The organism is Rhizobium centroccidentale (genome assembly GCF_030182565.1).
Lineage (GTDB): Bacteria > Pseudomonadota > Alphaproteobacteria > Rhizobiales > Rhizobiaceae > Rhizobium.
The window spans coordinates 340,335-398,005 of the sequence record NZ_JAQJCG010000002.1 but is presented as its reverse complement, the minus strand read 5'-3'; the positions used below and the strand labels follow the sequence as shown (position 1 = coordinate 398,005).

The window sequence follows — 57,671 nt, the reverse complement described above, 5'->3', positions numbered from 1 at the left end:
CATGACAACCTCCGTGCTGGCAGCGGAACTCGCGTCCCAAAACAGGCTCTGCGCCCGGCACGCATGGCAGGTCTCCTGGCTCGCGGATAAGACGCCGCGACAGGGGCGGACCGAAACGGTCGCCCCCGATCGTGCGCCAGCGGATCCTTCTCGCCTTCCCGGCAATGCATCATGAAAAGGCGGACGATTCGTAGAATAAGAGGCGTCCAGCCCCGGTTGATCATGATGCCACACCAGTGGCTTTTTCGACTTGCGCCTGCCCCGCCCCGTTCGCCCCATGCGAACCATCAACGGAATAGACTTCAAACCGAACGAAAGACCCTGACCGCTCTACAGTCGCGGGGTCGGCTGTGATGAGAACGCCCGGATTGGGTCCGCCCCTTCACATTCCCTTTTCATCCCATGCGGCAGATCGCCGCTCAGGAACCATTCGTTATGCCGCAATGATTAGGCTTTCACTTAGTTCAAGTCAATCAAGGGCATGGATGCGACCTGCGCCATCCTGATTGCGAAATCGGTTGAAAATTCGCATGAAATCAGCGGCTTTTTTGCCGTATTTCTTTGATGTTAGGAGTTTATAGAGGGTAAGCCCTCACATTCGAGCAAAAACGTATCGTCCGCTTCCAATGCTACAGAAATTTCAACCGCGACGTCTCGGCGTCTTCTCGGTCCTATTCGATCTCGGTCGCTTCAGGGCATTGCTGCGTCGTGGCGAGCTGGGACTTGTTTTTGCCGGCGCCCTGGTGGGAATAGCGTCCGGCTGTGCCGTAACCGCGATGAGCTATATCTCGCGTAAGCTTCATAGCGTCATCTACGGCATAACCGACTACGAACGCTTGAGTTCAGCGGCAATGGCGATCCCCGACAAATCGGTGTTGTTCATCGCGCCGATCGCCGGCGGCATCATTCTCGGCATCCTGCTTTATATATTGTCGCGCACGCGCAAGAAGCCGATGGTCGACCCGATCGAAGCCAATGCGCTGCATGGCGGCCGCATGTCGCTTACCGACAGCATCATCGTCGCGGTGCAGAATCTGATCTCCAATGGATTTGGCGCGTCTGTCGGGCTTGAAGCAGGTTACACGCAGCTCGCCGCAGGCATTGCCTCCAAATTCGGCTACAAGATGCAGATGCGCCGCGCAGACCTGCGCATGCTCGTCGGCTGCGGCGCGGCTGGCGCCATCGCAGCCGCCTTCAATGCGCCGCTCACCGGCGCCTTCTATGCCTTCGAGCTGATCATCGGCAGCTATTCGATCGTGACCCTGACCCCCGTCGTCGTCTCGGCGCTGATTTCAACGATGATTGCCAGACTACTCGCCGGCGACGACTTTGCCATCGATATCGATCACTTCGGGGCGATCGTTCCGGCGGATTATCTTCCAGCCATCCTGCTTGGTGCCTTCTGCGCCGGTATCGGCATCCTGATCATGCAGGGCGTCGCCTGGGTCGAGGAACTGGCACGCAAGAGCTCCATAGCGCCGCCTTTCCGGCCTGCGCTCGGCGGCCTGGTCGTCGGAACACTGGCGCTGATCTCGCCGCAAGTCCTTTCGGCCGGCCATGGCGCGCTGCATCTCAATCTGTCTACGGACGTGACGCTGGGCGCCTTGGCGGGTCTATTCCTGCTGAAATCGCTCGCCTCCGCAATATCGATCGGCTCCGGTTTCAGAGGCGGCCTCTTCTTCGCTTCGCTGTTCATGGGCGCGCTGCTCGGTAAGATCTTCGCCTATTGCGCACCCTATTTCGATCATGCCACGCTGACGCCGGCCGTCTATGCCGTCGTCGGCATGAGCTCGCTGGCCGTTGCCATCATCGGCGGCCCGCTGACCATGACCTTCCTGGCGCTTGAAATCACCGGGGACTTTCCGATCACTGCCCTGGTGCTGGCCGCCGTCATCACCTCGTCGCTCGTGGTGCGCACGACCTTCGGCTACTCCTTCGCCACATGGCGCTTCCACCTGCGTGGCGAGAGCATCCGCAGCGCCCACGACGTCGGCTGGATCCGCAATCTCACGGTCGCCCGCATGATGCGCCCTGACGTGCATACGGGCAGCATCGACATGAGCATCGAGGAATTCCGCAAGAATTTTCCGATCGGCTCGGCGCAGCGCGTCATCCTGATCGACAAGAACGAGAAATATTCCGGAATGGTTCTCGTGCCCGACGTCTATGCGAGCCCGATCGAAAAAGACGACGAGGAGCACGGTCTTTCCGATTTCATCCGGCTCCGCAACGAATTCCTGCAGCCGCAGATGAACGCCAAGCAGGCAGCCGCCATGTTCGAGCAGACCAAGAGCGAAGCGCTCGTCGTCGTCAACGACCTGATCGAACGCAAGGTCATCGGTCTGCTGACGGAGAGCTATACGCTGCGCCGCTACAGCGAAGAACTCGACCGCCGTCGGCGGGAAGTTTCCGGCGAACTCTAGGCGACCAGACCGTCGAGCCAGGCCGGATCGAGTACGCTTTCCAGCTCTGCCGCAACTTCGTCCAGAGCCATATCGACGCTGGCGCGATAGTTCACGCGCTCGCCGGAAAGGCCGAAGCTTGCCAGCAGCTTTGCCCGGTAAGCGTCGCTGCCGAAGAGCCCATGAAGATATGTGCCCATGATGCGGCCATCGGGCGATACCGCTCCATCGGGCCGCCCGTCGATCATGGCCGATGGCCGTTCGCAGTCCGGACCCCGCGTCACACCGAGATGGATCTCATAGCCGGACAGCGGCACGTCATACTCTTTCGAGACCGCAAGACTGTTGCGCACCGTCTTCTCAGGAGCCATTTCCGTCTCGATATCCAAAAGACCCAATCCGGGCGTCTCGGTCACCGATCCCTCGATACCGAGCGGATCGTGGACGGTATGACCGAGCATCTGATAACCGCCGCAAATGCCGATGACGCGACCGCCGCGGCGCACATGGGCAGCGATATCGCGATCCCATCCTTGCTCGCGCAGATCAAGCAGGTCACCGATCGTCGACTTGGAGCCCGGCAATACCACAAGCCCCGCATCGGCGGGCAAGCGCTCGCCAGCGCGGACGAAGACGAGATCGACATCGGGCTCGGCCCGCAGCGGGTCAAGATCGTCGAAATTGGCGATCCGCGACAGCACAGGCACAGCGACCTTGAGCGCACCGGAGGTACCTCGAGCAAGTCGCTCCAATACGACCGAATCCTCCGCCGGCAGGCGGGTGGCCGCCTTTAGCCACGGGACGACGCCATGACATTGCCATCTAGTGAAACTGCCAATCGCCTCAATGCCCTCACCAAACAGTGAGACATCACCACGGAACTTGTTGATCAGATAACCGCGGATCATCCGCCGGTCTTCCTCCGGCAAGATATGATATGTGCCGACCAATGACGCGATCACGCCGCCGCGGTCTATGTCACCGACCAGCACGACGGGAATATTGGCGCGTGTCGCAAAGCCCATATTGGCGATGTCGCCGCGCCGCAGATTGATCTCGGCAGGCGAACCCGCTCCCTCGACGATGACGAGATCGGTTCCTGCCCGCATGGTGGCGAAGCTTTCGAGCACCGCGCCGAGCAATTGCGGCTTGAGGGCCTGATAGTCCCTGCCCTTGGCCTGCCCCCAGACTTTGCCCTGAACGATGATCTGGCTGCCGGTCTCCGATTGCGGCTTCAACAACACCGGATTCATGTGAACCGATGATGGCACGCGCGCCGCGAGCGACTGCAGCCACTGCGCCCGTCCGATCTCGCCGCCGTCTTCGGCAACGGCGGCATTGTTCGACATGTTCTGTGGCTTGAACGGGCGCACTCTCACGCCCCTGTTTGCGAACAGCCGGCACAGTCCCGCGACCAATACCGTTTTTCCGACATCGGAACCGGTTCCCTGTAGCATGATCGCTCTTGTCATTGCTCACCACCTCGATACGCCACAGCCACTGAAAACGCTAGATTCCGCCTTGATTTTGCCGCGATCTCCAGCTGCCGGAAAGAGCTGCCACGATACAAAAATGCATCACCTTCAAACATGCTCTATTTGCGACATTGGATGACGATTTCATCCGTTGTGAGTTACGCGAAGGAGGATTATCTGCATCGTGAAAACAAACAACGAAACCGGCCGGTCCGGTCGGAGGATACCCCAATGCTCTTCATCTTCAACAGACAGAATTCCATTCAGATCGCCTGGAATGGCAAGCTTCCGGTTCGCCGCCCGGAGAGCCGCCTGCAGCAACTCGACACGCGCTTCGGCACGATCGGCTTCATCCGCACCTATAATGTCGGCTGAGAGCGCGTCAAGCTGCCAGCCCCATACATGAGAAGCCGCCATGCAACAGCATCGGCGGCTTTATTTTTGATCGTTATCGGGATCGGAGCAGGCTCCTGCTTCCCGCACATCAAACTGTCTCGTAACGGCACCCTCTAAAGCGCGAAAACCGCGCGATCCGAGGATCAACGCGGTTTGCCAAAAACGCCGGCTTCCCTGCACAAACACTACAAGGTTCGCTTTCCCCGGTACGCAATACCTGATCCAGGGAAGCAGCGGTATGTCCCCCGCCACGCATCGATTGATAAACCGACATCGTTACCGGAGGGTTATTAAGTGCTTAAATTAGAGTGAATCTGAAAATTTTTTGAAAATTTTCCGCTTTGCGTTGAGAAATCGCAAACGACGCAAATGGAATACAAAACGTCTTTCAGGGACGCGATATTCCAGCGCCATTTAATTCCGTCTTGATGGTAAAGCTTCACGAAAGCCACACAATGCCTGTTTTGCAGCCGTGAATAGCAGAAAACAGGCTAATTCAGGCGCTTAATTAAGCTTCTCCAAGGGGCGTGATAACTTCCTTCGGCTGGCAGGCTGTTGATTTCTTCTTTCAAATCCTTACGCTACCCTTTGTCGATGCAAAGAATGCCCGGCCGCGACAGAGTTCCGCGGTCGCAAAAAGACCAAATGCACGACGGCAGCAAAGGGGACCGTACGGGCGTCGTCAGCGGCGTATGAACGGTTGCAATCAGACCGCGCTGACAGGGGATCGACAGAAATCGAACGCGTTTGGAGTCGATTTCCGCAACGTAACGAAAAATTGGGAGACGATATCAATGAAGAAGCTTCTCGCTTCAGCCATTTTCGCATTCGGCGCCTATGCTTTGGCTGGCTCGGCGCACGCCGCGGATTGCGGCAGCGTATCCATCGCTGAAATGAACTGGGCATCGGCAGGCGTAGCCGCTCAGGTCGACAAGATCATCCTGCAAAACGGTTATGGCTGTAACGTCACTCTGGTGACCGGCGACACGCAGCCGACCTTTACCTCCATGGATGAAAAAGGCCAGCCTGACGTTGCGCCCGAGCTGTGGGTCAACGCAGTGCGCACAGCGCTCGACAAGGCCGTTTCCGAAGGCCGCTTGATCGAGGCGGCACCGCTCTTGAGCGATGGCGGCGTGGAAGGCTGGTGGATTCCGAAATTCCTCGCCGACGCCCATCCGGATATCAAGACCGTTCAGGACGCGCTGAAGCATCCGGAACTCTTCCCTGCCCCGGAAGATTCTTCCAAGGGCGCGGTATATAATTGCCCGGCCGGCTGGAACTGCCAGATTTCGACCGCCAATCTCTACAAGGCCCTCGGCGCCGAAAAGCTCGGCTTCACGTTGGTCGATACCGGTTCGGCGGCAGGTCTCGACGGCTCGATCGCCAATGCCTTCGAAAAGAAGACCGGCTGGCTCGGCTACTATTGGGCTCCGACAGCCATCCTCGGCAAGTACGAGATGGTTCGCCTGAGCTTCAACGTGCCGCATGACAAGAAGGATTGGGATGCCTGCACGTCACAGCAGGATTGCGCCAATCCGAAGGTGAACTCCTATCCGGTTTCGGACGTCTATACCGTTGTGACCAAGGACTTTGCCGCAAAGGCCGGTATCGCCATGGACTACATGAAGACCCGCAAATGGGATAACGGCACCGTCGGCAAGGTTCTCGCCTGGATGACCGACAATCAGGGTACCAACGAGGACGGCGCCAAGTATTTCCTCAAGACCTACCCCGACATGTGGACCAAGTGGGTTGCTCCGGACGTCGCCACCAAGGTCAAGGCGTCGCTCTAATCCGTGCTGCAGAATCGGCGGCAGGCGTCTGCCTGCCGCCGATTTCACATTCGCGCGCCGTAATCGGTATGACGCTCATACCGACAGAGCGACATGACGCAAGGTCGCAACGAGTGCAGATTAACGGCGGCGAATGCTGTAAGAATTCAGGGGCAGCCTGAAGAACCGGTCGCAGCGCTGCAGTGCTGCCCGCATGTGATGGCCACACGAGCGCAGCGGGACAGAACCGGACTAAGAAGGGGAAATACATGGCTATCCAGTGTACGATCCTGCCGAATTTGCTCTGCAACTTTCCGGCAATAGACGAATCTATCATACGTCTCGCACGCAAGAACATCGATGACGGTTTCAGGGCGTCCGTACGCGCCTACGGCAATCTCATCGACGCCATCGTGCAGCCGCTGCAATGGTTTCTGAACTATCTCGAATGGGTTTTCACCAACACGCCCTGGTTCATCATACTCGTCGCCATGATGCTCGTCGTATATGCCGCCAGCCGCAACCTTAAAATTGTTGCCGGCACAGCAATCTCCATGATCCTCATCGGCGTCTTCGGCCTCTGGACCGATACGATGGTCACGCTCGCCATGGTGACGGTCTGTACGCTCATCGCCATCGTCATCGGACTGCCGATCGGCATCCTGATGGCGCGCTCGGACCGGCTGCAGTCGATCGTCAATCCGATCCTCGACGTCATGCAGACCATGCCGAGCTTCGTCTATCTCATTCCCGTCGTCGTTATCTTCGGCATCGGCAAGGTACCGGGCCTTATCGCCGTCGTCATCTATGCAGTTCCACCGATGATCCGCCTGACCAATCTCGGCATCCGCCTCGTGGACAAGGAGGTGCTGGAAGCCGCGGACGCCTTCGGCTCGTCGCACCGCCAGAAACTCTTCAACGTGCAGATCCCGCTTGCCCTGCCCACCATCATGGCCGGCATCAATCAGACCATCATGATGTCGCTGGCCATGGTCGTCGTCGCCTCGATGGTCGGCGTCGGCGGGCTCGGCAAGAATACGCTGCAGGCGATCAACAACCAGTTCTTCACCGTCGGCTTCCTCAACGGTTTCGCGCTGGTCGCCATTGCCATCATTTTCGATCGCACGAGCCAAGCCTATGGCAGACGGCTCCAGAAGCACTCGGAGGTCATCCATGGCTAGTCACGCGATCCAGATCAAAAGCCTTTATAAGATTTTCGGTCCTCGCGGACGCAACTATATCGATCAGGTCAAGAACGGCTTGGGCAAGGCCGAACTCAATGAAACGCACGGTCATGTGCTCGGCCTGCAGGATATCAACATCGACATGCCGGCCGGCGCCATTACCGTCGTCATGGGCCTCTCCGGCTCGGGCAAGTCGACGCTGATCCGCCATATCAACCGGTTGATCGAGCCGACGGCCGGCGAAGTGCTCTATGACGGCGTCGACGTCTGCAAGATGAGCGAAAACGACCTGCGCGAATTCCGTCGTCACAAAACGGCGATGGTGTTCCAGAAATTCGCGCTGCTGCCACACCGCACCGTCATCGAAAACACGATCTACGGCCTTGATATCCAGGGTGTGCCGCGCTCCGAAAGCGAGAAGAAAGGCCAGTATTGGATCGAGCGCGTCGGGCTCAAGGGCTTCGAACGACACTTTCCGAACCAGCTTTCCGGCGGCATGCAGCAGCGTGTCGGCCTTGCCAGGGCGCTGACGAACGATGCCGATATCCTGCTAATGGACGAAGCCTATTCGGCGCTCGACCCGCTGATCCGCGTGGACATGCAGACCGTACTCCTCGATCTGCAGAAGGAGCTGAAGAAGACCGTCGTCTTCATCACCCACGATCTCGACGAGGCGCTGCGCCTTGGCGACAAGATCGCGATCCTGCGCGACGGCAAGGTCGTGCAGCAGGGCACCGGCCAGCAGATCGTGCTGCAGCCGGCCGACGACTATATCACCGCCTTCGTCAAGGAAGTGAACCGCGGTCGCGTCATCCAGGCCCAGACGATCATGAAGCCGCTTGCCGGCGAGCCGGGCGGCGCACGCGTACCCGGCGACATGACGCTGGAAGTCGCCGCCAAGCAGATCACCGAGGCAGGCCAGACGGGAGCCGTCGTCACGGATGCGGGCGGCAAGCCTATCGGCACGATCGATCTGCAAAGCATCATCGCCGCCATGGTCACGCCGACATCGCATGAGACGGCACAGATGGCGGCAGCCTGACGGCTGATCTTCATCGCAAACGGCAAAGCGCCCTCACCGGGGCGCTTTTTTCTGCCGCCATTGCCGCGTCGATATAGAGGTAGCCATCTTGTCGTTGTTTTCACATAAAGAAATGTTTATATCTGCATTTGATATCCGAACATCCGACGTATCCGAGGACGCACCATGACCGTCGCCATCAATCCCCTGACCGATCTCCTTGCCGAAAAGGGCGTACTGCTTGCCGACGGCGCAACCGGCACCAACCTCTTCGCCATGGGCCTTGAGGCCGGTGAAGCCCCCGAACTCTGGAACGAACAGCATCCGGACCGGATCACGAAGCTGCATCAGGATTTCGTCGATGCCGGCGCAGATATCATCCTCACCAACACTTTCGGCGGCACCCGTCATCGCCTGAAGCTACACCATGCGCAGGATCGCGTGCATAGCCTCAACAAGACGGCTGCCGAGATCGCTCGAGCGGTGGCCGACAAGGCCGACCGAAAGGTCATCGTTGGCGGCTCCGTCGGACCGACCGGCGAGTTGCTCATGCCGCTCGGCGCCCTGACCTATGAAGATGCCGTCGCCGCGTTCGTCGAGCAGATGGAAGGCCTGCAGGCCGGTGGTGCCGATGTCGCCTGGATCGAAACCATGTCATCGCCGGAAGAAATCCGGGCTGCAGCAGAAGCCGCCGCCAAGGTCGGCCTGCCCTACACCTATACCGGCTCGTTCGATACCGCAGGCAAGACCATGATGGGCCTGCATCCGAAGGACATTCATGCCGTCGCGACCGATATCGGCGCAGGCCCGGCGGCCGTCGGCGCCAATTGCGGCGTCGGCGCTTCCGACATCCTCTCCAGCCTCCTCGACATGACCGAGGCGGACGCTTCCGCAATCGTCATCGTCAAGGGCAATTGCGGCATTCCCGAATATCGTGGTGCCGAAATCCATTATTCCGGCACGCCGCCGCTGATGGCTGACTATGCCCGTCTCGCACGCGATGCCGGCGCCAAGATCATCGGCGGTTGCTGCGGCACCTCCTGCGGCCATCTCGCCGCCATGCGGGAGGCGCTGGACAGCTACGTACCGGGCCCTCGCCCGACGCTGGAAACGATCATCGAACGGATCGGCCCCCTTCGCAACAAGACCGCCAACGAAGGCGGCGCGGCACCCGCTCGCGAACGCCGCAGACGATCCTAAGGAAAAAAGAGAAAGCCTGGTTGCCGGGCTTTCTTTTCATCATTCAATTGCTTCCACAGAGATCTTCCCTCGGCCGCGTCTTCAAACATGCCGAAAGTAAGCCAGCGCCTGCCGCCTGCTATTTCTCACCACCGATGGCGCGTCCTTCGGTGAAATACGGAACAATCCGGCTGTCGAACGCCTTCAAGGCCGCACCGATCGCCTGGTGCATGTCGAGATAGCGATAGGTGCCGAGCCGCCCGCCAAAATGGACATTGGTCTCCGCCACGGCGCGCTCGCGATAGCGCAGGAAGAGCTCCTTGTCCTGCCGCGTGTCGATTGGATAATAGGGCTCGTCAACGCGCCTTGCAGAGCGTGAATATTCCCGCACCACGACCGTCGTCTCATTCTGATAGTTGCGCTCCGGATTGAAGTGGCGAAACTCCAGAATACGTGTGTAGGGGATCGTCTCGTCGGCATAGTTCATGACCGCCATCCCTTGGAAATCGCCGGTATTCAGCGTCTCCTTTTCGAAGTCGATGGTCCGCCACCCGAGCTCGCCCTCGGAATAATCGAAATAGCGATCGATAGGACCGGTATAGACGATCGGAAGCCCGGCCGGCAGCGAGGATTTCAGCGAAAAGAAATCGACGTCGAGGGCGATCTGGATTTTGGGATGCTTCAGCATCCTCTCGAAGATCGCTGTATAGCCGTCGACCGGCAGACCTTCATATTTGTCGTTGAAATAGCGGTTGTCGAAAGTGTAGCGGACCGGCAGGCGCGTGATGATATGCTCCGGCAGATCCCGCGGATCCGTCTGCCACTGCTTGGCCGTATAGCCACGGATGAACGCCTCGTACAAGGGTCGGCCGATCAGCGAAATCGCCTTCTCTTCCAAATTGGCCGGATGGCGGCCGGCCATTTCCGCCGCCTGGTCCGCAATCAGTGCCCTCGCCTGGTCGGGCGAAAGGCGCCGGTTGAAGAACTGCGAGATCGTGCCGAGATTGATCGGCATCGAATAGACCTGATCGCGATAGGTCGAATAGACGCGATGCTTATAGTCGGTGAAAGCGGTAAATCTGTTGAGATAGGTCCAGACCAGTTCGTTCGGTGTATGGAAGAGATGCGCACCATAGCGGTGAACCTCAATTCCGGTCTCGCCGTCGAACTCGCTATAGGCGTTGCCGCCGATATGGCTGCGCCTGTCGATCAGAAGCACATTCTTCTGCAGCTCGTTCGCCACCCGCTCAGCAATCGTCGCGCCATAAAAGCCGGCGCCGACGATCAATAAATCTACCTTGGAAAAATCAATCATGCTCTAAATTCTCGCTGCCACCAAATCTCGGTGGCGGTTGCAATCGAAGATGGCAATCGGAATTGGATATATAAGGATGACGTCGGCAAGAACCTGTCGGCAGCACTTGGAAAAATCCAGGCACGCTTACCAGACGCCAGCGTATTTTAGCGGCGTATATTGATACGTCCTGAAGAGTGCTGCCTGTTCTTCCACCGCTGCATTGACGTTGTAGGTCGCACCCAGCGGCCGGGTATGAGCGACGGAGATGGCATCGATAATTGCCATGCGTGCCACCGGCCGCCCGAGGAATGACGGCCAAAGATGGTCGAGGCCGTATCCGGATTCGACATCCTTCATGGACTCGATGCAGATTTGCAGTGCACGCTGCGAGAAGACCGGGCACATGATTTCGACGAAGCCTTCGAAACGCACGACACTGTTAGGTCGCTGAACCGTCAAAGGATGATTGGGGTAAGAGCCTGGTCCTTTCTTGAGGGACGGCTGTGCCAAATCCAGACCATGCTTGTGCGACAGATGGAACATCCTGTTGATGTCCTCGCCATCGCACAGCAGATCGTCATCCGGCAGCCAGATCCGCTCGTAATTCCAAAGTGGGCTTCCTTGATGGAAGAGGTCGTAGATGATCTTGAACTTCTTGGTCTTCGGCAGATGCGCCAGATATTCGTAAGGGCTGCCGGAAACTTCCGGCGTCTCCGCACCATAATAACCGATGCAGAGATCCCAGTTGCGCGAAGCATCATCGATCTTCTCGAACCAGCGCGGATGGAGCGACTTCGAACCGGCCGGCACAACGACCAGATTGGGACGCCGCAATCCTTCCTGAGGCTGAACAAGAAAGTTTGCCTTGCGCTCGACGCCCACGGGTGTCGAAAACAGCGGATGAGGAGGATGATCTGCCGGCACCAGCAGATAGGTCGCATCGACGCCGCCAACGACGCCCCGTCCCGCAAGCGCCATAAGATTGCCGCCCTCGATATGGGCGGTATCGAAGATGACCGACGGCAGTCCATCCCTGTCGATCAGGCAAAGCCGACCGCCCATGACATGCCAGAAGTCGACGCTCGGATCGAAATAATTGCCGATCATGCCATCGGGCGCCAGAACCATGAAGCGTGTGAACATCCCGCGATTGACGTCGCCGAGGCTCCAGAATGTGCCGCTCAACATCTCCTGGGTCAGCGGCGGCGCGTCGGACCATTGTATCTGGCTCGCAGGATGCGCTTCGTAGGCGGGCGTATGCAGGCTGTTCGCTGCCAATGACATATGGACTGTTCCCTAATTCCGAACCCCAGGTAACGGCCCGATCCGAGGAAAGCAGTCAAACGACGTGGCTCCCGGAGATTCGCTCGCGATCGAGCTCGTTTGATCGGCACTGTGGCCATCATTCCTTTTGCGAAGCTTGTGCAGGAAATCAAAGGCCACCTGCCGCCCGGAACGCTGTCGCTCAGAACGCATCTCGAGCAATCCAGCCTCGCGAAAGTTGGCCGGCATAATCTCAGCGCTGGGATTTCTGTGCGGGGGCAATCGCGCGTTCAGAATATTGCCAAGAACGTCGGTGCTCGGCGGACACGAAGGTCGGTCGTGTCGTCCGTCAGGTCGAGACTAAGAACCACTCGTCTCTTTTACGGTAGCAGAAGATGCATCAGAAGAAAAAGCTGGCCATAATCATCGAAGTCGATAGCTTCATCGGCGACATATTCCAACATCTGTCAAAAACCTACGAAGTCATGGCCATACAGCCGAAGACTTTCAAGGAAATCGAGACGGCTGTGGAATGGGCCGACATCGTCTGGTTCGAATTCTGCAACGAGCTCTTCGTCCACGCGATCAACCAGAACATCAAGCGACGCGGCAAGCGTGTCATCGCGCGCTGGCATCGTTTCGAGATCGTGGAATCGAATTTTCCCGATCGCATCGATTTCGGCGCCATCGACGATCTGATTCTGGTTTCGCATGACATGCTGCGTGTCCTGAAACTCAGGGCACCCCAGGTCACCCAGAAGACCCGTACCCACGTCGTGTGGAACGGCCTCAATCTCGACAAGTTCAAGCCGATCCCTTCGCTCGACAAGAAGAAGATCGCCTGGGCCGCCAAGCCCTTCATGCGCAAGAACCAGCCGCTGTTCCTGCAAATCATGCACTCGCTGGTGAAGCGCGATCCTTCCTACACGCTGCATGTGGCCGGCGAACAGGAAGAGTTCGTCATGATGCCGTACCTGAAGCGCACGACGGAAAAGCTCGGCCTCACCCGCAACGTCTTCTTCCATGGTTGGCAGCGCAACATGCCGGCCTTCCTGGCCGATAAGGGCGTGATACTGTCGACCTCGGTGCACGAGAGCTTTGGTTATAACATCGCCGAAGCCATGGCTGTCGGCGCCCTGCCGGTGATCCATGATTATCCCGGTGCGGAAGAATTCTGGCCCGACGAAATCCGTTTCTCGTCCGTGGATGAGGCCGTCGAAAAGATCATTGCCAGTCAGACCCATCAATGGACGCAATATGTCCACGAGAAATTCCCGCTCGCCAAGCAGCTGCGCGAACTCGACGTTGTCATGGGTGACCGGGTAGCCGAAGCACCCAAAACCTTGAATTGGGCATCCCTGGAACAGCAGGCGGGTTCAAATATGAAGCGGCCCGTCCCGCTTTGGCTGGCGCAGCGGCCAGCCCCCGCACAGCAGGCCCCACAGCCCGCGCCTATTCCGCAGGCCATATCGGTGCAACAGGTCCGCGAAGCCATGCCGGTTGCCGAGGTGGCGATGCAGCCGATGCAGCAGCCCTATCCGACACAGCCGCAACCCATCCCGGCACCATCCGTGGAGCGGCTTGCTCCCGTTACGCCGCTGGAACAGCCGATCCGTCGATCGGAAGCTGCGCCTTCCTTTGACTCCACCGGCTATTGGGAAGGCCGTTATCGCAGTGGCGGCAATTCGGGTGCCGGCTCTTATGATGTGCTCGCCAAGTACAAGGGGCAGTTTCTGAATAGTCTCGCCCGGAAGAAAGGGCTGAAATCCTTTGCGGAGATGGGCTCCGGCGACGGCAATCAGTTGAAATACTTCTCGTTCGACCGCTATACCGGCTTCGATGTCTCCAAGACGGTCATCGAACGCACGATGATGATGTATAGGGATAAGCCGAACTACAATTTCGTCTGGCTGGGCGATCAGTCGCTTGACTGGGAAATGCACGAGGACGCCTACGACTGCGCCTTGTCGCTCGACGTTCTCTACCATTTGGTTGACGACAATATTTACGTCAATTACCTTGACCAGCTCTTCTCCCTGCCGCAGCGCTATGTGGTTATCTACGCCTCCAATTTCGACGGCCCGGATATTCGTGGCGCGTCCCATGTCCGGCATCGCAAGTTTACGACGGACATCGCAAACCGGTTCCCGCAATGGAGCCTGCTGAAGCTGGTGGAGAACCCGTACAAGTTCAAGGAATCGACCGAGGCGGATTTTGCGATCTACCGCCGCGGATGGCCGGCGGCGCCTCTCTTTTTATTGCGAGCACATTGGGCGCCGAATACTATCTTAGCCGACTATCTTGGCGTCTTGCCGAGTATCAAATGAGGAGCCTGTTTCAGCCTGAGCGCAATATCCGCAGTCTCGAACGACTGCCTGCGCACGTTCTCATAGTCAGCTTGGCCATAATCTTCATAGCATTGCCGAACCAGCGCGAAGAAACGTTCCCTGAGATCCAGGGGCAATTGCGGATAGATCCAATCGAGCAAATCGAACTTGCTGCGAAGGAACCACTGGTAATAGGCCTCTTTCATCCGCGGCAGGCGCGCGAACAACGCCTCCACCTCCGCAAAGGCCTTGAAGACCTCGAAGCGCTTTTCGGTGAAGACATTGGTCAGCTGCGCCCTGTCCTGATAGACGCGGTGGCCGATGAGATAGCGATTCATCATGCCGATCTTCCGGGCGTGCAGATAGATGTGCCAGTGAGCATAGATATCGTTATGGACACGCGTCTCCGAGAAGTGCAGACCCGTTTCCCTGCATAGCTTGGCGCTCACGATCTTGTTCCAGGGGAAATTCACCGTGAACAGCAATCGCTCGCACTGATCGAGCGTAAAAATGCCTATATCAGTATCGCCGAGCAGCGCTTGCCAGGCATCATTATCGATCGGCAGCATCGGATCGAGACGACCGTTCTTCTCGGTGACATAGCGATAACGAAACACCATCACATCGCAGCCATTGGCTTCCATGTGATGGACGACTTCATCGATCGAGCGATGTGCTACAATGTCGTCCGCGTCGAGAAAGTAATAATAGTCGCCGCGCGCGGCGGCCATGCCGGCATTCCGGCTATATCCCGCTCCGCCATTTTGCGGATTGCGCAGCAAGCGCACCCGCTGATCGCGCTGAGCATGTCGCTCGACAATCATCGCGGTGGCATCGGGAGACATGTCGTCGACGACGATCACCTCCAGAACGTCACGATTTTCAAGAACCGCGGCAATCGTTTCACCGATGGATTCCTGCGCTTTATAGGCGGGAATGATGACGCTGACTTTGCTCACAGGGTCTCCTGATACTGACATGGATGCCAAACCCTGGAGGTATCGGTCGATCCATGTGCCTCGGGCTATCCGGCCATTTTCCAGGAAGAGGCACCCTCGAAAACGGCAATCGCTTCCTGCCGGGATTGCAGAATGCGCTGGCCGGAGCATAAAGAGCGGAACTTGCACTGAACTGGAGCATAAGCGCTTCCCACACTCGGATCGCTCAAAACTCTCCAGCCCCGCGAAAGCAATCCGGCTTATTCATGGATCGAAGTCCATGCATAGAATCGCGCTGATGCCTCGTGGAGAATATCGATGTCTTCTGCTCAAGTCCCCGTCCTTTCGATCTGCGTTCCGACCTATAACCGTCAGTTCATGCTCGAGCGGAACGTCAATTTCCACCTGGAAGAATTTCGGCGGCTAGGCCTCCCTTTCGAAATCGTCATTGTCGACGATTGTTCGACGGATGAGACCGCAGCCTACATTCAGTCGATCTCGCATCATCCGGAAATCAGCGCCTATCGTCGGGCGCGCAATTCCGGTTTCATCAGCAACTACGCCTTTGCGATGCAGAGAGCCCGCGGCCATTACGCGGTTTTCCTCGGCGACGACGATTTGCTGATCCCGGAAAAAGTCGTCGAATATCTTCGCATCATGGTGGACGACAAGAATATCGGCATGATCCAGGCGCCGTGGCTTCTGGTCGACGCGCGGCCGGGTGGCGGCGATATGGAGCCCTTCTATCACCTCTCCTATCCGACGCGTCACGCCAAGGGTGACTTCCGCTCTATGCTGGAATTCATTCTCGACCGTCACATCTTCCCCGAATTCATGATCATCCGGCGCGACGTTCTTCTGAAGTCGATTTCCAGCCCGACGCCGTTCATCTTCTGGGCATTCCTCTATACGACCCGCGCATTGGACAAGGCCGACGTGCTGTTCATGCCGGAGCCTTTCGCGCGCGTGACCGCCGTTTCCGACGATCCGCGCCTGCAGCAGGGCAACAAGGAGTGCATGTTCCAGTGGGATACCTATAGAGGCGGCCTCGAATACCTCGCCTCGCAGGCGCTGCGCGATAACCGCTATCCGCCTGACTACCGCGGCTCGCTGATGCCTCGCATCACCGAATTCATGCTGCAGCGCCAGGCGGTCGCCATGCGCCTGCATGTCAACGCGCAGAACTGGGTCGAAGCCTATATCATGTATCACCGCATGGCGGCCTACTTGCCGACGCCGTTGCCGCCGGAATCCTATGATCAGATCCGCAAGCTGGCAGGCATCTCCACCGCCGCAACGGAGGCAATCGCTTTCAACGGTGAACCCGTCATCATCGAACCGATCATCGACGACGCCACGATCAATCTTCTCCCACAGTCGATCCGGCAGCATCTCTCGAGAGAAGCGCCGCAGACCGGCAGCTATGGCGGCAATCCAAGGGCCTATCTCCGCTTCACCGAGGATTTCCCGGCCAATCCGGGTCCGAAGGACGGCCTGTTCAGCATCATGACCTATATCGATCAGTTCGTCTGAGATCTGACATCGAACGCCAAGGGGGCTCCGTCGCGCAATGCTCGGCGGAGCCTTTTTTATGGTTTCACATCAGCCGGGCAGCATTTCCGTCACTGCGATGATCGGCCCGAGCGGAAACAGGCTGTCGCGCCTTTGCCATTCCGGGATATCGAGGCTGGAGATGCTGCCATCGAGAAATAGCGCATTCGGACATTTCAACTCGTCGCGAAACAGCGTTGCAAAGTCGTGGAAACGCACCGCGCCATCGGAAATGGCGAAGACGACCTTGCCGTCAGAGGTAACGCCAACGCCGTTTCGTGTCTTTAAGCTCGGACTGTCGGCTAGAAATGACGGATGGACCTTGCCGCTGATGACCAGCATCGGGCCTGATTGGGTTGCGTAAAAAGGCTTGATGCCGGAAGCTGCGAATGCCTTGCTTTCCATGATCCCAGCCTTGCCCGACCCGAGATAGAAGACCCCGTTCGGCAGGAGATGAAAGTTGCCCCATCCCTTGTTGGTGTTGATCGCCTTCACCTCACGTCCGTTTTCGACAAAGAGGCCCACAGGAGACTGGTCGTCGAGATACATGCCGCCATTCATGGCAAAGCGCACGTAGATGCGATCCTGACGCAGATCATTTTCCAAGGCGCGGAAAGAGCCATAAGGCTTGCCGCTGCGATCGTTCTGGAAAATCTGAATGTCGTCGCTGACCGCATCGAAAGTGCAGACCGTATAACCCTCCCCGAGATGTTGGATCTTCCGACAGGCTTCGCCGGCCGATGCAGTGGCGGCAAAGGCAAGAACGGCAAGGACGACCATCAATCGAATCAAACGTATAGCCCCGCATGAATAACACAGGCTTCAGAACGCATCGCAATGCGGCGAAACAAGGAAGGTGTGACAACTAAAGCTGGAGTGCAGCCATATGGAATGCAAGCTGCGCGGCAGGATAACGATAGCCTGCCCCGACCGGGCAGGCATTGCGTGCAAGGCAGCCGCCGGCCATGCAGCCAGCCTGCCCAGTCGGCGTGCGCAAATGCGACCGGCAGACCGGAGCATCGAAGCCGGCTGCCGTTATCGCTCCAACGGGGCAGGCGGCAAGACAAGGCTTCTCCATGCATAGATCGCACGGATGCGGAGAAAACGGGGGCACCTTCATTGCTTCCAGCGCATCGGCAAATCCCAATGCGCCGCGATATCCATGCCACAGACCATAGTCCGGATGGATCAAGATGCCGAGCGGCGACGCTTTCAAGCCTTCGGCCTGCATGGCCCATCGCTGGAACGGCTGCCAAGGAGGGTCCGACGGAAAATAGGCCGTGGCCCCCAACTCGCTTGCCACCGGCTGGATAATCGCCTTCGACCAGTCGTCGAGGGGATCTTTGCGCGTCCTGTTGTCGGGCATATCCAGCCATTTCGAGAACGCCGGCCAGATCGAGCCGCCGATATTGCCGAGCAGGATGATGCTGCGGGCTGTCGTGCCATCGCTCAGGAGCGGCCCCTCGCCTTCGTTGAAAGACAGACAGCCGCGAACGAAAACTCCGTGGACGCCGAGCGCCGCACGGAGTTGTTCGAAGATGACGGGGCCGCGGCTCACCGTGGCCCCTTATATTCATAGTGCGGCCGCCAGACTTCTTTCTGGATTAGGTCGGCAACACGCGTCGCACCGCCTTGCTCCCTGGCGGCCTCGGGCTCTCTTCAGGTGAAGGCGTCCGGCATGGAATCCTTGCGCTTCTGGATATAGGCGAGGAGGGCCTCGTCGATGGCCGGATCGAGCGGCGGCGCTTCGTAGTGATCGAGCCAGGAACGGCAAAGCGCATTGGCGCGCTGCTCGATGCGCTTCTGGCCTTCGATCTCCCACTGCTCGAAGGAATTGTTATCGGCGAGCGGCGAACGATAGAAGGCCGACTGGAAATTTGCTTGCGTGTGGCCGCAGCCGAGATAGTGGCTGCCCGGACCGACTTCGCGGATGGCATCGAGCGCCTGGCCATTCTCCGAGAGATCGACGCCTTCGGCCATCTTCTGCATCATGCCGAGCTGGTCCTGATCGATCATGAACTTCTCGTAGGAGGAGACGAGACCGCCTTCGAGCCAACCGGCCGCATGCAGCACGAAATTCGTGCCGGCCAGCAGCGTCATGTTCAAGGTATTGGCCGATTCATGCGCCGCCTGTGCATCCGGCACCTTCGATCCGCAGAGCGAACCGCCGGTACGGAACGGCAGGCCGAGACGGCGGGCAAGCTGTGCTGCGCCATAGGAAACGAGCGACGGTTCCGGCGTGCCGAAGGTCGGTGCACCCGACTGCATCGAGATCGAGGCGGCAAAGGTGCCGTAAAGAACCGGCGAGCCCTTGCGGATCAGCTGCGTGAAGGAGGCGCCGGCCAGCACTTCGGCCAGAATCTGCGTCAGCGTGCCTGCCACCGTCACCGGGCTCATGGCGCCCGAAAGGATGAACGGCGAAACGACCGAGGCCTGATTGTGCCGTGCATAGACCTTCAAGGCGCCGAGCATGGTCTCGTCGAAGACCATCGGCGAATTGGCGTTGATGAGGTTCAGCGTCACGCAATTATTCTCGACGAAATCGTCGCCAAAGACGATCTTCGCCATCGCGATAGTGTCCTCGGCACGCTCCGGTGCCGTGACCGAGCCCATGAACGGCTTATCGGAATATTTGATATGGCTATAGACCATATCGAGATGGCGCTTGTTGACCGGGATATCGACAGGCTCGCAGACCGTGCCGCCGGACGAATGCATCGACGGCGCCATATAGGCGAGCTTCACGAAATTGCGGAAATCCTCGATCGTCGCATAGCGGCGGTTGCCCTCGAGATCGCGCACGAAGGGCGGGCCATAGACTGGCGCGAAAATCGTCGCCTTGCCGCCGACATGGGCGTTGCGGGCGCTGTTACGCGCATGCCAGGTAAATTCCTTCGGCGCCGTCTTCAGAAGCTCGCGGCAAAGTCCCTTCGGAAAATGCACGCGCTGGCCGCGTACGTCGGCGCCGGCCTCCTTCCAAAGTTCGAGAGCTTCCGCATCGTCGCGAAACTCGATGCCGATTTCTTCCAGAACCGTGTCGGCATTGCGCTCGATGAGCTGCAGGCCTTCTTCGTCGAGCACTTCGTAGACGCCGATCTTACGGGTGATATAGGGGAGTGAAGGGCCCGGCCCGCCGCCGCTGCGCGAAGCGCGCCGCGCTGCCGCGCCCCTGCCCTCGCTGCGCGAACGCCGTCCACCGCCATCATTGCCTGCAGCCGGTTGCTCAATCATATCGTCCATGATGTTTCCTCACTCCTGCGCATGGATGCGTCTATCAGGCCCCATGCTACCCGATTCCGCCAAGCGGACGTTCCTTAATGCGCCAGCAATTAGCATAGGACAGACATGGGCTGCTAATATCAACTGTTCTTCGTCCGTCGCGATTGATCCGCGCGACGTCGCATTCAAAAAGAGTTTTGGCGGCCTTCCGGTCTATCGGTAATGGCGGCAGTGTTTTATACAAGTCTCTGATGCATTGCACGAAAATGGGATGGAGCGCATGTCTGACGACGAAATCATTCTCTCGGAACTTTCTGATGAAGAGCTCGTGCAGCAGATGCATGACGACCTGTATGACGGCTTGAAGGAAGAAATCGAGGAAGCCACCAATATTCTCCTGGAGCGTGGCTGGGCCCCTTACGATATTCTGACCCAGGCGCTGGTCGAAGGCATGCGCATCGTCGGCATCGACTTCCGCGACGGCATTCTCTTCGTTCCGGAAGTTCTGCTGTCCGCCAATGCAATGAAGGCCGGCATGTTTATCCTGCGTCCGCTTCTTGCGCAGACCGGTGCACCGAAGCTGGGCAAAATGGTGATCGGAACCGTCAAGGGCGACATTCACGACATCGGCAAAAACCTCGTCGGCATGATGATGGAGGGCGCCGGCTTCGACGTCATCGACCTCGGCATCAACAATCCGGTCGAAAACTACCTCGACGCCATCGAGCGCGAACAGCCCGACATCCTCGGCATGTCGGCCCTGCTGACCACGACGATGCCCTACATGAAGGTCGTCATCGATACGCTGAAGGAAAAGGGCCTGCGCGACGATTACGTCGTGCTGGTCGGCGGCGCGCCGCTGAACGAGGAGTTCGGCAAGGCCGTGGGTGCTGACGCCTATTGCCGCGATGCCGCTGTCGCGGTCGAAACCGCGAAGGAGTTCATGAAGCGCAAGCACAACAGCCTGGCTGCCGGCGCCTGAGCCTTTATTTCTCCGAGCCGGCGACGAAAAGGTTGTCGCCGGCCCGCGGGCATCCCAAATGAGTTACTGAGCAGCCTTCTTGACGGTATGACCGGCATCTTCCGTTGCGTTGACGGCGTTTGCGGTATCCCTGCCCATGCCACGAATGGTGTTGGAGCACGAAGCAAGCACCATAAGCACGGCGAAGGCAGCGGCGATTTTGCTTGTTGTCGATACGGTCATCATCAGGAGCCCCTTTGAATGGATGTTGATCGGCAAGATTCGGAGAAAAACCCTCCGCCCGATAAACGCGCAGCAACTCAAAAAGTTCATGTGATCGCGTGCGGCGCAATCGCGCGCGAAATACTGGCGATCGTCCGAATAAACGGGCTCGACCACATCGACCTGCACTGTCTTCCCGCAATCTACCATTCCTATCCGCAGAAGATCGCACCGGCGCTGGAACAGGCTATTGCCGATGCCCGCTCGCGCGGGTTCGACAAGATCTTCGTCGGCTATGCAGATTGCGGCACCGGGGGAGATATCGACAGGATTTGCGAGCGCGAGGGAATAGATCGCCTGTCCGGTCCGCACTGTTACTCCTTCTTCACGGGCAACGAAGCTTTCGCGGCGCGCGACGACGACATTACCTCGTTTTTCCTCACCGATTTCCTGGCGCGACAGTTCGAAGCCTTCGTCATCGTCCCGCTGGGTTTGGACCGTCATTCCGAGCTGCGCGACATGTATTTTGGCAACTACCGCAAGGTGGTCTACCTCTCGCAGGAAGAGGATCCAATGCTGCAGGCAAAGGCGAAGGAAGCTGCCGCCTATCTCGGCCTGGACTATGAATATCGCTTCACCGGTTACGGCGATCTTGCCCGCGAGTTGCTGACCGTCTGACTACGACACCTACGTCGCTTTTCTATCTTCCTCCTCTTTGCCCGGACCGACATGCTGGACGACGGAAGAACATTCAATCACAGTTCGAACCCGATAATTTCAAAGGAAAATGCCCGTTGGGAACGCTTGCGGATAAGCTTTTCATGCGGCGTCGCTTTTCGGCATGTGCCGCGTCGTGGCGAGCGCAGTCCCGAGGTCTGTGGGCGTGCATTCTGGCGTGAAGAGGAGATTTTGCGCATGGCAGATCGCATTGTCGTTTACTGGCGGGACATTCCGGCCCAGGTCATCATCAAGAAGGGCAGGCAGACGGCAAAACGCGAGCTTTCGCTACGCTTTACCGAAGCAATTGACATGTGCGCCATGCGCACGGGTGCAGCCGAAACCGACGACTATCTGGCTGAATGGCGCAAGGCCGATCCCGTGCCTGTATCCGACGATCTCGAAGCCGAGGCGGACAAGGCCGCAACCGAGCTTGAGGCCGCGTATGATCGCGAGCGGCTGGTGGGGCTCGTAAAGGCCGGAGGCCGCGACAATGGCTGATGCCGTCCAGAAGCCTGGCAACGCCGCCGCGGGCTCGAAGGCGGCCAGCGGCGCCTACACGCCGGCCGGCGTCTCCCCTAACCGCCGCGCACGGCGCAAATATACGGTCCGTCTCTGGGCCGTGCGTCATTCACGTTTCTTGGAATGGTTCTACCGTCGCTTCGCCGACGCCTTCCTCCTGCTTCATCCGCTGTGGAAGGCATTCGGCTATGACCGCGTGGAGCGCCCGATCACCTTTATCGAGCGCAATGTGAAGGGCTTCCTGTTCGATTGCCGCATGTGCGGCCAGTGCGCGCTGTCGTCGACGGGCATGTCCTGTCCGATGAACTGTCCCAAGCAGCTGCGCAACGGCCCCTGCGGCGGCGTTCGCGCCAATGGCAATTGCGAAGTGGAGCCCGATATGCCCTGCGTCTGGGTGCAGGCCTGGAACGGCTCGAGGAACATGACAGAGGGCGATGCGATCCTGAAGGTGCAGAAGCCCGTCAACCAGTCGCTACGCGAAACATCTTCGTGGCTTCGCGTCACGGCCGAAGCCGCGGCAGCCCGCGAAGCGGCGAAAAAGGAAGCCTGAGCGATGTCGCATATCGATGAAAACCCGCTTGGCGTCCATCTGCCGCTCGATCCCCTGCCGGGCCACTATTCACTCGGGCGGCTGGAACGCGTGCTTCGCCGCGGCGAGTTCGCAGTGACCGCCGAATTGAACCCGCCCGACAGCGCCAATGCCGAAGACGTCTACGAGCGCGCGGCCATTTTCGAGGGCTGGGTTGACGGTATCAACGCCGTCGACGCTTCGGGTGCGAACTGCCATATGTCCTCGGTCGGCATCTGCGCGCTTCTGACACGCATGGGCTATGCGCCCATCATGCAGATCGCCTGCCGCGACAAGAACCGCATCGCTATCCAGGGCGACGTGCTGGGCGCAGCCGCCATGGGCGTTTGCAACATCATGTGCCTGACCGGTGACGGCGTGCAGGCCGGCGATCAGCCGGGCGCCAAGCCGGTCTTCGATCTCGATTGCATGTCGCTGCTCGAAACCGTGCGCATCATGCGCGACAACGCGAAATTCCTCTCCGGCCGCAAGCTGACCTCGCCGCCGAAGGTCTTTCTCGGCGCCGCCATCAATCCCTTCGCACCGCCTTACGATTTCCGGCCCTACCGGCTGGCGAAGAAGATCGAGGCCGGGGCGCAGTTCGTCCAGAGCCAGTATTGCTACGACGTGCCGATGTTCCGCGAATACATGAAGAAGGTCCGCGATCTCGGCCTCACCGAAAAGTGCTTCATCCTCGTCGGCGTCGGCCCGCTCGCCTCGGCAAAGACCGCCCGCTGGATGCGCTCGAACGTGCCGGGCGTCCATATTCCAGATGCCGTCATCAAGCGCATCGAGGGCGCACAAGATCAGAAGAAGGAAGGCAAGCAGCTCTGCATCGACATCATCAACGAGGTGAAGGAGATCGAGGGCGTTTCCGGCATCCACGTCATGGCCTACCGCCAGGAGGAATATGTCGCTGAAATGGTGCATGATTCCGGCGTGCTGAAGGGCCGCCAGCCGTGGAAGCGCGAGGCAAGCCGCAGCGATGCGCTGGTCGCCGAACGGCTGCACCAGATCAGCGAAGGCAGGGAAGAAAACCAGCAGGCCATGGCGGAGATTGCAGCCCACCATACGCCGCCGCAAGCGCATTGAGTTCTATAGATAGAGGCGGGCCAGGAGAGGAACCGGCCGGCTTGTAACCCAAATCACTGCACGATAGACCTGCTATCGGGCCAACTGACCAGAGGATCAGATATGACGCGTACCATCGTTGCCTCCGCCACCCGCGAGATCATCATAGGCTTCGACCAGCCTTTCTGCGTGATCGGCGAGCGCATCAACCCGACTGGGCGCAAGAAGCTCGCTGCCGAGATGATCGAAGGCAATTTCGATACCGTCATCAAAGACGCTCTGGAACAGGTGGCCGCCGGTGCGACCATGCTGGACGTCAACGCGGGTGTCACCTCGGTCAATCCGAACGAGACCGAACCGGGTCTTCTGGTGCAGACGCTGGAGATCGTGCAGGGTCTGGTCGACGTACCGCTCTCGATCGACAGCTCGGTCACGGCTGCGATCGAAGCTGCACTCAAGGTTGCCAAGGGCCGGCCGCTAGTCAACTCGGTCACTGGCGAAGAGGAAAAGCTCGAAGCCATCCTGCCGCTGGTCAAGAAATACGACGTGCCCGTCGTCGCCATCTCGAACGACGAGACCGGCATTTCCATGGACCCGGATGTACGCTTCGCCGTTGCCAAGAAGATCGTCGAGCGCGCCATGGATCACGGCATCAAGCCGCATGATATCGTCGTCGACCCGCTCGTCATGCCGATCGGGGCGCTGGGCGACGCCGGCCGTCAGGTCTTTGCACTGCTGCATCGCCTGCGCAACGAGCTGAAGGTCAACACCACCTGCGGACTTTCCAACATTTCGTTCGGCCTGCCGCATCGCCACGGCATCAATGCCGGTTTCATTCCGATGGTCATCGGCGCAGGCATGACCTCGGCGATCATGAACCCTTGCCGCCCGCAGGAAATGGAAGCCGTGCGCGCCGCCAACGTGCTGAACGGCACGGATGCCAATTGCACCAACTGGATCATGACTTACCGCGATTACAAGCCGGCCGAAAGCGGCGTCGCAGCTGCGGCAGCAACGGCGGCACCTGCCGCCGGCGGCGGACGCCGCGGCGGGCGTGCAGCGCGCGCGGGTGCAGGAGCAGCGAGGGAATAAGATGGCATCCGGTCGCGGCCTCTCCAACGATCTTGCCACACTCTGGCTGCAAGCGCCTGTCGTGATCGCCATACGGCTGCAGCAGATGTGGATGGACGCGCTTGCCGGCAGCGTGAACGCGGCTGAAATGAACCGGATGTTTTCAGAGAAGATGATGGCTGCGGCGGAAAGCGCCGTTGCCGTCAACGCAGCAATGGTGCAACAGGGTTTCGCGGCTCTGACGGCTGCAGGCGCGACAAGCCAGCGCAGCATCGCCGATGCGATCGCTCACGCCGCGATAAAACCCTATAGCAGGCGCGTTCGCTCGAACGTGCGCCGCCTTAGCAAATAGAAAGGCTGATCCGTGGCCGAAGCCAGCGACAGCGCGAAACCTCTCGTCCTTTTCATGCCATCCGGCAAGCGTGGCCACTTCCCCGTGGGAACGCCCGTGCTGGAGGCAGCCCGTCAGCTCGGTGTCTATGTCGAAAGCGTCTGTGGCGGCCGTGCGACCTGCGGGCGTTGCCAGGTCTCCGTGCAGGAAGGCAATTTCGCCAAGCATAAGATCGTCTCGGCCAATGATCATCTTTCGCCGATCGGGCCGAAGGAAAAGCGCTATGCCGAGGTGCGCGACCTGCCCGACGGCCGCCGTCTCTCCTGTTCCGCCCTCATCCAGGGCGATCTGGTCATCGACGTGCCGCAGGATACCGTCATCAATGCGCAGGTGGTGCGAAAGGCGGCCGACGAGCGTGTCATCGCCCGAGATGCGGCCGTGCATATGTGCTACGTCGAGGTCGAGGAACCCGACATGCACAAGCCGCTTGGCGATCTGGATCGCCTTAAGGCAGCAATCGCAGCAGACTGGAAATACGACAATCTCGAAGTGGATTTCCACCTCATCCCGCAGGTGCAGTCGATCCTGCGCAAGGGCGCGTGGAAGGTGACGGCCGCTATTCATCGCGATCAGGATAGCGAGCGCCCTCGCCTCATCGCGCTCTACCCCGGCTTGAAGAACGAAGCTTATGGCATTGCCTGCGATATCGGTTCGACGACAATCGCCATGCATCTGTCGTCGTTGCTGTCGGGCAGAACCGTCGCTTCAGCCGGCGCCTCCAACCCGCAGATCCGCTTCGGCGAGGATCTGATGAGCCGCGTCTCCTATGTGATGATGAATCCGGACGGCCGCGAAGCCATGACCAACGCCGTCCGCGAAGCGCTGAACGGTTTGATCGACAAGGTCTGCGCCGATGGCGGCGTGTCGCGCGAGGATATTCTGAACGCCGTCTTCGTCGGCAATCCGATCATGCATCACCTGTTCCTCGGCATCGACCCGACCGAACTTGGCGGCGCGCCCTTTGCGCTTGCCGTATCCGGAGCCGTGCATCTGAAATCGGCCGAGATCGGCCTGCCGATGAATACAGGCACACGCATCTACATGCTGCCCTGCATCGCCGGCCATGTCGGCGCCGATGCAGCTGCAGCAACGCTTGCCGAAGGGCCGCATCGCCAGGATGAGATGATGCTGCTGGTCGATATCGGCACCAATGCCGAGATCGTCCTCGGCAACCGTCACCGCGTCGTCGCTGCCTCTTCGCCGACAGGTCCGGCCTTTGAAGGCGCGGAAATTTCCAGTGGTCAGCGCGCCGCCCCCGGCGCCATCGAACGCGTTCGCATCGATCCCGTCACGCTGGAGCCGCGCTACCGCGTCATCGGCATCGAGCCATGGTCGGACGAGCCGGGCTTCGAAGAAGCCGCAGCTAAGATTGGTGTAACCGGCATCTGCGGCTCGGCTATCATCGAGGTCGTCGCAGAAATGTTCCTGACCGGCATCATCTCGGAAGATGGCGTCGTCGATGGCTCGATGGCTGCACGCTCGCCGCGCATCCTTCAGAACGGCCGCACATACTCCTATCTGCTGCGCGACGGCGAACAGCGCATCACGGTGACACAGAACGATATCCGCGCCATCCAGCTTGCCAAGGCAGCGCTTTATGCCGGCGTCAAGCTGCTGATGGATAAGCAGGGCATCGATCACGTCGACCGCATCGGCCTTGCCGGCGCCTTCGGCACTTTCATCGATCCCAAATATGCGATGGTGCTGGGACTCATTCCCGACTGCGAACTCGACAAGGTCAAGGCCGTTGGCAACGCCGCCGGCACGGGCGCGCGCATGGCACTACTCAACCGCGGCCATCGCCGCGAGATCGAGGAAACGGTCAGGAAAATCGAGAAGATAGAGACGGCACTTGAGTCAAAGTTTCAGGAGCATTTCGTCTACGCCATGGCCCTGCCGAACAAGGTTGACGCCTTCCCGGAGCTCTCGAAGGTCGTGACTTTGCCCGAGCGCAAGCAAACCTCTGACGATAGCGGAGAAAGCGGCGGCCGCAGGCGTCGCCGCAGCCGCGAGTAAGAAAACAATTTGGCCAAGAGATGGTTGACCGCGGTTCACGCGGCCATTTTGCGTCCGATCTCGACAAAAGCCTGGCGGATGCTGTCTGCCACCGCCTTCATCGGTCCGGTCATCTGCGATGCCGTCAGCAGACGGATGTCGAAGGACGTCAGCTCCGGCAGCCCTTCATTCGGCCCGAGTATTTCCATATCATCGGTGATGTAGGAGCGTGGGAATGGCGCCACGGCAAGGTCGGAGACGATCGCGGCGCGCTGCGCCATTGTATGGGCGCTGAGATAGGAAACGCGATAAGCACGCTTCTGCCGCTCCAGCTGCGCCATCGCTTCCGACCGCCAGATGCAGCCCTCCTCCCAGATGGAAATCGGCAGAGGATCGCGGCGATAGGCGGTACCGCACTTGGCACCTGCCCAGACGAGACGCTCCGTGTAGATCACTTCACCTTCGGTCGGGAAAGGACGCGTCGCGCAATTGATCAGCGCCAGATCCAGCCGCTGCTCTTCGATGCGCTTCTTGAGCTGGATGCTCATATCGACTGTTACATCGACCATGATGCCGGGATAGCTCTCTGAAAAGCTTTTAAGGATGCTCGGCAGCAGCCGCTCTCCGATATCGTCGGGAGCGCCAAGCCGCACCACGCCGCTAAGTTCGGGCATGATGAAGCGCGACACCGCCTCATTGGAGAGTGCCAGAATATTGCGGGCATAGGAGAGCAGCATTTCGCCGTGCTGCGTCAGGCTCACCGAGCGCGCATCGCGCAGGAACAGCGTGACACCGAGCTGCTCTTCCAGCTTCTTGATCTGCATGGAAACAGCTGACGGCGTGCGAAAGACGGCATCGGCCGCAGTCGAGAAATTTCCGGTTTCGGCAATCGCGACGAAGGTGCGCAGAACTTCATTGTCAAGCAACGGTATGGGCCGGCGAAACGGTACGGTCATATCGATTACCTTCAATTTTTCTGATGTTAAGCACCATATCATTTCATTTGTCTGAATGTCAACGAAGCACCATATTAGACGTAATGGAAATTCATCGCAGACAGCCTCGAAGGAGTAAGATAATGGCTGGCATGGTATCAGACGAAGCCTCACGGCTTTTCTCTCTCCTACGCCTCCGCAAAATTCAGCGCATGGCGCAGCACACGCTCGACGAGATTGCCACCCGCTTTCCCGCTCATCTGATCGATGACGTCAATGCGCGCGGCCTCCCGCCGGATCGCACCTTGGCGGCGCTTGAGCGAAAGCCCGGCAAGCTGCGTTCGTTCAAGAATACTAATGGCAGCTATAAGATCTATTCGTTTGATTGATGGATCTGGCAGGCCCATATTAAACCCGTGACATTTTGAGCGGTTGACACTGAAAGGACCCTGAAAATGACGACCATCAGCTATAGACAGACCGGCACGCGGAACCCGTTTCCGTCAGGCGGAAGTTACATGCCCTTCTTTTCTCGCATCGCTGATCGCTGGCAGCAGTGGCGCTCCCTTCGCGAGCTCGAATCTCTGTCCGATGACATGCGCAAGGACTTGGGCTGGCCGGCCGCAAACGAAATCAAGAAGCCGAAAGCCACCGATGATAGTGAAAGAGCATAACAACTGAAGGCGACGCTCAACCCAAGCGAGCGTCGCCTTTTGAACATTTCCGCATCCAGATGCGAATCGCATTTTAATCCTGAGAATTACCCACAAATATATTTCGTCGCTTGAGCATATCGCTCGCCTCCGCTTCGCTTCTCTCCTTCATGCCCGTATTTTTCATAGTAGACGCAAATATCCCTTTGCGGCCGCGATTATCCATGCCAATGTCGCTTATAGACCATCGGGCCGACGTATTTGACGCAAGGAATACGTAACGGCCCTGGAACATGGATTTTCACGACATGAGCAAGACCCCCATCAAGACGCGCTCCCTGGTTTTCTTCCTTGTTCCGCATTTCACCATGCTGCCGTTTTCTGCTGCGATCGAGACGCTGCGGATTGCCAATCGCATGCTGGGCTATCCCGCCTACACATGGCGGCTTGCCTCGACGGACGGTCAGAAAGTCTATTCTTCCAGCGGCATTGGACTGGAGGTCAATTCCTCCCTCACCGACGAGCGTCGCTATCTAGGCGGAGAGAACCGCCCGAACATGGTACTGGTCTGTTCCGGCATCTATGTCGAAGAATTCCACAACAAGTCGGTCAATGCCTGGCTGCGCGAGACCTACAATCGCGGTGTGGCCGTCGGCAGCCTCTGTACGGGCGCCCATGTGCTTGCCCAGGCGGGCCTGTTGAACGGCAAGCGCTGTGCGATCCACTGGGAAAATCTGCCGGGCTTTTCGGAAACCTTCCCGCAGGCGGAAGTCTATGCCGATCTCTATGAGGTCGACAGCAATCTCTATACATGCGCCGGCGGCACGGCCTCTCTCGACATGATGCTCAATCTCATCGGTCAGGACTTTGGCGAGAACCTCGTCAACCGCGTCTGCGAGCAGCAGCTGACCGATCGCGTCCGCAGCCCGCACGACCGCCAGCGCCTGCCGCTGCGTGCGCGCCTAGGCGTTCAGAACTCCAAGGTGCTGTCGATCATCGAGCTGATGGAAAGCAACCTCGCCGAGCCGCTGTCGCTTCTGGAAATCGCCGACGATGCCGGCCTGTCGCGCCGACAGATCGAGCGCCTGTTCCGCCAGGAAATGGGCCGCTCTCCGGCCCGCTACTATCTCGAGATTCGCCTGGATCGCGCACGGCATCTGCTGGTGCAATCCTCCATGCCGGTCGTCGAAGTGGCGGTCGCCTGCGGCTTCGTATCCGCCTCGCACTTCTCCAAGTGTTATCGCGAACTCTATAATCGCTCGCCACAGCAGGAGCGCGCCGAGCGCAAACTGACCATGTCGACCAACCGTACCGGCATCGTCGTGTGAGGGCGATGGAAATCAAGGCAAGCGGATCAGGCAGGCGGCTTACTGGGCCGCCTCTTGGGCCATCTTGAAATCGGAATAGACCTGATTTCGGCCATTGTGCTTCGCCATGTAGAGAAACTGGTCCGCGGCGTTGAGATAATTGTCGAAGGACTCGTAGCCGGCAATTTCCGCCACGCCGATGGAAACAGTCACCGAAAGCTCTTCGTCGTCGGCATGAACCTTCAGGCTGGCAAGGCTGAGGCGGACTTCATCACATAGCGCGGTCGCCGCACGCGAATTCATCTCTGCAAAAAGAATGGCGAATTCTTCCCCACCGAGGCGGGAGAGCAGATTGTCGGTGCCTTCCAGCAACCCGTGCAGTCGGCCGGCAACGGCTTTCAACACCTGATCGCCGATCTCGTGACCATAGGTGTCGTTCAGTTTCTTGAAGTGATCGATGTCGAGAATGGCAACCGAGCTTGGACGCTGGCGACGCAGGCATTCGTTGACCAGCCGCGGGCCATGATCATAAAAATAGCGCCTGTTGTAGAGCCCGGTCAGATAATCGCTAGCCGCTGCCGCCCGCAGTTGTTTCAGCTGTGACAGCGTCTCGACGTTCAACGCGATACGACATTGCAGCTCCTCCTGGACGAAGGGGCGGTAGATGAAATCGCTCGCGCCGGCCTTCAGGAATGTCGCAGACAGCAAACGATCGTTCGAAGATGATATGCCGATGATCCGCATTCGATCCGAGCCATAGCGATGGCGGATGCGGCGGGTCAGCTCATGGCCGTTCATATCAGGCATATTGTAATCAGTGACGACGATTTCGATGTCGTCGAATGTCTCAAGCATCGCCAGGGCTTCGATACCCGTGCCGGCTTCGGCGACCTGGAATTGCTGAGCATGGAGCAAATCCGTCAGCATTTTGCGGGCTGAAGGCACATCGTCCACAACCAAAACGCGCATCGACCGGTTGGCAATGGCACGCCTTACCGAGGAGACGAGATTGTCGAGGGCGAACTCGCCGTCCTTGAGCACATAGTCAACGACATTGCGCTCCATGATGCGATTGCGCGTCGCCATGTCGAAAGACGCCGTAAAGACGATGGTGGGAAAGTCATGGGCAACGGCAACATCCAGGGCTTCTCCATGGGCAGCATCCGGAAGGTTGAGATCGATCACCGCCATCGTGAAGCTGCTATCGGGCCCCGCCAGCACCTCGTTCAGCATTTTCAAGGAAGAGCAATGCGTTACAGCCAAGCCGAGTTCGGTTTCGAACCGATGCAATAGTACCGCGGAAAACATGCGCGAATCCTCGACCAGAAGTATTTTCTGGCTGCCATTGCGGTGGCTGATGCCGCCGCCGAAGGATCCCACATGCAGTACCATTTCCCGTCAATTCCTCCCACACCATCAGGTGCATGAATATTCAGTCAATTGCAGGTCTGCCAAACCGTCTTGCACGTATCCTGAACAGGATTCGTGAAAAAATTGGAACCGCTGATTGCGGAGATTTACATAAAAGTGATTTTTCCTCACTTTTCTTAAGGCTGTTTTGCCTGACTTGCCGCCCCTACGAGCTCTTTCCGTTCGGTTGAGCCGACTGAATCTGCAACAGAGTGTCGAGATTTTGATTCACGCGACAGTAGAACTCCTCATCGATGAATGGCCGGAGGATGAAATCATTGCCACCCGCCTTGAGGAAGCGGGCGGAAAGCAGCCGGTTGTTGGATGACGAGACGCCAATGATGCGCAACTCATGGGAGCCGGTGGTCGCGCGAATACGTCGCGTCAGCTCGAAGCCGTCCATGTCGGGCATATTGTAGTCCGTGACCATAAGGCCGACATCCGGGCTGGCCTTCAAGATTTCGAGTGCTTTTGCACCATTCTCCGCAACACTGACGCGGAAATTGTAGCGTTTCAGCCGGCTGGACAGCAAAGCGCGCGCCGTCGCGCTATCGTCAACGATAAGGACATGGTGACGATGGTTGGTCAAAAAACGGCAGATCGATTCCGCCAGCATATCCACCGCAAAGACATTGTCCTTGAGAATGTAATCCACCACATCCTTGGCGATCAGCTCGTCGCGCGTGCCTTCGAGAAAAGTACCTGTGAAGGCGATCGTTGGAATGCTGAGATCGACAAGATAGGCCAATGCCTCTCCCTTCTCGGCGCCTGGCAGGTTCATGTTCGAGATCGCCAGCTTGATCGGCTCCGACGACTTGTCGTAGGCGAGCTGCAGTTCTTCGAAATTGCGGCAGATCTCGACGTCGATGTCCAGAAGCTCCTTCAGCTTCGTACTGACCATCGATGTAAAAAGGTTGGAATCTTCAACGAGAAGAATGCGCGAGCCGGCAAGAGACGCACCGGAATATTGCATCCCCGAAACACCCAGAAATGGCATAATGAAAACCTGTTTTTGAAAATGATCCCCTCTGTATTCTTTTAGAACAAAGCCTTTGCGGATTTGTTAAGCCGACTGGTTTCCCGGAGGTGAAGAAAACAGCCCTCATTTGCCGCTTTCCAGGCGCGTTATCGCCTGGACTCCCGCGGCGGCGACATGCTCGAGATCCTGGATCCGACACGAGAGAAACAATCCCGAAGAGCGCCACACGCTTCCGTCGAGGAGCGCAAACTGCGAACTTCCGAGCGGAACCCACCGGAAGCGACGACCGGCATCATTCCCGCTCGCGACACCATGGCTCTGCTTCACCGGGTTCTGCCGGTAATCAGATCACTCCGCCGCGGTCCTGCCCCGGCGCCGGCCTGTGCTCTTCGCTTCTGATACCTTGCCTTCGTCCAACAAAGCGGAATCGTCTTTCACGTCATCCTCAGCCTCAGGCCCGTCTGCAAAATCCACCAAGGCATCGGCTGCGATATCCGGCTGCCTGCCTCGTCTGCCCTCGCGAACGATATGCAGCTCCTGATGCGGATAGGGAATGGAAATCCCCTCCTCATTAAAGCGCTTCAGGATTTCGATGCGCAGATTGTTGCGAATCTCCATGCCGTCGGAGAGATCGGACAGATAGAAGCGCATCTCGAAATCGAGCGACGATGGACCGAAGCGCAGGAACTCCACATGCGGCTCCGGATTCCTGAGAACCTTCGGAATCGAGCGCACCAGCTCCAGCAGGATATCCATGACCTTGCGAGGATCGGTATCATAGCTGACGGATACGGGGATTTCGGAGCGGGCGAGCCTGTTGCGATGCGTCCAGTTGCCGACGGACGCATTGATAAGCTCGGAATTCGGCACGATGATCGACTGCTTGCGGAAGGTCTCGATCTCGGTCGCGCGCACCGAGATGCGCTTGACGATACCTTCCGATGTTCCCGAGACGATCCAGTCGCCGACCTTGAACGGCCGCTCGACCAGCAGGATGAGGCCGGACACGAAGTTCGACACGATATTTTGCAGGCCGAAACCGATACCGACCGAGAGGGCACTGGCGACGAGCGCCAGGCTGGACAAATCGATGCCGGCAGCGGAAATGGCAAAGATCGCCGCCAATGCTATGCCGAGATAGCCGATGCCGGTTCTCACCGAGTTGCGGACACCCAGATCCACTTGTCCGCGCGCCATGACATTGCTGTCGAGCCAGCGCTGGAACCAGCGCGTGACCAAATAGCCGCCGGCAAACAGCAGAATGCCGACGAAGATGCCGAGCAGCGAGATCGACATGTTCCCGATCTTGATCTCGGTGAAGAGCCTGTAAGCGAAGGTTTCCAGATCCTGGATATGGAAACCCCAGGACAGCAGGATGAGCGGAATGCCCGTCAGCAGCGCGACGGCGTAGGTCGCAAGACCGGCGGCGAGACCGGCCTGATCGAGTGCCACTTCACGTAGCGTCAAGCGATTTTCCAGAAAGCGGCCGATGATCGTTTCGGCAAAGACGCCCTGCTTGGACACGGCCTTGCCGAGTTGGAAGCCGAGATACATGGTCGCGATGACGGCACTCGTCACGATCATCTGCGTCGCCATGAAGCGGGCCAACCCGACATAGCCGATGAACGAGGTGAAGATCACCAATATGCCGAGAACTCGAAGAATGATGGCCATCCCATGAGGCCAATGGCGGCCCGGCGCATCCGGATCGCCATTCTTGGCCAGCATCGGCGAGCCGAAGGAGGCCGCAATCAGGATAAGACCGATCAGCAGTGCCGCCAGGAAGCTTTTCGCGACGGTAACGACGACCGGCGATCCCAGGGACTCGCTGATGCGGTCGAAGACGTAATCCAGCCCGTTGACCACAGCCATGGCCTGCAGGCACCAGGTGAGCGAATGTGCCCCTTTGTTCGACAGCTTGACCAGGCGCCAATGCGGCCGGAACGGCGCGAAAACGGCATTGCTGAGGCGGCCGACAAAATAGACGAGGCCGATGAAGCCGAAGACCGCCGCCAGTATCGGCGCGATATCAGGCCGCAGCACATTGAAATTCGAGAGGAAGAAGAAGGATGTGACGAGAAAGGCCGCCAGCGACAACGTGCGGATCAGCGTCGACCAGAAGGCAACGGAGAGTCGGCTGATATAGGGCGGGTTCTCGACGGCCTCATCCTGCACGTAGTAGCGGCGGAACAGCCGATAACCACCGACAAGAAATATCAGTGCAGCGCCGATCGACAGGCAGACGGCGGCCAGGAACGAGGCAAGCTTGGCCTTGAGCACAAAGCCGATCCAGCTCGTCACGGCGGTACTGAACTTGACGCCCTCGTCGACCAGGGCCGCGCCTGCATCGTCGAATGTCGTGGTGGAAACCTCCGTCCGCTTGAATAGCGTCTCCGCAAACAACTTTCGGCGCATCTCCATGAATTGCATCGAAAGCCGACTGCTTTCTGCGGTCAGATTGTCTGCATCGAGGATCACGGCGCTGATCTGCGAGCGTTCGGCATTAAGCCTTTCGCGCTCCTGCGCGACGATCGGAGCCTCGGGTGGCTGGCCTTCCTTCGGAGCTGCACCGAGTTGTGTCAGGCGTGCATCGATCTCAGCGGTACGGGGTTTCAGGCGCGCGGAAATAGCAGCAGTGGTGCGATTGAGTTCGTCAACCTGGCCGGAAAGCGCCACGAGCGTTTCATCGTCCGCTGTTGCCTGCTTCGCTGCCTCCTGAAGCGATGCGTAGGTCTTCTTTGCCTTGCCCAGATCGGTGACGGCTGCATCCAGCAGCCCATTGGCGAGCTGCCCGGGTTGTTGATCCGTTTGCTGCGACGCCTGGGCCGGCTGCTGATCCTGCGCAAGGGCAGCCCCCGCCAACGGGTTGATGGCGGTAAACACGCTCAATCCCAGTAGCAAAAGGGACAATAGAAAAAGACGAGATTTCAGCGGGCGCAAGCAGAGCTCCTCGTTGCACATGAAGTCGCAGGCGGTGGATGACCGAAATCGCCGCAAAAATGGAGACTCGAGTCGCCCTATAGTAGGATTGCGAATTCCATAGTCTTTACGCGTACGCCTTGTAAGACAAAGAAAGGCGACACGAAGGCATTCCATGCCCTTATCCTGTCCGCAATCTCGCTCAAAACCGGGTATCGCCCGCTCTCATCTTGGCGACGCCCTGTCGCATCGACCATGCCCGCCGGAAATAGGCCAGGAAAACAGCTTGGCAATGGGTCGATCTATGCGCGTCCGCTCCGCAGTATCAGGATGAAGGCGACGCCTCCGGCAAGCCCGGTGACCACGCCGATCGGCATGTCCTCTGGAGCCATGACCAGGCGCGCGATGATATCAGCCCAGATCAAGGTCAATGCGCCGAAAGCGGCGCTCAGCGGCACCACACGCACATTATCCCCACCCACGATCAGCCGCACGAAATGCGGCACCATCAACCCGACGAAACCGATTGCGCCTGAAAAGGCGACCATCACGCCGGTCAGCAGCGCCGTGATGACGAAGAGCAACAGGCGAAACTGCGCGACGGCAATGCCAAGTGTAACGGCCGTTTCATCGCCCATCGCAAGTGCATTGAGCTCCCTCGTCTTCGGGAGAAGCAAGACGAGGCAGAGCAGCAGGATGCCGGCGGGATAGATAAGATGCTGCCATTGTGCCAGTCCTAGCCCGCCCAGCATCCAGAAGACAACGGTGTTGGCGGCTCTCGGATCGCCCAGAAAGATCAGGAGGTTGCCAAGTGCCGTGAACACGAAGGCAACCGCCACGCCCGACAGGACGAGCCGATCGGCCGATTGCGAGCGCGTCAGCCGCGTCGTCAGCCCGACGGCCGCGGTTGCGAGTAAGGCGCCGGCAAAAGCGAACAACGGCACCGTCAACAGGCCGAGGATCAGCCCGGTATGCAACAGCGCCAGAATAGCGCCGAATGCCGCCCCGGAGGAGACGCCGAGGAGATGCGGGTCCGCCAATGGATTTCGCGTCAGCGCCTGCAGGACGGCGCCGGTGATGGCAAGCCCCGCCCCGACGAGCGCCGCCAGAACAACGCGCGGGAAACGGACGTCCCAGACAATGCTTTCCTGCCCGCTGGACCAGATAACCGGAAAGGCACCCGCATGCAGTCTGTTGCCGATGATCGACCAGACAGTGGAGAACGGAATGGATGTCGAACCGAGCGACACACCGGTGGTGATCGACAGGATAAAGCCGATCGCGAGCAAGGGGATGAGAATAGAGAGGTTGAGGCGCATGTTTAAATCTTGAGGAAGAGATCCGCCCCGTGATGAACTGGACGGATCGACATTGCAGACGATTACATGGCGCTCGGGTGAAAGGCCTTGGCAAGCGTGGCAATGGCCTCGATGTTGCGCGGCCCCGGCGTCGCCTGCACATAGGGCAGAACCACGAAGCGGTCATTCTTTACGGCATCGATATTCTTGACAGCCGGATTGCCCTTGAGGAAGGCGATCTTCTGGGCGGCAGTCACCTGGCCGTAATCGACGATGACGATCACTTCCGGGTTCTTCTCGATGACCGGCTCCCAGGACACCTCCGTCCAGCTCTTCTGGACGTCGTCCATCACGTTGACGCCGCCGGCAGCCTCGATCAATGCGGTTGGAATGCCGTAGCGCCCCGATGTGAACGGCTTCTCCTCACCGGAGTCATAGACGAAGACGCTGGTCGGCTTGTCGACATGACCGATCCTCGCCTGGATCTCGGCAAGCTGCTTGCGATAACCGGCGACGAGCGCTTCCGCCCTGTCCTCGACACGGAAGATCCTGCCGAGATTGAGGAGGTCAACGAACATGTCGTCCATGGTCGGCTTGTTCTTCTGCATGACGAAGATGCAGGATTCGGTCAGCTCATAAACCTTGATGCCAAAGGGGGCGAGCGTTTCCGGAGTTACCTCGCCGCCGACCTTCATGCCGTAGTTCCATCCGGCAAAAAAGAAATCCGCGTTGGCACCGAGCAGCACCTCCTTGCTCGGATATTTCGGCGACAGCTCCGGCAGTTCCTTCACGCCGCCACGCAGCTTCTCATCCAGCGTCTTCCAGCCGGAAATGCCGGTATAGCCGACCATGCGGTCCTGCAGCTTCAGCGCCAGCATCATCTCGGTCAGGTTGACATCGTTGGAAACGGCCCGCTCCGGCGCTTTGTCGAAGGTTACATCGCGATTGCAGCTGCGCACGGTGACGGGCTTGGCGAATGTCGTTCCCCCAAACAGGCTTCCGATAAGCAAGGCCGCGGCAGGTAGGGATATGCGAGAAAACATGAATAACTCCAATGATCGTATTATCGAAGGGAAAAGGAAAATCGTTGCGGGCCGCCGTCGGTGTGATGCAGCCGCGTGCCGACCCTGAAAGCGCTCGAGACGTGCTCCACAGTCAGGACTTCGGCAGGTTCGCCGTGGCCCGTGAGCCGCCCGCAATCCATGACGGCGATCTGCGTCGCAAAATCAGCGGCGAGATTGATATCGTGCAGTGTGGTGATGATCGTCGGGCCGAGTCCCTTGAGTAGCTCAAGAATCTCGAGCTGGTGTCGGATATCGAGGTGATTGGTCGGCTCGTCGAGGATGATGAGCTCCGGCTCCTGCGCCAAGGCACGGGCGATCAGCGCCCGTTGCTTCTCGCCGCCGGACAGCGACGCGAATTGCCGCGGTGCCAAAGCTTCCAACTCCAGCCGCGCAAGGGCTGCGGCGGTGACGTCGTGATCGCGATCACTCCAGCGCGCCATGCCCTTGCGATGCGGAATACGCCCCATCAACACCACATCCCGCACACTGAAAGGAAAATCGCCTGGCGTCTCCTGCGGCACGACGGCGATCCGCTGCGCCACCTCCCGCGGACCGATGGACCATAGATCCACGCCGTCGAGATGCACCCTGCCCCGCTGCGGCTTGAGGCAGCGATAGAGGCAGCGTAGCAAGGTCGACTTACCGGCTCCGTTCGGACCGATGATTGCAAGCCGGGCGCCAGCCTCGACGGACAGCGTAATACCGCTAATGATCGGCATTCCCTTCTGGGCACCCCAGCTGATGCCGTCTGCTTCCAGTCGTGCGCTTCGTTCGGACATGACCCGGCTCCTATTGCAACACGACCAGCTGGCGTTCGGCTGAAACGATGGCGGCGGGAATGCGCGCAAGGGTCTTGCCTGCCAGCGCTCGCGGGCGTTCGCTTTCGCGGCTCAGCCCATCGGGGCGATCCCGATAAAGCTTCGCGAAGGAGATGAGGGCACCTATATCTTTCGCATCCTCTATGTCACCGAAGAGGTACGTCGCCTTTGCCTTGGCCTGGAAAGCGACCGTGCACGGCCGTTCGCAACCCGCCATGCAGACACTGCCTTCCAGGCAGAAATCATCCGCAAGTGCAGCGCCAGCCTGGGAGATCGCCATCTGCAAATGCTTCAGGAGCTCGAGGCCCGGCCGGCATGGTTTGCCGACATAACGGCAGTTGGTGCACACGGTGATCCGGTGCGTCGCCTCTTTTGTATTATCCATGAGATGCCTCCCGGAGATTTCGCCGGAGGCACAGTCAAGATAGGGCCAGCGGACGCAGCGGCGCCCTCGCCCAACCACTGATTTTCCATCGGAACACCCCGTCCGTTGCGGTTGATATCGTCGATGGCAGGTCTCCTGGCTCGCGGGTCACAACTCGTTCGCGCCTTCCCGGCTTAACGCCAGTGGCATATTGCGAACGCGCTCTCCGCTTACAGTTGCGGGGGCAGCCACGGTCTTGGCCCCTGATGGGTAATCCGCACCGTGTTCCCTTTTCAGCCGCTATCAGGATCGATCCGAAAGCAGCACCATCGGCGGTATTCATGTCACAGAAAGCGGATGCGGGCAACGGCGATGTCATATGCACTTTCATTTGTCCTGGAGCTTCGGCTTAAGCGACAACAATCTGTTACGTTATTACATAACAGATAGCAAGCCACTATCTCCGCTCGCGGCTGAAACTGCGATATGCACATGCGAAGGCACCGCAAACACGATCCAAAATGGAAGAAGCCGCAGAGCTGTCAGACCGCCTTGCATTGAGGATGGAAACGCTCCGCGACACTCTCTGCCGCCGCATAGGCCTGCGTCACGATCTCAGGCACCAGATCGATGTCGGGGAGACTTCCAAGTCCCAAGGGACCAATCGCAAAAAGCCCCTCCGTCGTGCGCCCGTTGACCTCGAGCGAGCCTGTCGCCTCCACGGCGAGACCGAGGCCAAGCTCGTCAGGCACCGCAAGGCCGGCATCGATGAGGCTACGCAGCAAGGGTGCGTTCAGGTCGGGCGCCTGGCACCGACAGTCGATTACGTCGTCGGCGTAGAGCTGCTCGGTCTCCTGCCGGCCAGCCGGCTTCAAAACCAGCCCGGTCGGCGTGCGGCGGATAAAATGACCGCGCCGCAGCAGTGTATTACCCTCGGCAAGCTCCTGATTGAGGCGCACATGCAGCGCTTCGGGCAGCCGATTGCGATGGCTGTCATAAAGCGCCCGCAAATGGCGATTGAACTGCTGCTTCTGCCCTGCCGGCAGGGATCGCCAAAGCGAGCGCGCATGCTTGCGCAAGCCGTTCATGACGGATTGCCAGCTCTGGCCGTTCGCCTCCGCCTCGCCGCAAGCCTTGCGGACGAAGCGGACGATCTCGCTGAGCTTGCCGGGCATCTCGTCGGCAGGGAAAACCGGATCGGCATTATTGCGCGTGTGGCTCTGCGGCAGAAAGCCTCGCCGCGAAACGATAGTGATCTGCCCCGTATAGCCGCTCTCACGCATCTGCAGCAGCCGATCGACAACGCGCAGGCCGCTTCCGAGCAGGATCGTATGCGGTCGCGACACGAGACGGCGCGCGCGCACCGTGGTCGGCACGGTCACGAGATCGCTGGCCTGGAATTCGTGATCGCTAATGCCATAGCCTGTCGCCAGCACCACCATGTCGAAAGGCGCATTGGCGGCGCCATCGCTTTCCACTGCGAAACGGCCGCCACGAACGCGCCGAAGCCCGAAGACCGTCTCACTGCTGACCTGCACCGCCACATCCCGCCGTGACGAGAAGGCTTCCGAAAAGCGCTGATAGACGTAGTCGCTGAAAATGCTCTTCGGCACGAAGATCTGCAAAAAACCGGGTATGGCGGCGGGCACGGCGCTGCGGAAAGGCGCATTGCCGCAAAGCCATTGATTGAAATCGTCGGGATCGCCGGCGGAAACGGAAAGATCGCGAACACGGCTGTTGAGAATTTCGCTGCTATGTCCGGAGGCGAGCGCCTGACCGCCGCTGACGCTGGAATTGGGATCGAAAAGCTGCAGATGGAAGGGAAAGCGCACCGTCTTCATCAGGGCGATCGCCATCATCATGCCGGAAAAACCGCGCCCAATCACGGCAATGCGCGGCATCGCATAAGGCTGCGCCGTCGCGTTCGTCCTGGCGGAAAAGAATCCCTGAACCGTCATATCAACTCCTGGGGCAAGAGGTGGTCGATCATGCCTTTCTTGGGCTTGCTCACTTCACAGGTCCGGAAACACAGACGCCGATATCCGGAACTCGGCAACCTTGGAACCGCGGCCGACAGAACGCACGAAAGCCGCTTCCGTTCTCAATACGCGTCGCGCTTCTTCAATCAGGACCCTTCCAAAATGAAAGATGCGACAGGCAGGTCCAACTCCGATCCAACACCAGATGCCTGCAATCGGCCGCCATATGATTACTTCGTCAAAAGCCATCGGGCAGCAGAATTATTGCTATTGTCTACTTATTTAGTCGTATATGAAAGCGCGAAAACGCGCTGCTAGCAAGTGCTTTCTTGTCCGGTCGGAATAGGGTCGACCAAGCTGCGGCACGGAAAACGGCCGACGGCCGGACACTCCCTTCGTATCCTGCACTCACGTCGACGGGCAAAAAAGGAAAGCAATTCCAAGCTCTAAGATCAGCTTATGAAGCAGCTTTCGCTATTCGTTGGCCGCAGGAAAGAGGGCTCGCAACCTCTATCCTCAACGTATTATATCGGGCCGCGCGCTTACAATTTTCGTGGTCGACGCCTATCGTGTCCGAGGGCGCGATATGAATGCACCAGGAAAATCCGTTGTACACTCCATCTATCGAAATTAAGATCGCAGCGATTTGCTGCGCCTGAGAAACCGACTTGGCGCTGGCCGAGGAGTGGTGAATGGGGACTGTTTCGCAGTTGCACGAACGCGTCAGACCGCCTGCCCATCGCATCCAAAGCGAAGAGGAAGCGCTCGACATCGCGCGTTCGCTCGCGGCCGCCTTCGCTCAGCATGCAAGCGATCGGGATATCAACCGCATTCTGCCCTATGACGAGCTCGAGGCCCTATCGCAGTCAGGCCTGCTCGGGATTTCCGTTCCGTCGGAACATGGCGGCATCGATATTTCGAACAGCGTTCTCGCCGAGGTCGTTGCCACCCTCGCCGAGGCCGATCCTTCCATAGCACAGATACTGCAAACGCATTTTCATGTGCTGGAAGCGGTGAGAATTGCGGGCGGCGAGGACCAGCGGGCATCCCTTTTCGAGCGTGCCATTACCGGCGATCGTTTCGGCGGCATCTTTTCCGAATCCGGTGCAAGCGGCACCGACCAGCACCCCTTGCATCTGACCGCGGACGGGCTCGGATTCCGCGTCAACGGACGGAGCCGGCCTTCCGCCAGCATTCTGTTTTCGGACTGGATCGCGCTATTCGCGGCGGACAAACGCAAAGGGCTGATAGCCGCTGTCGTGTCCAGAAATACGGAGGGCATCCAGATCATCGACGACTGGGATGGCTTTGGTCAGCGCACTTCCGGAAACGGCACGACCATATTGCATAATGTCTATCTCAATGGCGACGCCCTTCTCCTGCATCGGGAAAAGCTGGCGGAGCCCACAGTGATCGATAGCGTGAACCAGCTCACGCGCGCCGGCATCAATCTCGGCATTGCCCGTTCCGCGCTGACGGCGACGATGGAATTCGTGCGGACGCGCTCGCACTCAGGGGAAGGCAACGGGGATGAGCGATCCGTCAACGATCCGCTGATCGTGACAAGGATCGGCGAAATTGCCATCCGCATCGAAGCGGCGACGGCGATGGTGGAGCGCGCCGGCGGCAAGATCGATGCCGCGCAGATCAATCTCACCGAAGATCATGTTATCGACGCCGCGCTCTCCGTTGCGGCGGCCCAGACGATTACGGCCGATATGGCGATGGAAGCAGCCGACGCGCTGTTCGAGCTTGCGGGCACGGAGTCTGCGCGCATCGGACTGAACCTCGACCGCCACTGGCGTAACGCCCGCATTCACACCCTGCATGAACCGGCCCGCCGGAAATACCACATCGTCGGCAACTACCATCTCAACGGCGTAAAGCCATCGAAGACCTCATTACCTTAATGGGCGCAGGAGAATCGACAAGGTCAGCCGATGTGTGAAGCCCGGCGGTCTTCCCGTTCCGGCAGATCAGCGTCAGCGCCGCCGGCAACAAATTGCTCGAGCGACATGTTGTCGAGAATCTCGGCAATCGCGTCCCGCACCTCAGTCATCGAGCGCCGAACCTGACAGCGCTCCGGATCGGAACAGTCATCGCAGGCTTCATAGGCCGTGCGGCTGGCGCAGCGGATAGGTGCCAACGGACCGTCCAGGGTGCGGATAATATGGCCGATGCGGATTTCCGATGCAGGACGTGACAGCGAATAACCACCGCCCGGACCTTTCTTCGAACGCAACACGCCGGCGTTTCGCAATTCGAGGAGAATGGTATCCAGAAACTTCTTCGGGATATTGTTGCGTAACGCGATATCGTTGATGAACGCGGTTTCACCCGGACCAAGGCGTGCGAGATCCACCAGCGCCTTCAGTCCGTACTTTCCTTTTTTCGTAAGCATCGCCGTCCGCTTTACTGCAAAGTCAATTGTTGAAAACCCGGCATAGCTCGAAAGAGACTCAACGGGCAGATCCTGTCAGCATGGGACTGCGGAAGTAACCCCGCAATCTCGTGGGAACAAGATAGTAACTCACAAATTGTATAGTTTATATGAGTAAATTTAGGCAAATGTATCGTCTAAGCAACGATTTTGCGGCTTTTCTTGGATTTTAGGCGGCGCTGCTATCCAAATATGTCTTGCCTTGCCCACGCCTGTAATCGGCGATCGCGCCGGCCACCTGGTCGGCCACCAGAACGGCATGCTCGATCACCTCGGGCAATCCCATCAATTCGCCGAAGGTTCCGCGCGCAAGCGGTCCGGAGATGAACAAGGAAGGAACCAGCGTACCATCGCCGGCAAGCGCCCGTGATTGCGTATCGCAGAAAAACCCCAGTCGCGCTGGATCCATTGCGAGATAACCGGCCTTAGATAGCTCATCGATCCAGCCTTGCGATTGCAGGATCCCGCGGTGCCCTGGTCCGGTGGTGACCACGACCGCATCGAATTGCCTTTCAACGGACAGCTCTGAGCGGCTGAGTCGCAGAGTGCAGTCGACGATGCCATCGGCGACGCCGACAGCCGCGACCGAAGCCGCCAGTATTTCCAGCCGGCCGCTTGCAAGCGCTCCTTCGCTGGCAGCCTCCACCTGCGGTGCGACGCGAAACCGATGCACATCCCAGAATGGCCTCAAATGCCGGACGAGACGCCGCCGCTCCGCAATCGGCAGCGCATGCCAGACATGCCCGCCTTGCGCCCTCACCTGATCGATGACGGCATGCCAGCTGCGGCCCTCGGCCTGCGCCTTGCGGATGGCGGTTCGCACACCGCGCAACAACTCGACTGCCGTCTTCGACGGCTGCGTGGCGAAATCGCCGAAAGGCTCCTGCTTGACCGCCGCATGGCCGCGCGAGCGCAGACCGCGTCGGGATATGGCGGTAACCGGCCCCTTATGACCCCTGAGCTCAAGCGAGGCTATGACATCGGCCGAGGTCAAGCCATTGCCGACGACCAGAACGCGATCCTCGGCGCGAATGGCCGCAAGCGCATCCGGTCGTGTCGGATCGGGAATGAAGCGCGGGTGATCGGCAAGCGCATCCTGCAGCACTGGTGGCGGCAAGGGGGACGGATGGCTGGTGGCGATGACAAGAATATCGGCATCCACACGCTGTCCATCAGTACCGGTGACCGTCCAGCGGTCGCCCCTCCTCTGAATGCGTTCGACACTTTGCCTGATATGGAGGAGCCGCCCATTCTCAAGAAAAGGGCGGATCATGCTATTGATATAGTTGCCGAAAACGGAGCGCCGCGGAAAAAAACTGCCATTGAGGGCGACCGCCGCATCATCATTGGCAAGCGCGTCATTCTCCAGCAACCAGCGCTGAAAATGTTCGACGTCGTCGGGCAGCAGGCTCATTTTTGCCGCCGGCACATTGATGCGGTGGGCAGGATCTTGCGTGTCGTAGGCAAGCCCTGCCCCTAGACGCTCCCTCGGCTCGAATATAAAGAGCTGACCGGCCTGCACCGGCTGTTTCTGTAGCAAATGGAAAGCAACCGCCGTCCCGGAAACGCCGCCGCCGACTATGACGATAACAGGCAGATCAGGCGCCTTATGCTCCAGGTCAATGGTCAATAGCCAACTTCCTCCAGATCGATCGCCACACGAATTCTACATCCGTCGGCAACAGCAATTATCATTGAGATAGAAATATACTCTATAAAATTTGTTGACAACACGATTGCAGCGCGTGCCCGCCCCCTCTGCAACCAACAGAGTCAATACAGTGCTGATATGCCTTTGCAAACAAACGATTATTTGTGCCTCGCACAACATTGTTTTTGCATCGCAAGATGTAAAAAGCTTGGCATACACCCGTTGGAGGAACATACTAGTAGTTGTTCTGGTTCATGTTCTCTGTGGGAGGAGAAACATCATGGAACTACTTCGTCTGCTCACCGCGTTCGACTATACCTTGGTGCTGATTCTAGCCGCCATCTTTGTGTTCAGCGTTATGGAAGGCGGGCATAAGAAACACTGATTGCGCGCCGTTGAAGGTGACGGTCATTGCCGTCTGACAAACATGTCGGGCGTTATTTGGGCGCGGTTCAATCATCGAGTAATTCCGCCAGCCCGGCTTATCCGAGCGCAGGCACGAATGCCGCTTACAGCAACAGCCTAATCTGGTGATGCAGATTGGTTACCGCGCGATCAGCGCCGGGCCGGATATTCCGCCAAATCAGAGATTGTAGATCGCGCAAGATCCGCGATAGCATCCGAACCCGCTCCTTCTGTTTCAGGAATGAACCTGCTCGGTTATACTTACAAAAATTAAACGCAAATTGCAGCACATGATTGTCTAATCCGATGTATTTATTCATCGTTCCGATGAAAATAATTCACAAGCTTCGCGCAAACAATTCATGGAATATTTCCAGCATCAATAAAGCACGAAGAAAACAGGATATACTTATGGGATACGACTGGGACGGCATCAAGACGCGCCGCATGCGAAGACTGAAATATGGGCTTTCCCTATTTCTTTTCACGATGTCGATATCTGCGCCAACCGCGTTTCTCCTGCATCTGCGCTGAAGCCATTGGCATACCGGCCGCTTCGTGGCCGTTTCAAAACTTCTCCAACTGCGAAAGACGTCGTTCAACCTGACGGGAACCAAAGCAAGCTTCCGTTCGTTCCTGGAGGAACTTACTCGCAATCAAGGAGGGCACCATGGCCGACGTCGCGCTGGACAAGGATATCAACGCTCAGCTCAACGAGCTCCGCAGCCAGATCGATAAGCTCTCCACCGAATTGGCAAGGCGCATCGACAGCGCCGCGGATCGTGCCGACGAGGCCCTTTCTTCGACAAGGGGAAAAGTTGCGACTATAGCCGACCATGCTCGTTCCGAGGGCCGAAACGTGGTGCAGGTGGCAAAGGAAAATCCGACAGCCACGAGCTCGGTCCTGATCGTGACGGCGCTACTCGGGCTGTTTACCGGTCTTCTGCTAGGCAGGCTCTCCGACTGACCGACAATCGGGCAGCCGAAAACCCTTGACACGTCACAAATTATCTAACGTTTTCAAGGAATTTTTGGTGAGTGATGTATGGCTCGAACCTACGACCCGCTGATTAAGAGTAATCAAAATTTTTCGGAAGAGACTGCATTCCAAGGATACCGGTTTCCAATGGTGCCGCTAACTCACCCTGGAAACCACGTGAACATAACAAGAATTGGAAACCGGCATTGGTGTCATTTTTGTGCGCCCAGCGGCGCCCGGTGAGATCGATCGCATTCACGATGCGCCCTTCGCATTGTTCGGCCGGCGTGAAGCAGACAGAGACCTTCGCCGTTACAGATTGTTCCGCAAGTGTGGGTGACGTGACCAAGAAAATGAGGATCAAAACAGCCAGAAGTCTCATGATCCCACATGATGAAACGCCGTCACATAGGCGCCGAGGCTCGTACCTCTCCCCTCAATGACAATTTGAGTGCCGGGCGCGAGCGTTAGCCTTAAGTCATCCGAAACTCGGCATAGACTCTTAAAAAAAAGCGGTAGCCCCTGGAGGTCCACCGGTGAACGGCAGCCCCGATGGTCCTTTCCATTAGCTTCCGCCACCTTGTAAATGAGCTCAACGTGATGACCGGCAACTGCAGCCGCAACCATGGGGCCACTGACAAGAATCGACACGCTTCCCAGAAAATAGCCGAAAAACGGCGCTATCAATACAGCAGCGATCTTCCTCACTTCTCCTTCAACGGCATGCAAACCTTTGACTACGGCGACGACGGACAACAATGCCGTGACAAGGCCTACCACCATGCGAATGGAGCTCGTCGCGTCCGCCCAATACGTGGATGGCAAGTAGCCGTACCCAAACGTTGTTGAAAAGACGGACAAGAATGCGAGGAAAAGCAAAGCGAGGAACAAGGTCGCCGCGACCCGGCCAGCCCAGCGGACTGTTTTCACTTTCATTGCTTCACACATTTTGATCGGCTCGCCTGGATTTTCTCAAGCTATCTTTCTCATACCCTCAGTTGCATTAGCAAGGCCTCTACCTCGCCAGTTCTCTCAGGCTTGACTCTTCTTAAAATGAGAACATTTATAGAACATGAAGGAAGACGCAGATGAGCACCACCAAAAAATTCATCGTCCTGCCGTACCTAAAAAACCGTGGAAATCTTGTTCCGGGCGAGATGCGTCAGGCTTCGAATGAAGTGAGTGCGGAGAAAATCGCTGCGGTTACGGGAAGGAAGTCGCGCCGCGCAGTTGGCGCGGGATGCGATGAGGCTCATGGAAAGCCGCTGGAGCAAGATCGAGCCCGCTGCATTCCGGAATAGCACGGAACTTGAATTGGAAGCCGTCGCCAATCTGCTGGAAACCGGACGGCCGAAAACCCTCGAGACGTTTCGAATTATCTAACGTTTTCAAGGAGTTTTTGGTGGGTGATGTAGGGCTCGAACCTACGACCCGCTGATTAAGAGTCAGCTGCTCTACCAACTGAGCTAATCACCCGTACCGCTTGCTGGCGGCGTGACCGGGCATATAAATAGGATCGGTTTGATTGTCCAGCGGCCAGACGAATTTTCTTTGTTTTTTTGTCAAAAAAATTTCAGAGGGAGCCGAAAACTCAATAAAATCAAAGCTCAAGAATTCCTGACGCAACGCGCACCGCCTGGCCGCCGATGCGAGCATTGGCGATCAGGCCACCATTGATATCGAGGTGAAGATGAATCAGCGACGGCCGTCCCATCTCGATGCCCTGCTCTATGACAACAGGATGATGCCCATCCGGCAAAGCATCGAACTGATTGATCGCACCGGACAGCGCCGCCACCGCGGCTCCCGTCGCCGGATCCTCGACTATACCCATTCCCACAGGGAACATGCGCGCGTGGAATTTGGCAACGTGATTGACGCCACCACGACAATAAATGAAAGCCGAGGCAAGCGCGCCATCGACGAAAGGCACCGTCTTTTCCCAGAGCTGCAAATCGAATTCCAGCCTTTCCGCCGCGCCAACATCATGCACCGGCACCAGAAGGAACGGCACACCGGCACTCCAGATGGAAGGAACATGGTTTTCGAAGCCGATCTCGGTGATTTTCAGGCTGAGCGCATTGGCTATATCGGCTCTGTCGAGCGGCAGAAGGATCTCCTGCGACTTTTTCGGCAGATCGAATTCCGCAAAGCTCGCCTTGTTCTGTCTCAGCTTGATGGCGCAGCGCACCGGCCCGACGCGCTCGTCGAGAACGGAAACGAGATCGAGATCTCCGCCATGATTGGCATGGGCCTTCTCCGCCAAGGCGATCGCTGTGCCGACGGTCGGATGCCCGGCAAAAGGTAGTTCGCGACCGGGCGTGAATATCCGCAGGTTCGCCGTATGGGCAGGATTTTGCGGCGGCAGCACGAATACGGTCTCGGAAAGGTTCATCTCCCTGGCGATCGCCTGCATCGCTTCGTCGCTCAACCCCTCGGCATCGAAGATGATCGCGAGTGGATTGCCCGCCAGTTTGCTGTCGGTGAACACATCATAGACACTGTAGCTGCGTGCCAATCTGACCTCCATCCGTATTTCCAGATTTGATTATTCATACCGGCAAGCGACCCTAGCGCAAGCCCAAGCTATTGGCCGCCGCCAAAGAACCAGGCGAGAATGGGACGCATCGCAATGTTATAGGGATGCGCCGTTGGGTCGGCCGATCGAATAGCGACCACGCCATCGACCTCGTCCTCTTCGGAAACGAGCATATGCGCCTCGATCCGCCGAAGCATATCCTCGGCCGTCCATGGAAAACGGAAGACGCGAAGAAGCGTCACCGAACGCCTTATATGCATTGCGTGATATCCGGATACCGGAGCGGCATCACGTAGATCGAGACCAGTCTCCTCCAACACCTCACGCCGCATATTGCCTTCGACATCGGCGTGCCCGTCGACGATATCGCTCTCATCCATCGATCCGGAGGCGCAATAGACCTGACCGGGATTTGCGGTATGGGAGGCCATGCGTATCGCGATGATCGCTCCGTCCGACGATACGATGACGGGAAAGGCAAAAAGGTGAAAAGCTCCTGGCTGCCGCTGCTTTCGCCACAGGAGAAATGTCGAGAAGGGTGTTACATAGGCCTCCCCCTTCACTGCACCGCCTGTAAGCGACAGCCTGTGCTGAAAGATCATGCGACCGTCATAGAGTGATGGATTGGCGGCAATTTCCCTTGCCCAGTTCTCCCGCGCTGCCTCCTGCTCACGCAGGTGAAACGGATGTTCGCCCGGAAACACGGCAAGGTCGATGCTGGAGATAGGGAACACGGTGCTTTCCGGCGGCCAGGCGGCCACGTCGTTCTGTTCTGAAAGGGTCATATCAAATCCAATGTCATGACGACGGGGCAATGGTCGGAGGCTTTCGGCCTGTCCCAGCCGACGCGTGGATAGCGCTCTACCTCCTGCCCCGGTGGGAAAATAGTGCGGAAGGGCTGGCCCGAGCGGACGACATCGGGCACGCGCGTCGCATTGGCGCGAGCCAGCGCCGGAGAGAGCCAGATATAGTCGAGCTGGCAAAGCCGCTGCTCCTGCGGTCCGCGGGCGTGGTAAAGTGTCCAGCGGTCAAGCTCGTCGCGCCGCCGCATGACGTTTTCGGCGAAACCGTCATGGCTGAAGACATCGAGTGCGCTCCCTTTCTCCTCGCTGCGCGGTTCGAAGCGATAGCCGGTGCGGCGTGTGCCGATGACATCGATCCATTCCTGATAGTCGTTCATGTCGCCGCAGATGGCGAAATTCTTCGTTGCTGTGTGGCCGGCGCCGAAACGATCTTCGATGATGCGGCGAACCGCCATGGTCTCGGCCCGGCGTATCGCCATGGTCGCATGACGTCCATCCACCCCTTCACGTGCCGGTCCCATCGATTTCAGATGGATGACATAGAGCGAGAACGGCACACCGCCAATATGGAGACGCAGTTCCAGACAATCGCGCTTGAAGATCTTGTCCTCCGAATGAAGGCCGAGCTCCGCCAGCTCGTCGTTGAAAAGGCCGAAATTGCCGTAGGTCACCATGGCGTGACTCTTGATATCATTGAGAACGATCGGCTGACCGTCGCGTGTTTCCTCGCGCATCATCACGGCGACATCGATGCCGCGGCTGTCATTGCCTTCGATCAGAAATTTCTGCCGATAGCCGTTGCCGACCATGCGGTAGAGATAACCATATTCGAAAGCCTGCAGCGCCGCCATGTTGTCGACCTCCTGCAGACAGATGATATCGGCATCGGCATCCGCGATCGCGAGCGCCGTCATCTGCCTGGTGTCGTCAGTCGCCGCAATCACACGCGCCGCTTCCAACTGCTGATAGATCTCTTCATTACGAACATCGAAGAGCTGCAACACGCGATCCTGGCGCAACTGATTGCGAAAACCAGTGTAATCAAAACGGGTCAGAAGGTTTTCGACGTTGAAAGTCGCAAGGCGCAGGGACATGAAGCATTCCAATTTAAGAAGAATGTGAGCCGGCTTATTATAGTCGCATCATCCGGCTTTGGCTGTTACCGTCGATTTGAACTTGCCCATCAGATACGGGCCGGAAAGAACGGGAGCATATTTCGGCTCCTCGCCTTCCTTCAGGCACGACGGCAGGCAGGCGATTTCGGCAAACCAGTTCGGCTGATGGAAGAAGGCCAGAGACTGGCGGCGCTGCATGCCGCCCTCCTCCGGCGGCGGATTGACGACACGATGCACGGTGGAAACCCAGCGATCATTGGTCCAGAGCGCCATCAGGTCGCCGATATTGATGACGAAAGCGCCCTCCACCGGCGGCACCGGCGTCCAGTTGCCATCGGGAGCGATGATCTCAAGGCCCTTTGAGCCAGGCTGCGGCAGGAGAATCGTCAGGCTGCCGTAATCGGTATGCGCGCCGGCGCGAAGCTGGCCCGGCTGCGGCGGCACGTGCTGTTCGGGATAATTCAACGCCCTTAGCGCACTGATCGGCGCATCCACATAGGCATTGAAGAAATGCCCGTCGAGGCCAAGCGCCGTTGCGAAGACGCGCATGATACGCGCTGCCAAATCTTCCATCGCCCGATAATAAGCCTTCCATGCGTCCGCGAATCCTTCAGGCCCCTCCGGCCAGATGGTCGCGGCATAACAGAAGCCGAGTGCTTCAGTATCTGTCATGCCTGAGGGTACGGAAAGCGGGCCGCCATTGAAGCTTTCCTTCAGATCCGGCGGCGTGTCCACGTTGCGCGATTTTGCAAGCGCCTCTGTGCCCGGTCCGAGATAGCCGTAGGGATAGCCGGGATAGAGCGTTTTCGCCTTCTGCTTCACCTCAGACGGCAGATCGAAAAAAGTCTGCGTCTTCTTCCAGACCTCGGCGATCACGGCATCCGCGACGCCGTGGTTGGCAATCGCCAGGAAGCCGGTCGAGCGGCATATCCGGTCCACCTCCGCGCCCAGCCGCTTTTTCTCGTCATGATCGGCTGCTTCGAAGGCGCCGAGATCGAAAATCGGAAAGCTATGATCGGACATGCGCGACTCCCCTTCGTGACATCGAGCAAATCAAGCATAGGAGGCGGCAGGGAACAACCATCTTGTCCCCTACCGATCAAAGCCGCCAGGCTGAGCGAATGGCAACTCGATAGTCGTCGCCCGCGGCGACAGGCTCGCGGCTATAGGCACGCAGCATCTGCCCATCCGGCATCGACAGCCTCAGTGCATAGCGCTCACCCTCATAAAGGACGGAATCGACACGGCAGGAAATGCCCTCGCCGGCGGCAATCACATCCTCCGGTCGCACGAGGATATCCGCGCTTGTCGAGCCGCCCGTTCGATTCTCCCACAGGCCTCGGAAGAGCGACCAGTCGATGCGGCGCAGACCGCCATCGGGAAAAGCGAGCGACAGAATGGCGCCCTGCCCGACCAAGCCGCCGACCATCTTCCCTTCAGGGCGCGCATAGATCTCCGCCGGCGGCGCCACCTGCAGCAGCCGCCCTTCGGACATGACGGCAACATCGGTCGCAAGCGCCATCGCTTCGCTCTGGTCGTGCGTGACATAGACCATGGTGGCGCCGGAGCGCTGGTGGAATTCGCGAAAGGTCTCCTCCATCTCCTTCTTCAGATGACGGTCGAGGTTAGCCAGCGGCTCGTCCAGCAGCACGACATCGGGCGATGTCACCAGGCAGCGGGCAAGCGCCACGCGCTGCCGTTGGCCACCGGAGAGATCGGCGGGCCTGCGTTCCGCATAGTCGCCAAGACGCACCGTCGCCAAGGCCTCGCGCACCTTCTCGCGGTAGCCCTCGCCGGAGATGCCGCGTACCTTCAGCGGATAACCGACATTGTCAGCGACGTTCATATGCGGCCAGAGCGCATAGGATTGGAACACCATCGCCATGTTGCGCCGCTCCGGCGGCAGCATATTCACTGCGTCCGCAAGCAGCCGTTCGCCGAGGTGGATGGAGCCATCGGTCGGTTGCTCGAAACCGGCTATCATTCGAAGCACGGTCGTCTTGCCGCAGCCCGAGGGACCAAGCAGCGCCAGGAAGCCGCCTTCACGGACATCGAGCGATAACGCATTGACCGCGGCGCGTCCGTCCGTGCCGAAATCCTTGCTGACATGATTGAGGATCAGTTTCGCCAAGGCACCACTCCCTTCGGCAGGCGCTTAGCCATGATTTCCAGAAGCACCATCATGACGACCACCATGGCGATGACGATGACCGACATGGCCGAGGCAAGATCGGCGCTGCCGCCGTCGTCGAGATTGTAGATAACGACGCCGAGCGTCTGCGTGCCGGCCGACCAGAGCAGCGCCGAAACGGTTAGCTCGTTGCAGGCGATGAGGAAGACAAGGATCACCGATGCGCTCGCCGCCGGCGCGATCAGCGGCACGATGATATCGATCAAGCGGCGGAAAAAGCCGGCTCCGGAAAGTCGCGCCGCCTCCTCCAGTGCCGGATCAAGCTGCAGGAAGGCGCTCATGACCGGCTTCAGGCTGACCGCGAAATAGGCGGAGAAATAGGCAAGCAGAATGATCCAGATCGTCCCGTAAAGCGTGACGTTGAGGATTGGCAGCGGTGCTGCGAACACCAGAATGAAACAGACGGCGATGATGATGCCCGGAAGCGAGTAAGGGATCTCGATCATGCCGCCGACGATGCGGCTCAGCATGTCCTTGCGCCGCGTCAGCGCATAGGCCACGAGCACTGTCACCAGCAGGAGACCGAGCGCCGTCATGCCGGCAAGAAACAGCGAATTGGAAAAAGCGGTGCGGGTTATGCTCTGCCGAAACAGGATTTCCGTAAAGGCGTTGAGCGACGCCGTCTTGAAGGTGAGCGGCACGCCGTAAGCCGGCACCAGCGCGCCTGCGACCAGCGCCAGAAAGGGAGCAACGAGCATGACGAAGAGGATGGCATAGAGCGCCGGCAACGCCAGAAAGCGCCAGCGGCCGAGCGAAAAGGCAGCCGTCGCGCCGGAAATACCGATGACGCGGTAATCACGCCCCTTCAAGGCCCTGCCCTGCACGGCAAGACCGGCAACGGCAATGACGGCAATCATCATTGAGAGTACGGCGATATCGCCGAATGTCCTCGGCCCGAAATTGGAGAACTTCGTGAAGATCACGGTTGAAAGCGTATAGATTGAGGCGGGAATGCCAAGGATCGCCGGAATGCCGAAATTGCCGATGGACGAGACGAAGGCAATCGCGGCTCCGGCAATGACACCGGGCAGAGACAAGGGCAGGATGATATCGCGGAAGACGCGCAGGCCGGACGCGCCGGAAAGCCTCGCGGCCTCGACACCATCGCGCGGAAGCGCCAACAGGCCGGCGCGCAGGGCGAGATAGACAAGCGGTGCATGTTGAACGCCGTAGAGCAGCGCGATGCCGCCAACCGAATACAGCGGCTGCGGCGAGCCGAGCGGCGGCGCGATATGCAACGCTTTCAGCAAGGGGCTCGACGGTCCGGACATCTGCACCCAGGCGAGTGCCGTCACCTGCGGCGGGATCATCATGGGCAATACGAAGAGGAAGCCGAGCAGCCCCCTGCCCGACAGATCCGTCAACGTCAGCAGGAATGCGAAGAGACAACCAAGCAAGACAGAAACAATGGTGCCGAGCACGGCCGTCTCGATCGTGTACCAGGCCGAGCGCCAGAGGGAGGGATCGGTGATGAGCTCATAGACACCACCCCTGAGCAGCGCCTCGATGCCGGCAAACGCCAGCCGCGCCAGCGGCAAAACGCTGAGCAAGAGCACGACGGCAACAACAAAAGGAAACAGCCAGGCCGGCTGGCTGTTTCCTCGACGCACATATCGATACATTCCAAATCCGGGTTGGATTACTTCGACTTGAAGTAGGTGGAGAAGGTCTTGAGGTCCTGATCCGTGTTCTTGAGAGCATCGGCGGCATTCAACGGCAAAACCTTGATGCTGTCACGTGCCGGGAAGCCTTCCGGCAGCGGCGTGCCGTTGCGGGCCGGAATGTAGCCGAGCTTCAGGAAGCCTTCCTGGCCCTTTTCGGAAAGAACATAATCGACGAACTTCTTGGCGGCATCGGCATGCTGCGTGCCGGCAAGGATGCCGACGGGCTCGGTCACGGCCGAAACGCCTTCCTTCGGAAAGACGAATTCCAGCGGAGCACCCTTGGCCTTTTCGCGGATCGGCATGTAGTCGACGATCATACCATAGGCCTTCTCGCCAGACGCGACCGACTTCAGCACGGCGCCGTTGCCACCCGAGGCGATCGCGCCATTGTCGGCGAGGTTCTTGTAATAATCCCAGCCGAGACTGCCGACGCCGGCGAGCGTCTGCGCGTGGATGAGAGCGGCGCCCGAAGCCAGCGGGCTCGGCATGGCGACGAGACCCTTGGCTTCCGGCTTGACCAGATCCTGCCAACTTGTCGGCTTCATCGCGGCAGCCGTGTTGTAGACGATGCCGGTCGTGATCAGCTTGGTGGAATAATAATAGCCGCCGGCGTCATAGAGCGACGGATCGTAGTTTGCGGCTTCCGGCGACTTGTAGGCGAGCAGCTTGCCGGCTTCCTTCAAGCGCTCCAGCGTCACCGTATCGGCGATCAGCAGGACATCGGCCACCGGAGCGCCAGCCTGCATTTCAGCCTGCAGCTTGGCAATGATCTGCGGCGTGCCATCACGAACCCAGTCGACCTTGATACCGGGATTGGCGGCCATGAAACCATCGACGGTCGCCTGCGCATCGGCATTCGGTTGGCTGGTATAGAGGACGAGATCGGCGGCGTTGGCGCTTCCGGAGAAAAGGGCGATGGCCAACAGGCCGGCAATGGCGGAAACAAAGGTCTTCATGAAAACGTCCTCGGCTAGGTTGTACGAGGTTGTCTAGACGCAGGGTTTAACATGATTGTGACAGTTGAATTTGAATAGATTGCCGTTCGTATGATGATTGAATCTTGACCGCCGCGATCCGGCACTATTTTCTGAGGCACGTATTTCAGACGGGATCGAGGAGGACAGATCTATGGAATATCGCCTGCTTGGCCGCTCCGGCCTCAAAGTTTCCACCATCACCATGGGCACCATGACCTTCGGCGGAGTTGGATGGGCAAAAACCGTTGGCGACCTTGGCGTCAAGGAAGCCAAGAAGCTTGTCGACATGTGCGTGGATGCCGGCGTCAACCTGCTCGATACGGCCGATGTCTACTCCCAAGGTGCGTCGGAAGAAATCCTCGGCGAGATCATCGGCGGCCCGCGCAAGAACGGCGTGCTCATCGCCACCAAGGCACGCTTCCCGATGGGGCCTGGTGTCAACGATGTCGGCTCATCCCGCCAGCACCTCATTCAGGCCTGCGAAGCAAGCCTCAAGCGCATGAAGACCGATGTGATCGATCTCTATCAGCTGCATGAATGGGACGGACAGACACCGCTGGAAGAGACGATGGAAGCGCTCGACACCTTGGTTCGTCAGGGCAAGGTCCGCTATATCGGCTGCTCGAACTTTTCCGGCTGGCACATCATGAAGGCGCTGGGCGTCAGTGAGCGCGACAAGCGCGAACGCTTCGTCAGCCAGCAGATCCACTACACGCTGGAAGCCCGCGACGCGGAAAACGAGCTGGTGCCTGTTAGTATCGACCAAGGCCTCGGCATTCTCGTCTGGAGCCCGATTGCGGGCGGCCTGCTCTCAGGCAAGCATCGCCGCAATCAGGCAACGCCGGAGGGTACACGCCAGTTCGCCGGATGGACGGAACCTCCGATCCGCGATGAAAACCGCCTGTGGAATATCGTCGAGACGCTGGTGGAAATCGCGGATGGTCGCGGCGTTTCGGCAGCCCAGGTGGCACTTGCCTGGCTCATCGGCCGCAAGGGTGTGACCTCAGTCATCATCGGCGGCCGCACCAAGGCGCAGTTCAAGGACAATCTTGCCAGCGCCGAGCTGAAGCTGACGGACGAAGAACGCAAGCGGCTCGATGACGTCAGCCTGCAGCCGCTGATGTATCCCTACTGGCACCAGCGCAATACGGCCAGCGACAGGCTGAGTGAGGCTGATCTGGCTCTGATCAGCCCGCATCTGGCGAAGTGAAGAAAAACGGCGTGGCGGCTTAAGCCGCCATCGCCCCGATTTCACCCGCAATCAGCTTGCCGAGCCGCGAGATACCCTCTTCGATCATCTCGTCATTGGCGCAGGAGAAGCTGACGCGGAAAGTGTTCGCGCCCGAACCGTCGGCGAAGAAGGCCTGCCCGGGCACGAAGGCGACTTTCGCCGTTTCCAGCGACCGCGCGAGCAGCTTCGCGCCATCCATGCCCTTCGGCAAGGTGATCCAGACGAACATGCCGCCTTGCGGCTTCGTCCAGCTCGTACCGTCAGGCATGTATTTCGCAAGCGCCGCCAGCATGCAGTCGCGGCGGTGGCTATAGGTCTTGCGGACCTTGGCAACCTGCGCATCGAAACCGCGCTCGGCGACCTGATGGATCGCGATCTGGTTGATGGTCGAGGAATGCAGGTCGGCCG

52 protein-coding genes, 1 tRNA gene and 2 riboswitches (1 of these 55 only partly in view) are annotated in these 57,671 nt (G+C 58.7%); of the genes, 23 read left to right on the top strand and 30 right to left on the bottom strand.

Annotation, left to right across the window (positions count from 1 at the left end; genetic code table 11):
- Positions 1–48 precede the first annotated feature (48 nt).
- A riboswitch (cobalamin riboswitch) is annotated at positions 49–446 on the bottom strand.
- A gap of 180 nt (positions 447–626) precedes the next feature.
- The gene (locus PH562_RS03780) at positions 627–2,423 is read left to right on the top strand and encodes a chloride channel protein (RefSeq protein WP_285171498.1); all 1,797 of its coding nucleotides are present in this window, start codon (positions 627–629) and stop codon (positions 2,421–2,423) included.
- Here PH562_RS03780 and PH562_RS03775 read toward each other — a convergent pair.
- Entirely contained in the window at positions 2,420–3,874 is a 1,455-nt protein-coding gene (locus PH562_RS03775) for a cobyric acid synthase (protein WP_285171497.1), read from the bottom strand. The genes PH562_RS03780 and PH562_RS03775 overlap by 4 nt on opposite strands.
- 234 nt (positions 3,875–4,108) lie before the next feature.
- Between PH562_RS03775 and PH562_RS03770 the strand changes: the two genes are divergently transcribed.
- The 5 genes from PH562_RS03770 (at position 4,109) to bmt (ending at position 9,450) form a co-directional block, all read left to right on the top strand.
- Positions 4,109–4,252, top strand: a complete 144-nt coding sequence (locus PH562_RS03770; protein ID WP_092716115.1) for a hypothetical protein — start codon at positions 4,109–4,111, stop codon at positions 4,250–4,252.
- Between the two features lie 815 nt (positions 4,253–5,067).
- Positions 5,068–6,066, top strand: a complete 999-nt coding sequence (locus PH562_RS03765) for an ABC transporter substrate-binding protein (RefSeq protein WP_113230629.1) — start codon at positions 5,068–5,070, stop codon at positions 6,064–6,066.
- A 248-nt stretch (positions 6,067–6,314) separates the two neighbouring features.
- Positions 6,315–7,226 carry an ABC transporter permease gene (locus PH562_RS03760; RefSeq protein WP_095435152.1) on the top strand — a complete coding sequence of 304 codons (912 nt, stop codon included), beginning with the start codon at positions 6,315–6,317 and terminating at the stop codon, positions 7,224–7,226.
- Positions 7,219–8,271, top strand: coding sequence for a quaternary amine ABC transporter ATP-binding protein (locus PH562_RS03755; protein ID WP_113230628.1), 1,053 nt, complete (start codon positions 7,219–7,221; stop codon positions 8,269–8,271). Before PH562_RS03760 ends, PH562_RS03755 begins: the two co-directional genes overlap by 8 nt.
- A 165-nt stretch (positions 8,272–8,436) precedes the next feature.
- Entirely contained in the window at positions 8,437–9,450 is a 1,014-nt protein-coding gene (gene bmt / locus PH562_RS03750; protein ID WP_285171496.1) for a betaine--homocysteine S-methyltransferase, read from the top strand.
- 118 nt (positions 9,451–9,568) lie between these two features.
- Here the strand turns inward: bmt and glf are convergent, their stop codons facing one another.
- Both glf and PH562_RS03740 read right to left on the bottom strand, forming a co-directional pair.
- Positions 9,569–10,744, bottom strand: coding sequence for a UDP-galactopyranose mutase (glf, locus tag PH562_RS03745; RefSeq protein ID WP_285171495.1), 1,176 nt, complete (start codon positions 10,742–10,744; stop codon positions 9,569–9,571).
- Positions 10,745–10,870: 126 nt separating this feature from the next.
- Positions 10,871–12,010: a DUF707 domain-containing protein gene (locus PH562_RS03740; RefSeq protein ID WP_285171493.1), complete on the bottom strand. Its 1,140-nt coding sequence runs from the start codon at positions 12,008–12,010 to the stop codon at positions 10,871–10,873.
- Positions 12,011–12,384: 374 nt separating this feature from the next.
- Here PH562_RS03740 and PH562_RS03735 point away from each other — a divergent pair, with 374 nt between their 5' ends.
- Positions 12,385–14,316: a glycosyltransferase gene (locus PH562_RS03735; protein ID WP_285171491.1), complete on the top strand. Its 1,932-nt coding sequence runs from the start codon at positions 12,385–12,387 to the stop codon at positions 14,314–14,316.
- Here PH562_RS03735 and PH562_RS03730 read toward each other — a convergent pair.
- Positions 14,286–15,275 carry a glycosyltransferase family 2 protein gene (locus PH562_RS03730; protein WP_285171489.1) on the bottom strand — a complete coding sequence of 330 codons (990 nt, stop codon included), beginning with the start codon at positions 15,273–15,275 and terminating at the stop codon, positions 14,286–14,288. The genes PH562_RS03735 and PH562_RS03730 overlap by 31 nt on opposite strands.
- Positions 15,276–15,572: 297 nt before the next feature.
- On the opposite strand from PH562_RS03730, the gene PH562_RS03725 reads away from it, so the two are divergent.
- Positions 15,573–16,787, top strand: a complete 1,215-nt coding sequence (locus PH562_RS03725; RefSeq protein ID WP_285171488.1) for a glycosyltransferase family 2 protein — start codon at positions 15,573–15,575, stop codon at positions 16,785–16,787.
- Positions 16,788–16,856: 69 nt separating this feature from the next.
- Here PH562_RS03725 and PH562_RS03720 read toward each other — a convergent pair whose 3' ends face one another.
- From PH562_RS03720 to PH562_RS03710, 3 genes are all read right to left on the bottom strand, one after another.
- Positions 16,857–17,585, bottom strand: coding sequence for a phosphodiester glycosidase family protein (locus tag PH562_RS03720; RefSeq protein WP_285171487.1), 729 nt, complete (start codon positions 17,583–17,585; stop codon positions 16,857–16,859).
- A gap of 85 nt (positions 17,586–17,670) precedes the next feature.
- Positions 17,671–18,363 (bottom strand): ferredoxin, encoded by a 693-nt coding sequence (locus PH562_RS03715; protein ID WP_285171486.1) that lies wholly within the window; start codon positions 18,361–18,363, stop codon positions 17,671–17,673.
- Between the two features lie 101 nt (positions 18,364–18,464).
- Positions 18,465–20,045, bottom strand: a complete 1,581-nt coding sequence (locus tag PH562_RS03710) for a trimethylamine methyltransferase family protein (RefSeq protein ID WP_285171485.1) — start codon at positions 20,043–20,045, stop codon at positions 18,465–18,467.
- A 259-nt stretch (positions 20,046–20,304) separates the two neighbouring features.
- On the opposite strand from PH562_RS03710, the gene PH562_RS03705 reads away from it, so the two are divergent.
- Entirely contained in the window at positions 20,305–21,006 is a 702-nt protein-coding gene (locus tag PH562_RS03705; RefSeq protein WP_112334822.1) for a corrinoid protein, read from the top strand.
- 63 nt (positions 21,007–21,069) lie between these two features.
- On the opposite strand, the gene PH562_RS03700 is transcribed toward PH562_RS03705, so the two are convergent.
- A complete protein-coding gene (locus PH562_RS03700) occupies positions 21,070–21,231 on the bottom strand; it encodes an entericidin domain-containing protein (protein WP_015340221.1) in 162 nt (53 codons plus the stop codon).
- A gap of 15 nt (positions 21,232–21,246) precedes the next feature.
- Between PH562_RS03700 and PH562_RS03695 the strand changes: the two genes are divergently transcribed.
- The 7 genes from PH562_RS03695 to PH562_RS03665 all read left to right on the top strand — a co-directional run bounded on the left by PH562_RS03695 (position 21,247) and on the right by PH562_RS03665 (position 27,563).
- Positions 21,247–21,885 (top strand): DUF1638 domain-containing protein, encoded by a 639-nt coding sequence (locus PH562_RS03695; RefSeq protein ID WP_285171484.1) that lies wholly within the window; start codon positions 21,247–21,249, stop codon positions 21,883–21,885.
- 237 nt (positions 21,886–22,122) lie between these two features.
- The gene (locus tag PH562_RS03690) at positions 22,123–22,425 is read left to right on the top strand and encodes a virulence factor (protein ID WP_113230618.1); all 303 of its coding nucleotides are present in this window, start codon (positions 22,123–22,125) and stop codon (positions 22,423–22,425) included.
- Positions 22,418–22,996 (top strand): methylenetetrahydrofolate reductase C-terminal domain-containing protein, encoded by a 579-nt coding sequence (locus PH562_RS03685; protein ID WP_285171483.1) that lies wholly within the window; start codon positions 22,418–22,420, stop codon positions 22,994–22,996. Before PH562_RS03690 ends, PH562_RS03685 begins: the two co-directional genes overlap by 8 nt.
- A gap of 3 nt (positions 22,997–22,999) precedes the next feature.
- On the top strand, positions 23,000–24,106 hold the full coding sequence (locus PH562_RS03680) for a methylenetetrahydrofolate reductase (protein ID WP_285171482.1): 1,107 nt from the start codon (positions 23,000–23,002) through the stop codon (positions 24,104–24,106).
- 102 nt (positions 24,107–24,208) lie between these two features.
- Entirely contained in the window at positions 24,209–25,177 is a 969-nt protein-coding gene (locus tag PH562_RS03675; protein ID WP_113230615.1) for a methyltetrahydrofolate cobalamin methyltransferase, read from the top strand.
- Position 25,178: 1 nt separating this feature from the next.
- Positions 25,179–25,508 (top strand): hypothetical protein, encoded by a 330-nt coding sequence (locus PH562_RS03670; protein ID WP_113230614.1) that lies wholly within the window; start codon positions 25,179–25,181, stop codon positions 25,506–25,508.
- Positions 25,509–25,562: 54 nt separating this feature from the next.
- The gene (locus PH562_RS03665) at positions 25,563–27,563 is read left to right on the top strand and encodes an ASKHA domain-containing protein (protein ID WP_285171555.1); all 2,001 of its coding nucleotides are present in this window, start codon (positions 25,563–25,565) and stop codon (positions 27,561–27,563) included.
- 35 nt (positions 27,564–27,598) lie between these two features.
- On the opposite strand, the gene PH562_RS03660 is transcribed toward PH562_RS03665, so the two are convergent.
- Positions 27,599–28,540 carry a LysR family transcriptional regulator gene (locus tag PH562_RS03660; RefSeq protein WP_285171479.1) on the bottom strand — a complete coding sequence of 314 codons (942 nt, stop codon included), beginning with the start codon at positions 28,538–28,540 and terminating at the stop codon, positions 27,599–27,601.
- 80 nt (positions 28,541–28,620) lie between these two features.
- Between PH562_RS03660 and PH562_RS03655 the strand changes: the two genes are divergently transcribed.
- From PH562_RS03655 to PH562_RS03645, 3 genes are all read left to right on the top strand, one after another.
- On the top strand, positions 28,621–28,866 hold the full coding sequence (locus PH562_RS03655; protein WP_167077950.1) for a hypothetical protein: 246 nt from the start codon (positions 28,621–28,623) through the stop codon (positions 28,864–28,866).
- Between the two features lie 66 nt (positions 28,867–28,932).
- The gene (locus tag PH562_RS03650; protein ID WP_285171478.1) at positions 28,933–29,151 is read left to right on the top strand and encodes a YjiS-like domain-containing protein; all 219 of its coding nucleotides are present in this window, start codon (positions 28,933–28,935) and stop codon (positions 29,149–29,151) included.
- A 287-nt stretch (positions 29,152–29,438) separates the two neighbouring features.
- Complete coding sequence (locus PH562_RS03645) at positions 29,439–30,458, top strand: GlxA family transcriptional regulator (RefSeq protein ID WP_348627044.1); 1,020 nt, start codon at positions 29,439–29,441, stop codon at positions 30,456–30,458.
- 39 nt (positions 30,459–30,497) lie between these two features.
- On the opposite strand, the gene PH562_RS03640 is transcribed toward PH562_RS03645, so the two are convergent.
- The 8 genes from PH562_RS03640 to PH562_RS03605 form a co-directional block, all read right to left on the bottom strand.
- Positions 30,498–31,829 (bottom strand): diguanylate cyclase, encoded by a 1,332-nt coding sequence (locus PH562_RS03640; RefSeq protein ID WP_285171476.1) that lies wholly within the window; start codon positions 31,827–31,829, stop codon positions 30,498–30,500.
- A gap of 184 nt (positions 31,830–32,013) precedes the next feature.
- Positions 32,014–32,844, bottom strand: coding sequence for a response regulator (locus PH562_RS03635; RefSeq protein WP_285171475.1), 831 nt, complete (start codon positions 32,842–32,844; stop codon positions 32,014–32,016).
- Positions 32,845–33,174: 330 nt separating this feature from the next.
- On the bottom strand, positions 33,175–35,766 hold the full coding sequence (locus PH562_RS03630; protein WP_285171474.1) for a mechanosensitive ion channel family protein: 2,592 nt from the start codon (positions 35,764–35,766) through the stop codon (positions 33,175–33,177).
- 281 nt (positions 35,767–36,047) lie between these two features.
- Positions 36,048–37,064, bottom strand: coding sequence for a FecCD family ABC transporter permease (locus PH562_RS03625; RefSeq protein ID WP_285171473.1), 1,017 nt, complete (start codon positions 37,062–37,064; stop codon positions 36,048–36,050).
- Between the two features lie 62 nt (positions 37,065–37,126).
- Positions 37,127–38,086, bottom strand: coding sequence for an ABC transporter substrate-binding protein (locus tag PH562_RS03620; protein WP_285171472.1), 960 nt, complete (start codon positions 38,084–38,086; stop codon positions 37,127–37,129).
- Positions 38,087–38,106: 20 nt separating this feature from the next.
- Positions 38,107–38,886 carry an ABC transporter ATP-binding protein gene (locus tag PH562_RS03615; RefSeq protein WP_285171471.1) on the bottom strand — a complete coding sequence of 260 codons (780 nt, stop codon included), beginning with the start codon at positions 38,884–38,886 and terminating at the stop codon, positions 38,107–38,109.
- Between the two features lie 10 nt (positions 38,887–38,896).
- On the bottom strand, positions 38,897–39,310 hold the full coding sequence (locus PH562_RS03610; protein ID WP_285171469.1) for a DUF1636 family protein: 414 nt from the start codon (positions 39,308–39,310) through the stop codon (positions 38,897–38,899).
- A 108-nt stretch (positions 39,311–39,418) separates the two neighbouring features.
- Positions 39,419–39,635, bottom strand: a riboswitch (cobalamin riboswitch).
- Between the two features lie 196 nt (positions 39,636–39,831).
- The gene (locus PH562_RS03605) at positions 39,832–41,247 is read right to left on the bottom strand and encodes an FAD/NAD(P)-binding protein (protein WP_113230603.1); all 1,416 of its coding nucleotides are present in this window, start codon (positions 41,245–41,247) and stop codon (positions 39,832–39,834) included.
- 713 nt (positions 41,248–41,960) lie between these two features.
- Here PH562_RS03605 and PH562_RS03600 point away from each other — a divergent pair.
- On the top strand, positions 41,961–43,178 hold the full coding sequence (locus PH562_RS03600) for an SfnB family sulfur acquisition oxidoreductase (RefSeq protein WP_285171468.1): 1,218 nt from the start codon (positions 41,961–41,963) through the stop codon (positions 43,176–43,178).
- 23 nt (positions 43,179–43,201) lie between these two features.
- Here PH562_RS03600 and PH562_RS03595 read toward each other — a convergent pair whose 3' ends face one another.
- Both PH562_RS03595 and PH562_RS03590 read right to left on the bottom strand, forming a co-directional pair.
- A complete protein-coding gene (locus PH562_RS03595; RefSeq protein WP_113230601.1) occupies positions 43,202–43,669 on the bottom strand; it encodes an RrF2 family transcriptional regulator in 468 nt (155 codons plus the stop codon).
- 208 nt (positions 43,670–43,877) lie between these two features.
- Positions 43,878–45,338 (bottom strand): FAD/NAD(P)-binding protein, encoded by a 1,461-nt coding sequence (locus PH562_RS03590; protein WP_285171466.1) that lies wholly within the window; start codon positions 45,336–45,338, stop codon positions 43,878–43,880.
- 1,096 nt (positions 45,339–46,434) lie between these two features.
- Here PH562_RS03590 and PH562_RS03585 point away from each other — a divergent pair.
- Positions 46,435–46,731, top strand: a complete 297-nt coding sequence (locus PH562_RS03585) for a hypothetical protein (protein WP_285171465.1) — start codon at positions 46,435–46,437, stop codon at positions 46,729–46,731.
- 103 nt (positions 46,732–46,834) lie between these two features.
- Here PH562_RS03585 and PH562_RS03580 read toward each other — a convergent pair whose 3' ends face one another.
- A complete protein-coding gene (locus PH562_RS03580; protein WP_285171464.1) occupies positions 46,835–47,125 on the bottom strand; it encodes a hypothetical protein in 291 nt (96 codons plus the stop codon).
- Positions 47,122–47,691 (bottom strand): hypothetical protein, encoded by a 570-nt coding sequence (locus tag PH562_RS03575; RefSeq protein ID WP_285171462.1) that lies wholly within the window; start codon positions 47,689–47,691, stop codon positions 47,122–47,124. The genes PH562_RS03580 and PH562_RS03575 overlap by 4 nt, the downstream gene beginning before the upstream one ends.
- 140 nt (positions 47,692–47,831) lie before the next feature.
- Between PH562_RS03575 and PH562_RS03570 the strand changes: the two genes are divergently transcribed.
- Positions 47,832–48,044, top strand: coding sequence for a hypothetical protein (locus PH562_RS03570; RefSeq protein ID WP_285171461.1), 213 nt, complete (start codon positions 47,832–47,834; stop codon positions 48,042–48,044).
- Between the two features lie 99 nt (positions 48,045–48,143).
- Here PH562_RS03570 and PH562_RS03565 read toward each other — a convergent pair.
- From PH562_RS03565 to PH562_RS03530, 8 genes are all read right to left on the bottom strand, one after another.
- Positions 48,144–48,219, bottom strand: a tRNA-Lys gene (locus PH562_RS03565).
- 124 nt (positions 48,220–48,343) lie between these two features.
- Positions 48,344–49,261: a PhzF family phenazine biosynthesis protein gene (locus PH562_RS03560; RefSeq protein WP_285171554.1), complete on the bottom strand. Its 918-nt coding sequence runs from the start codon at positions 49,259–49,261 to the stop codon at positions 48,344–48,346.
- Between the two features lie 68 nt (positions 49,262–49,329).
- Positions 49,330–50,067 (bottom strand): NUDIX hydrolase, encoded by a 738-nt coding sequence (locus PH562_RS03555; protein WP_285171459.1) that lies wholly within the window; start codon positions 50,065–50,067, stop codon positions 49,330–49,332.
- Positions 50,064–51,179 (bottom strand): endonuclease/exonuclease/phosphatase family protein, encoded by a 1,116-nt coding sequence (locus tag PH562_RS03550; protein WP_285171458.1) that lies wholly within the window; start codon positions 51,177–51,179, stop codon positions 50,064–50,066. Before PH562_RS03550 ends, PH562_RS03555 begins: the two co-directional genes overlap by 4 nt.
- Before the next feature lie 48 nt (positions 51,180–51,227).
- Positions 51,228–52,223, bottom strand: coding sequence for an isopenicillin N synthase family dioxygenase (locus tag PH562_RS03545; RefSeq protein ID WP_113230594.1), 996 nt, complete (start codon positions 52,221–52,223; stop codon positions 51,228–51,230).
- Positions 52,224–52,299: 76 nt separating this feature from the next.
- Entirely contained in the window at positions 52,300–53,331 is a 1,032-nt protein-coding gene (locus PH562_RS03540) for an ABC transporter ATP-binding protein (RefSeq protein ID WP_113230593.1), read from the bottom strand.
- On the bottom strand, positions 53,319–55,013 hold the full coding sequence (locus PH562_RS03535; RefSeq protein ID WP_285171457.1) for an ABC transporter permease: 1,695 nt from the start codon (positions 55,011–55,013) through the stop codon (positions 53,319–53,321). Before PH562_RS03535 ends, PH562_RS03540 begins: the two co-directional genes overlap by 13 nt.
- A 17-nt stretch (positions 55,014–55,030) precedes the next feature.
- Complete coding sequence (locus PH562_RS03530) at positions 55,031–56,011, bottom strand: ABC transporter substrate-binding protein (protein ID WP_285171455.1); 981 nt, start codon at positions 56,009–56,011, stop codon at positions 55,031–55,033.
- Between the two features lie 172 nt (positions 56,012–56,183).
- Between PH562_RS03530 and PH562_RS03525 the strand changes: the two genes are divergently transcribed.
- Entirely contained in the window at positions 56,184–57,242 is a 1,059-nt protein-coding gene (locus PH562_RS03525) for an aldo/keto reductase (protein WP_285171454.1), read from the top strand.
- Positions 57,243–57,261: 19 nt separating this feature from the next.
- Here PH562_RS03525 and PH562_RS03520 read toward each other — a convergent pair whose 3' ends face one another.
- Positions 57,262–57,671, bottom strand: partial view of an aminotransferase-like domain-containing protein gene (locus PH562_RS03520; RefSeq protein ID WP_285171453.1) — the end only. Its footprint extends 820 nt past the window's final position; 410 of the gene's 1,230 nt are visible here — the last part of the coding sequence; the start codon falls outside the window, past its right edge; its stop codon occupies positions 57,262–57,264.

Bases quoted from the DNA above. Each gene is read 5' to 3' on its own strand.
- PH562_RS03780 (WP_285171498.1), top strand. From the start codon at position 627: ATGCTACAGAAATTTCAACCGCGACGTCTCGGCGTCTTCTCGGTCCTA.
- PH562_RS03775 (WP_285171497.1), bottom strand. From the start codon at position 3,874: ATGACAAGAGCGATCATGCTACAGGGAACCGGTTCCGATGTCGGAAAA.
- PH562_RS03770 (WP_092716115.1), top strand. From the start codon at position 4,109: ATGCTCTTCATCTTCAACAGACAGAATTCCATTCAGATCGCCTGGAAT.
- PH562_RS03765 (WP_113230629.1), top strand. From the start codon at position 5,068: ATGAAGAAGCTTCTCGCTTCAGCCATTTTCGCATTCGGCGCCTATGCT.
- PH562_RS03760 (WP_095435152.1), top strand. From the start codon at position 6,315: ATGGCTATCCAGTGTACGATCCTGCCGAATTTGCTCTGCAACTTTCCG.
- PH562_RS03755 (WP_113230628.1), top strand. From the start codon at position 7,219: ATGGCTAGTCACGCGATCCAGATCAAAAGCCTTTATAAGATTTTCGGT.
- bmt (WP_285171496.1), top strand. From the start codon at position 8,437: ATGACCGTCGCCATCAATCCCCTGACCGATCTCCTTGCCGAAAAGGGC.
- glf (WP_285171495.1), bottom strand. From the start codon at position 10,744: ATGATTGATTTTTCCAAGGTAGATTTATTGATCGTCGGCGCCGGCTTT.
- PH562_RS03740 (WP_285171493.1), bottom strand. From the start codon at position 12,010: ATGTCATTGGCAGCGAACAGCCTGCATACGCCCGCCTACGAAGCGCAT.
- PH562_RS03735 (WP_285171491.1), top strand. From the start codon at position 12,385: ATGCATCAGAAGAAAAAGCTGGCCATAATCATCGAAGTCGATAGCTTC.
- PH562_RS03725 (WP_285171488.1), top strand. From the start codon at position 15,573: ATGTCTTCTGCTCAAGTCCCCGTCCTTTCGATCTGCGTTCCGACCTAT.
- PH562_RS03720 (WP_285171487.1), bottom strand. From the start codon at position 17,585: ATGGTCGTCCTTGCCGTTCTTGCCTTTGCCGCCACTGCATCGGCCGGC.
- PH562_RS03710 (WP_285171485.1), bottom strand. From the start codon at position 20,045: ATGGACGATATGATTGAGCAACCGGCTGCAGGCAATGATGGCGGTGGA.
- PH562_RS03705 (WP_112334822.1), top strand. From the start codon at position 20,305: ATGTCTGACGACGAAATCATTCTCTCGGAACTTTCTGATGAAGAGCTC.
- PH562_RS03700 (WP_015340221.1), bottom strand. From the start codon at position 21,231: ATGATGACCGTATCGACAACAAGCAAAATCGCCGCTGCCTTCGCCGTG.
- PH562_RS03695 (WP_285171484.1), top strand. From the start codon at position 21,247: ATGGATGTTGATCGGCAAGATTCGGAGAAAAACCCTCCGCCCGATAAA.
- PH562_RS03690 (WP_113230618.1), top strand. From the start codon at position 22,123: ATGGCAGATCGCATTGTCGTTTACTGGCGGGACATTCCGGCCCAGGTC.
- PH562_RS03685 (WP_285171483.1), top strand. From the start codon at position 22,418: ATGGCTGATGCCGTCCAGAAGCCTGGCAACGCCGCCGCGGGCTCGAAG.
- PH562_RS03680 (WP_285171482.1), top strand. From the start codon at position 23,000: ATGTCGCATATCGATGAAAACCCGCTTGGCGTCCATCTGCCGCTCGAT.
- PH562_RS03675 (WP_113230615.1), top strand. From the start codon at position 24,209: ATGACGCGTACCATCGTTGCCTCCGCCACCCGCGAGATCATCATAGGC.
- PH562_RS03670 (WP_113230614.1), top strand. From the start codon at position 25,179: ATGGCATCCGGTCGCGGCCTCTCCAACGATCTTGCCACACTCTGGCTG.
- PH562_RS03665 (WP_285171555.1), top strand. From the start codon at position 25,563: ATGCCATCCGGCAAGCGTGGCCACTTCCCCGTGGGAACGCCCGTGCTG.
- PH562_RS03660 (WP_285171479.1), bottom strand. From the start codon at position 28,540: ATGATATGGTGCTTAACATCAGAAAAATTGAAGGTAATCGATATGACC.
- PH562_RS03655 (WP_167077950.1), top strand. From the start codon at position 28,621: ATGGCTGGCATGGTATCAGACGAAGCCTCACGGCTTTTCTCTCTCCTA.
- PH562_RS03650 (WP_285171478.1), top strand. From the start codon at position 28,933: ATGACGACCATCAGCTATAGACAGACCGGCACGCGGAACCCGTTTCCG.
- PH562_RS03645 (WP_348627044.1), top strand. From the start codon at position 29,439: ATGAGCAAGACCCCCATCAAGACGCGCTCCCTGGTTTTCTTCCTTGTT.
- PH562_RS03640 (WP_285171476.1), bottom strand. From the start codon at position 31,829: ATGGTACTGCATGTGGGATCCTTCGGCGGCGGCATCAGCCACCGCAAT.
- PH562_RS03635 (WP_285171475.1), bottom strand. From the start codon at position 32,844: ATGCCATTTCTGGGTGTTTCGGGGATGCAATATTCCGGTGCGTCTCTT.
- PH562_RS03625 (WP_285171473.1), bottom strand. From the start codon at position 37,064: ATGCGCCTCAACCTCTCTATTCTCATCCCCTTGCTCGCGATCGGCTTT.
- PH562_RS03620 (WP_285171472.1), bottom strand. From the start codon at position 38,086: ATGTTTTCTCGCATATCCCTACCTGCCGCGGCCTTGCTTATCGGAAGC.
- PH562_RS03615 (WP_285171471.1), bottom strand. From the start codon at position 38,886: ATGTCCGAACGAAGCGCACGACTGGAAGCAGACGGCATCAGCTGGGGT.
- PH562_RS03610 (WP_285171469.1), bottom strand. From the start codon at position 39,310: ATGGATAATACAAAAGAGGCGACGCACCGGATCACCGTGTGCACCAAC.
- PH562_RS03605 (WP_113230603.1), bottom strand. From the start codon at position 41,247: ATGACGGTTCAGGGATTCTTTTCCGCCAGGACGAACGCGACGGCGCAG.
- PH562_RS03600 (WP_285171468.1), top strand. From the start codon at position 41,961: ATGGGGACTGTTTCGCAGTTGCACGAACGCGTCAGACCGCCTGCCCAT.
- PH562_RS03595 (WP_113230601.1), bottom strand. From the start codon at position 43,669: ATGCTTACGAAAAAAGGAAAGTACGGACTGAAGGCGCTGGTGGATCTC.
- PH562_RS03585 (WP_285171465.1), top strand. From the start codon at position 46,435: ATGGCCGACGTCGCGCTGGACAAGGATATCAACGCTCAGCTCAACGAG.
- PH562_RS03580 (WP_285171464.1), bottom strand. From the start codon at position 47,125: ATGAGACTTCTGGCTGTTTTGATCCTCATTTTCTTGGTCACGTCACCC.
- PH562_RS03575 (WP_285171462.1), bottom strand. From the start codon at position 47,691: ATGTGTGAAGCAATGAAAGTGAAAACAGTCCGCTGGGCTGGCCGGGTC.
- PH562_RS03570 (WP_285171461.1), top strand. From the start codon at position 47,832: ATGAGCACCACCAAAAAATTCATCGTCCTGCCGTACCTAAAAAACCGT.
- PH562_RS03555 (WP_285171459.1), bottom strand. From the start codon at position 50,067: ATGACCCTTTCAGAACAGAACGACGTGGCCGCCTGGCCGCCGGAAAGC.
- PH562_RS03550 (WP_285171458.1), bottom strand. From the start codon at position 51,179: ATGTCCCTGCGCCTTGCGACTTTCAACGTCGAAAACCTTCTGACCCGT.
- PH562_RS03545 (WP_113230594.1), bottom strand. From the start codon at position 52,223: ATGTCCGATCATAGCTTTCCGATTTTCGATCTCGGCGCCTTCGAAGCA.
- PH562_RS03535 (WP_285171457.1), bottom strand. From the start codon at position 55,013: ATGTATCGATATGTGCGTCGAGGAAACAGCCAGCCGGCCTGGCTGTTT.
- PH562_RS03530 (WP_285171455.1), bottom strand. From the start codon at position 56,011: ATGAAGACCTTTGTTTCCGCCATTGCCGGCCTGTTGGCCATCGCCCTT.
- PH562_RS03525 (WP_285171454.1), top strand. From the start codon at position 56,184: ATGGAATATCGCCTGCTTGGCCGCTCCGGCCTCAAAGTTTCCACCATC.